Below are 52,344 nucleotides of genomic sequence, written 5' to 3'. Positions count from 1 at the left end.
CAGATCCAGATTTAGCGCATTTATCAAGTACGGAGTATGTAGCTCCCAGAAATGAAATAGAAGTGCAGTTGACAGAGATCTGGCAGGAGTTGTTGGGCGTGGATAAGATAGGTATTTATGATAATTTCTTTGAATTGGGCGGGCATAGTTTACTAGCTGTTAAAATGATTATAAAGATGAATAATCACGACTTGTTTAATAGTAATTTTACTATTTTTAAACTCTTTGAATACCCCACAATTTTTGAGTATACAAATGCTTGTTTCTTAAAAACCAATAAACAAACATTATTAGTTCGTTTGAATGAAGAAGGAACTAAACCACCGATTTTTTGTGCTCCCCCTGCTGGAGGTTCCGCGATCAGTTATTACGATTTAAATCGAATGTTAGTTTCAGATCAACCGCTTTATGCTTTTCAACAACCAGAATTAGATGGAATTTCTTCACCTTTACAATCAATTGAAGAAATGGCATCGAATTTTATTATTCAAATGCAGCGGATAGATCCAAAAGGGCCATATATTCTCGCAGGATATTCTTTTGGGGCTAGAATAATATTAGAGATGGCTATCCAATTAAGGGAATCAGGATTTCAAGTTAAAGAAATCTTATCCTTTGATGGGCCACCTCCGACAAAAAAACTGATAGAAGAGATCAAAAAAAAGGATAATTATGAAGAACTTTTTAATATGGTCGAAGAGTTTGTGAAAAGTTTTGGTAAAAAAATAGATATAGATAAATATACTCTTATAAATAAAACAACTAATGAACAGTTTGAATATATTTTGAATTTAATTAAAGATTCAGGAATTAAAGAATCGTATTATACCAGTTTTAAAATTAGCTTTATGGTCTGGTCAAATCATTTTTCGGTTGAGAAAAAATACAATTCACAAGAAGGTATCAAAAAATTGGATACTAAAGTTAAACTATTTAAAGGAATTAACGAGATAATATTTAATAATCAGGAAAAATTTGATTATGGTTGGAATAAATTTACTAAACATAAAGTAGAGGTATATCATTTTGATGTAGATCATGAAAATTTACTAAAATTACCTAGTGTATATGAAATTGCAAAGATTATAAATAAACTACCGAAATAATTTCTAACGAGGTATCATATTTTTGCCAAGAGTAACCAACGGCTGAAATTCATTAGTTCAAAACGTTAGCAGAAATTCCCCACATCAGAATCCGATTAATTCCTCTAGACAACAAAGAGAAAAAGACACTAAAAAAAGGAAAAACATGATTAATAACCAAATTTGACGATAGTCGAGATGAAATATATCCCTAGTCCAGATCAAAAAATAGATACGCCAATTGTCTTGTTTAAAGCCGAAAATTTAGTAATAAGAGATATAGAGAATACTACAGATCTACCTATTGAAAAACGTGATTACGGATGGAGTAATTAAATTATACGACACAAGGAGTGTTTGTTTATGAAATAGAAGGAGTAATGCATTCTAACCTATTAGATAAACCTTTTGTGGAAGAAATCGCCAACCAAATGAAATCAAGTTAAGGGCTTATTCTATAGAGAATCAAAACCAGTAACCAAAACCTTTTAATAAAATCGCTGTATTACAGGAAAAAGTATTAAGATTTAAAGTATTATATGAAGAAGTATTATGTATATATAGGTTTATTGGTGATTTCTTTGATGGGCACAGATCTAACAGATTTTGCATTGGCTATTTGGGTATTGGATCAACCAGGGGCTACAGTATTATCATATTCTTCCATCTGGTTTTTTGAAGCTGCTCCGGCAGTAGTTTTTTCTGTTTTCGTTGGGAGCTTAGTAGATCGGTGGGATAAAAAGAAGATGATTATTTACGGTCAACTCGCAGCAGGTATTGGGAGTATTGTTTTATTTAGTCTCCATCGTATGGATCTCTTAGTTCCTTGGCATATTATGTTGGTAGCAGGAGTAGGATCTATATCGAGTATGTTTGTTTTTCAAGCTTTTTTTGTTGCTACCCGATCTTTGGTTTCCAAGAGTAACTTAATCAAAGCCCAGTCTTTAGTTGGTATGTGCTATGGTATTATGGAGATAGGTATCCCTATTTTATCACCTGTATTATATAAATTAATAGGTATTGAAAAGGTGTTTTTAATAGATATTATCTCCTTTTCAATATCCGTTATAGGTTTTGTTTTTTTAGGTTCTATTGTTGTCAAGAGAACTTCAGAACCTCTTAGTATAAAAAAGGATATAGCATTAATAAAAAAATTTATAAAAGAACGACATGGATTTCTTTACATTTTGATGTTTTCTTTTATCAGTGCATTTTTTTTAGGATTACTAATGGTACTATTAACCCCCTTGTTATTAGATTTATCAGATGAGTATGTTCTTGGATTGGTTTATGGTTTTATAGGGCTTGGGGGGTTCATTGGGAGTGTTATTATGAGCAAAAAAAAGGGGATTAACTCTCCAAATAGAATTATAATAACCCTTTATGGAGTAATGGGATTGATTGTCATGTTTCTTTTCATTCCTGGTACCATATACACTATTACAATTATAGGTATCATTATACTATCATTAGTCACAATAGCCGGTATACTATATAATTCGTTTACGCAAACTATAGTTCCAGAAGAAATGTTAGGTAGATTCTCTGGTATGACTGGTTTGTTTGTGGGCATTGCTGGACCATTATCATTTTTATTTTCTGGATTTATAGTTGATAAACTAGGTAGTCTTTTTAAGGACTCTAAATATATAATATATTACCCAGGATCAGAGGTCGCATTTTCCATATTTATGTTATTCGCTGTTATGGGATTGATCATAGCTGTTTTGTCATTATTTTTTAAAGACCATAAAGAGATAAAAGCGATAGATATACTATATGCAAAAGAATTAGAAATTAGTTTGAATAAAAATAAAGTTAGTGAATAAATAAAGCCTTACTATGTGTGTTGAGGCGTAACTTTTATTTTTTAAAAAGAGAAGGAACGTTTACACTGAATAAAATCATACCTCGAGAATAGTATGAGCAATAATATAGAGTACTGGTAGAATATTTATTTAAAAAAGAGCCTATAATAAATAATGAATTTGTGTACAATAATAAATAGAATAAAATATTAAAAAAGAATACAATGGAATTTGGACTTATGTTTTTCGCCAGTAGCGAAGATTCTTTAACAGGTAATATTTATGATCTTGTAAAGGAATGTGCAATTTATGGAGATGAGAATGATTTTTCATCTATCTGGGTACCCGAGCGTCACTTTACAGAATTTGGAGGTGTCTATAACAATCCTGCTATTTTGCATGCAGCCATAGCCGGAGTAACCAAAAGAATTCGCCTCTATAGTGGAAGCGTTGTTGTTCCACTTCACGATCCAGTACGTATTGCAGAAGAGTGGTCTATGGTAGATAATTTATCTAATGGTAGAGTGTCCCTTTCTATTGCCCCAGGCTGGAATCCTAATGATTTTATTTTCTTTCCTGAAAATTATGATCAAAGGTATGATATTATGTATAAAAATATCGAACAGGTTAAACGCTTATGGAAAGGAGAGACTGTTCAGCGTAAGGGAGGAAATGGACAAGTAGTAGACATTAAGATATATCCTACTCCAGTGCAGAAAAGGATTCCGATGTGCGTTACAGTAAGTAATAGTTTGGAAGGGTTTAAGCTTTCTGGAGAAAAAGGATATGATATCCTTACTGCATTGCTAGATCATACTATGGAGGAACTAGCTGAGAAGATTCAATGTTACAGAAGAGCAAGAGAAGAAAATGGGCTAGACCCCAAAGAAGGGAGAATAACATTAATGCTCCATACTTATGTAGGGAAGGACGATCAGCAAGCAAAGGAAGAAGCTAGAAAGCCTTATTGCGACTTTTTAAAACGAAACGGTTCACTATTAAAAGGTTTAGCTCAGAATAGAGGGAGTAAATTTTCTCTAGACTCTTTAACCGAAGAGGATATTGATGAATTTGTTAATTTTTTATACACCAGATTTGCCAATACAAAAGGATTAATTGGAGATAAAGAATCCTGTAAAGAAATAGTAGAACACGCTCAAGAAGCTGGTGTAGATAAAATAACGTGTCTTTTGGATTTCGGCCCTCCTGCTCATAAAATTATTGAAAACTTAGAGAATTTGAAAGTATTAAAAGAATCGTTTAATCCTATATCTTCTTCAACGCTTTGAAAAAGAATTATCCTATTAAAAATCAATTTACTAGTAAGTAAGAGTATTAATAAGAAAAAAGTTCACTTAAAAATGAGAGACAAAAAGTTGAAACATAAAATTATTGCGATTCCCTTTGCTGGAGGGAATAAATTTAGTTTTAGGAATTTAGAAAAGTATATTCCTGATGATTTTGAATGGGTTACTTTAGAACTTCCAGGGAGAGGTGACAGGTTTAACAAACCTTTTTTAACCACCATGAAAAATGTAATTGATGATCTTTTTGATCAATTATTACCTCATATTGAAGATGGGGTTTATATGATATATGGGCATAGTTTAGGTACATTGTTGGGCTATGAATTAACAAAAAAACTTGTAACTGAGGGTATGCCATTACCTTGTTGTTTGTATGTTACAGGAAGAGGAGCACCAAGCAGCAAAGAAAGTGAAAATTGGGGAGCTCTTCCTTTAAATTTATTTTGGAAAAAGGTACATGAAATAGGCGGGTTACCTCAAGAGGTTTTAGAGACTACTGAGTTTTTAGAATTTTACTACCCCATATTGAGGTCAGATTTTGAACTGATAGAATCCTATGAATATAAGAAATTAAAAACCCCACTTCCCATCCCCATATATGTTTGTTTAGGAAGTAAAGAAATAGGGGAAGAAGATCATAAAGCTTCTATAGGTCAAATAAAAGCGTGGAATGATGAAACGATACATACTGTAGTTCCCGAGTTTTTAGAAGGAGATCATTTTTTTATTCTAAAACGATCAAAAGCAATGATCCAGAAAATTTGCAAAGCCTTTGAAATGTCATTGCATAAAAAAATAATATGCTTATCCCGATGTTTCCCCTAATTCTATCCTTATCCCCCTCCACAGGTACTTGATTTTTTTATCTTGTAATAAAAAGGATCATAAAAATCACAATCTCATGGCGCTCAGTAATTAAAAGGTAAAAAAAATGAAATTTTTTCTACTTTGTGTCCGGTCGGAAAAGGGTTGTTTTTCAATTTTAAGAGAAAAATCTTATAAATTATATTCTCTAATTTGATTAGTTTTTTTGCTCATTTTTGGATTTTAAGAGGATACTCTTCAGGGCAATCGCATTCAAAATATAATTGTATATTAGCCAAGGCTATAGCCACACTATTTCCATTATTGGAATAAAAAAAAGTGATAGCTACTGCATGTTCCATAGGTTTTAACAATAGTTTTATTAAACATTTCAGCAATTTGGAAGACCCTCGTACCACTTACCGTGGGAATTTAAAACATCCTTTAATTGATATTGTTTTTCTTGTAATTGCAGCCGTTGTAAGCGGCTCTGATGGTTGGAAATCAATAGAGCTGTTTGGTAAATCCCAAATAGATTGGTTACAAAGTATATCCCATTGACCTCGGGTATCCCTTCTCACGATACTTTAGGAAGGTTTTTTGGTGCATTGGATCATCAGGTCTTTAGCCATTGCTTTATGTTTTGGATACAAGAAATTTCTGAACTCTCCAATGGAGAAGTAATACGATTTGTGATTAAAAAATTCGTATAAATTCATTGAATTATTTTTTCTTTATGCAAGGCAAAAAAATCAAGCATAGCTATAGCTACGGTTTATTTTTTAAACGAAGTAGAAAGGAAAAAGAAACGATGAATATGCGAAATTTTTAGTTATAAATCGTATAATAGCCATTGATGGCAAGCGTTTAAGAGGTTCTTATGACACCTCTTCCAATAAGAGCGCTTATTCATATGGTTTCTGCTTTTGCTGTAGAGAATGGCCTATGTTTAGGACAATCTCTTTGTTCAGAAAAGAGTAATGAAATTACTGCCATTCCCCAATTATTAGAACTATTAATTATTAAAGGATGTAGCGTAGCTATTGATGCTATGGGTTGTCAAACAGAGATAGCTCAACAAATCATTGCTAAAGAGGCTGACTATATTTTAGCAGTAAAAGACAACCAAAAGGAATTACATACTCAGGTGCAAAAAATGTTTAACATTACCAAGCCCTCAGTGATCAGTATAGATGAAGATTTGGGGCATGGACGTGTGGAAACAAGGAAGTGTAGTATTATTGATGATTTAACCTTTTTTGATAGTGACAAAGAGCGGAAGTGTCGAAAGCCTATGGTCATGAATATAGGCTTATTTGATAACTTCTATTATCCAATCATCTAACTTGACCAGGACGTTTTTTACTTTTGGTTGTTTGATTTACATTTTTAGTTGGTTGATTAGGTCCTTTAGGTAATATGATTCCTTTTGGATCAATAGGTCTTTTTGACGTTGTAGGGTCTGGCGTTATCTCTGAAGCTTTTCTTTTCAATCCCATAATAAATATTTAAAGATTAATATATTATAATGGTAAACCTATGTCCATGGCCATAGGCTTACGTTAATACTTGATTTACATTATAAAGACACTTTACAGATAAGTATACCCTAAAAAAAAGTAGTTTTTTATAAAATCAGGATAAATATTGGAGCTATTTAGGTAGCGCTATTCCAATTATTCGGTAGTAATTCTGTTAATTTATTAGCCTTATGTTCTGGGATTCTTTCCAGCACATCTTTCAGCCAGATATAGGGATTTACATTATTAATTTTACAAGTAGCAAAGAAAGAATATAGCATAGCGGCTTTCTGGGCAGCCCACTTTAGAAGGTATGATTGAAATGGATGAAGGTTATTTTAGGGCTGCATCTTCTGAAATAGAGAAACAAAAAGTAAAAAGAGGTCGTGGTGCAGTAGGGAAACAAAACGTAATGATTATGGCAGAATCCATTCCTTTAGAAGATACTAAGACCAATAGGAAGGATCGTCAATGTCGTTATTTTAAAGCCAAAGTACTTACAGATCATAAGGCGCTTATGATATAAATGATACTGTTAAAGAATCTTTAGATGAAAAAGTAACTCTGTTTATATCTTATATGAATTCCAACGATTAGTACGTTATAATTGCAATTCTTCCTTAATAGTTTCAATTTTATCGTCTAATTTTTTTTGTACAGTATCAAAGTCAGAAGGTTCACTTAATGATTCTTGTACACTAATATAAAATTTTATTTTGGGTTCTGTACCACTAGGTCTTGCTGCAATTTTACTACCTGCCTCTGTATAGAAAATTAATACATTAGATTTGGGCATATTTATAGGATATTCTGTATGATCCTGTATATTTTTAGCAATACTAGATTGATAATCTTCAATTAATATTACATTTTCTTTATTAAAAGATGTAGGCGGATTGTTTCTTAAGTCAATCATTGCCTGCTTAATTTCCTGAGCTCCTTTAATACCTTTTTTAACTAATGAAACTAAGTTTTCTTTGTAAAAACCGTATTCAGTATATAATTTTAGAAGTTCATTGTAAAAAGAGCTATCATTTGATTTTGTATATGCTACTATTTCGCAAGCAAGAAGTGTAGAAGTAACGGCATCTTTATCTCTTACAAAATCACCTACCATAAAGCCAAAACTTTCTTCGCCACCGCCAATAAAATGTTTTTCGGGAAAGTCTTTTATTAATTTTGCAATCCATTTAAAGCCGGTAAGTACTTCTTTGTATTCTACAGAAAATGCATCAGCAAGGTTTTTCATCATAGGAGTAGAAACTATGGTAGAAGCAATAAATTCATTTCCGTTAATACCTTTTTTCTCCTTATAATATTTTAATAGAAACCAGGTCATTACGATCATGGTTTGATTTCCATTTAATAGTTGTAATTCATTCTTGGTATTGCGAACGGCAATTCCCAGGCGATCGCAATCGGGATCCGTGCCTATTACGATATCTGCATTAACTTTTTCTGCAAGCTCAATAGCCATGGATAATGCCTCAGGTTCTTCTGGGTTAGGAGATTTTACTGTAGGGAAATTACCATCTGGTTTTTCTTGCTCTTTTACTATATGTACATTTGTATACCCGGCTTTTTCTAAAGTTTGAGGAACTGCCGTTATTGATGTACCATGTAAAGGAGTAAATACAATTATCGTGTTATCTTTTGCCTTTTGAGTAGCTGTAAAGCTTCCATTTTTAGCACTGTTTTCTACAAAAGGAATATCAATTTCCGTGTCTATTTTTTGAATAAGATGCGCATCAGCATCAAATTTTATGTCAGAATATTTTAATGAATTTATTTCTGAAATAATTTCGCCATCCTGAGGAGGAACTAATTGTCCGCCATCTTGCCAATACACCTTATAGCCATTGTATTCTGGTGGGTTATGACTGGCAGTTAGTACAATTCCACAATGACAACCTAATTCTTTTACTGCAAACGACAGTTCAGGGGTGGCACGTAGGCTGGAAAATAAGTATACTTTTATCCCATTGGCAGAAAATACATCAGCTACAACCTGAGCCAAGGTATCACTGTTATTCCTGCAATCATATGCAATAACAGTTTTTAATTGTTCATTAGGAAATTGTGTGTGTAAATAATTACTCAGTCCCTGAGTACTTTTTCCCAATGTATATTTGTTAATACGATTAGTGCCAATTCCCATAATACCGCGCATACCACCTGTTCCAAATTCCAGATCTTTATAAAAACTTTCCTTAAGAGCTTCTACATTATTTTGTTCTAGTTTTTTGATTTCAGCTATTGTTTCGCTATCAAAAACGGGTGTTAACCATTCTTTAACTCTTGTAGCTATTTTGGATTCTGTAATTTGCATGCGAATAGTTTTGATTACAAAAATACTATTAAATTTTGGTTTGTGGGGCACCAAAAATAAAGTAGCTAATAATTCACTTTATCAGATAAAAAGCTAATAATATTTTTAAAAAAAAGATGTTTTTCTGCGAAACTTTAAAGATGTACTGTCTCTGAAATTTTATATCGCTTTTTATTGCGTCCACTAGTGAGTATAATTTCGCCTAAGAATCCTGCAAGAAAAAACTGTGTACCTAATATCATTGATGTGAGAGCTAAATAGAACTCTGGTCGTTGGGCAATTAGCCTTCCTTTGGTTTGTATAAATAATTTATCGATACCCAGATATAAAGAGAAAAAGAACCCGATAATAAAAAGAATGGTACCGATAAGTCCGAAAAAATGCATAGGTCTTTTGCCAAAACGAGACATAAACCATATAGTTACCAAATCCAGAAAACCATTAACAAACCGGCTCATACCAAATTTAGTTTTTCCATATTTTCTGGCTTGATGTAATACAACTTTTTCACCAATTTTGTTAAAACCAGCATTTTTTGCCAGGACAGGGATATATCGATGCATTTCTCCATATACCTCTATGTTTTTGATAACTTGTTTTCTATAAGCCTTTAATCCACAATTAAAATCGTTAAGTTTTACTCCAGATGTCTTTCTTGCTGCGGCATTAAATAATTTGGAGGGTAAATTTTTAGCAATAACAGAATCATATCTTTTCTTTTTCCAGCCAGAAACCAAATCAAAGTTATCGTTAACAATCATGCTATACAATTCAGGAATTTCTTCCGGGTTATCTTGTAAATCAGCATCCATAGTAATGGCTACAGTGCCTTTGGCTTCAGAAAAACCAGCATGTAAAGCTTGTGATTTTCCATAATTTCTAAGAAAACGAATACCTTTTACATTTTTATCAGTATCAGATAGTTTTGTAATAGTTTGCCAGGAGCCATCAGAACTGCCATCATCAATAAAGATGATTTCATAAGAAAAAGAATTAGATTGCATTACACGAAGTATCCAATCATATAACTCTTGTAAGGACTCTTGTTCATTAAGTAACGGTATAACTACGGAGATATTCATCTATTTCAATTCTTCTTTAGTTTTTAGTACAGAACCCGCAATGAGAGATATGATTGAACCTAAAAAGATAAACCAAATGGTATACATAATAACTCCAATATACGACTTACTAGTGTCTTGATTTTTGAGATTTTCTGTAACCTGTTCTAGCTGCTCAGGAGAAAATTGCTCCGTAAATTTAAGTGTCATTGTATTTTGAAACTCTGGATCTATATATTGGTCATATATAAATGCCATTACACAGTATAACAATCCTACGATGCCCATGATACTAATGCCAACTTTCAAAGCATCAAAAATAGTAAAGATGTTTTTTACTTTTTTATATTTTTTAATCGTATAAATAATAATAATAACTTCTAAGATAAAAGCTATTAAAAAAGTGGAATAGTATATAATAGGAGCTGTATCAAGTATTCTTGATACATAATCTAACAAAACTCTTACGATTCCAGATATAATTGCAATTCCTAAAATGTAAGTAATAAATTTTTTCTGAGATTCCCCCATTAGCATTTTAATGAAAATTAAGGACAAATATAGGTAATCCATGTGTAGAAAATCTTATTCTAAAATACAAAAGTGGGTTACTCGGAAGGAACCCACTTTTGTGTATTTAGTCAACCTTGTTGAACTTAGTATAAAGGTTCATTCTTTCTTATTGCGAGACAAGCAAGTAGTCCAACGATGATGTAGAATACCATGCCACCAGCCCAGTTTTTTAATTGAGTTGCAACTCCAAAAGTATTTTGTTCTTCCATTTTAGTAATGGTTTCATCAATTGTTTCTTGGGGTGCTCCAAACCGCTCCATCATCTGCACGGTAACTTCGATAGATCTTTCTTTGATACTTTCGGCAGCTCCGGTATCGATAACAGTAAAAATTAAGATTCCAACCACCATACTTATAAGGGTTCCTATAACTATGGTTAGAAAATAGGAAGTAAAAGCACTTTTGTAAGAAATATATCCACCTAATAATTTTCTACTTTTAATCGCAGAAATAATCCCAATGGTTATGGTAATACCTAATAATACTAACAATAACCACCATTGCGTAAATATATCCTGATAAGCAACATATCCAATAACAGTAATTAAAGATAGTATAACACCAAGGATAAGACCTTGAGTAATTGCAGTAGATTTAACAGATTTTTCCATAGTATTTAGTTTTGGTTATTTATAAACCATAAGTATATAAAATTACTAAATTGTTACATTTAGCATAGGAAAAAAAGAATTTTAATTAAAATCAACAAAAAAATAACATTGCTATTGCAAATTTAAAGAATATGATTAAATTTGCACCTCGAAAAAATGATAAGATAATTAAGATGAGAAAAGATATTCACCCAGAAAATTATAGACTAGTTGCCTTTAAGGATATGTCAAATGATGAGGTTTTTTTAACTAAATCTACTGCGAATACTAAAGAAACACTTGAGGTTGATGGTGTTGAGTATCCGTTGGTAAAATTAGAAATTTCTAGAACCTCTCATCCTTTCTATACAGGTAAATCTAAACTAATTGATACGGCAGGACGTATTGATAAGTTTAAAAATAAATATGCTAAGTTTAAAAAGTAATTTAGTATACAAGAATTATTTAAAGCCTTTCTGTAATGAAAGGCTTTTTTGTTTTTAGATCTTACCGTATTTTTGATAAGCTAAAATTATCAGGCTAACTTATGAGATGAGCCATAATAATTAAGTTGGTGTCAACTTGAATGTTAATGGCGAATTCTATCTGACTATAAAAAACAATAAATAAAAACAGATGAATTATATCCTTTTTGACGGATCTTCCAGAAATGCATTATTACCTTTTACCTATACCAGACCGGTTGCCGATATTAGAATAGGGATTTTGACCATTCGTGAGAAATGGGAAAAATATTTAAGCAGCACAACGTCTACAGTTACTGAAGACTATCTTAGTGATAAGTTTCCTATGGTAGAGTTAGAAGAAAATGTAATGATCAATGCTTCGTACCTTCCTACACAGAATCTAGTAAATTTAATTGGTAATCTAAAACCAATGCAGGCTGTTTTTTATAAGGATGAACCTATTGCATTTTATACAAAAGAGGAAGAAGAAGTTGATTTTGATTCATTTGAAGTCATTCAGTATAATTATGATGTTATTACGGTAAAAAATACGTGGGATATTTTTTCAAAAAATGAGCAATCAATTAGAGAAGATTTTGACTTATTGACAAAAGATAGGGAGAGTCAACCTATTCCTGCCAGTAATAATATAATTGCCCCGGAAAATATATTTTTAGAAGAAGGAGCTATATTAGAATTCGCTACACTAAATGCCTCTGGAGGTCCTATATATATAGGAAAAGATGCAGAGATTATGGAAGGTAGTTTGATTAGAGGTCCATTTGTATTATGTGATCATGCAACTGTAAAAATGGGAGCAAAGATATATGGAGGTACTACAATTGGTCCATATTCTAAGGTAGGCGGAGAAATTAGTAATTCTGTACTATTTGGATATTCAAATAAAGGACATGATGGTTTTATAGGAAACACAGTAATAGGAGAGTGGTGTAACTTGGGAGCAGATACAAATACTTCTAATTTGAAGAATAATTATGCCCCGGTACGTCTTTGGAGTTATGAGCAAGAAGGGTTTGCTAAAACAGGATTACAATTTTGTGGATTGATGATGGGAGACCATTCCAAATGTGGAATTAATACGATGTTTAATACAGGTACAGTAGTTGGGGTCAATGCAAATATCTTTGGTAGCGGATTCCCTCGTAATTTTGTACCTAGCTATAGTTGGGGAGGAAGTAGCGGTTTTACTACATATCTTACCAAAAAAGCTTTTGAAGTGGCTAAAGTTGTCATGGCTAGACGTAAAGTAGATTTTACAGAAGAAGATGGGAAAATTTTAACACATATTTTTGAGGATACACAACCATGGCGTAAAAGTTATGATTCATAAAGAATAAGTCCATGTAATGAATTCACATGGACTTATTTTTATGCTTGATAACGTCTTTTAAGAAAGAAAAAAAATTATTTGTTGAAATGAAATTCAACAATATAAGTTTCCAGATCGTCATTATATTCACCTTCTATAATAAGACTTGATTCTGTTATTGTAGCTTTACCATCAAACAGGAGATAGCCATCTTCTTCGAAACCATTTTCTGAAACTCCATTATCTATTTCTGAATATTCGAATTCTACTAATGTCAACCTTCCTTCTTCTTCATCATAAGCCCAGTTTCCTTTGGAAGTATACATTTCTTCTCCTTCTTCTTCAAAAGAGGCAATACAGTTTTCTCTTGTTTGTTGATAGTCTAGATTTGTATAGTTAGATGTTTCGGCATATGAGTATGTGCCATCCGCATTAAAGATAATTGGTAAAGATAAAAGGGTGTCACAGTATGCATTTTCAACGGTTAATTCCATTTCATTTTCACAAAAAACAGTAGTATTATCACATTCTTCTTGACCAAGAGTGTCTTCTGTAATACCGTCCCTGGTTCGTTTAGTATAATTCCAGGTTCCTATAATATTAGGATTCCCTCCCCAAGCTTCAACTTCTACGCAAACTTCTATCGGTTCGCTAATATTGCCATCAGTATCATATATGCAGATAAGGTAACAAAAAGTACCAGCAGAAACAGTGTCTTCAAAATTTACATCAATTTCAATTTCTTGATCGTTTAGTTTACTTGTTTGATGAGTAAGTAGTCTTCTTCTTTTATGATCATTACTATGTGAAGATTTGTTAGATGGGGAAACATCCCAATATTCATCTGCTGTCTCGCCATTATCTTTTGATTTTACCTGAATATACGCTCCGGCATAATTAGCAGGGGCTTCAAAATTAATATTAAATCCATTTTTCTGAAAAGCAGATTGGTTTGTTTGATCCATACTAAAAGTTAACGTTCCATTAGGAGACGGAGCATTCCCGGAAACTCTGTTACCCCCTGGAATAAGAATATTTTTAGAAATGTCAGTTGGGTCTAATGCAATTTCTTCTGTTGGATCTGGAGTAATATTTACAAGCCCTTCTGGGCTTGAGTCATCATCACTACAAGATATGATAAAAAGAAATGCAGATACGATTAGACATAAATAATGTTTTTTCATCAATATAATTTTTAGTTGAAATTTTATTGGCACGAATATAATTAAAAAGAAGTAAAAACAGGTTTAAAATACTTTTTTTATCGATAAAAAGCATTTTTTTAAATATTTTTTCTAAAAAAAGAGATTATTCCTTCTCTTTCCATACGCGTTTTAGTACTAAAAAATTCTGAGGATTATTAGTGAGTCCTTTTACGTTTTTTTGCACAAATCGTGTAACTTGGTCATAATACAAAGGCACTATAGGTGCATGGGCAATAATAATAGAGTCCATTTTTATATAGAGTTCTTCTCTTAGTTTGTTGTCGGTAACAGAGAAACTTTGTTCATATAATCGATCAAACGCATCATTCTTAAAATGTGTGTAATTAGGTCCGTTAGGAGTAAAGTTTTTACTATAAAACGGGGATAAGAAATTTTCGGCATCCGGGTAATCTGCGATCCAACTTGCTCTGAAGGTGTCTAATTCACCGCTCCATTTTTTCTTTCTAATGGTAGATGGCGTCATAACATCTACTATAATGGTAAGCCCTGTTTTTTCCATTTCGCGCTGGATAAACTCGAATAAGCTTTGGTAATTATTGTCTGTTGCAATATGGATTGTAGGTTTTTTATTACCACTTGCCTTGATGTATTCTTTTATAAGGAGTTCTGATTTTTTTGGATTGTATTCGTACCCTTGTTGATTGTTAAACCCAGGTAGTCCTTTGGGTATAAAGCCGCTATTTGCTGGAGAGCCAACCCCATTCTTTAGATAGGTGATCATTTTTTGTCTATCAAATCCGTGATTGATCGCTTTACGGATAAGCTCGGACTTTACCTCGTCTTTTTCTCCATCAAGGTAGAAACCCAAATATTCAGAATTCAGGTAAGAACCTTTAGAGAAATTAATCTTGTTTTTGAATTTTGCCCTTAATTTTCCACTTGGAGTTAGTAATTCATCTTTGTATGATGCATCTAAACTGTTTAGAAAATCTATATTACCTTTGGCAAATTGTAGAAATTCTGTTTGTTTGTCTGGTAAAAATGTTACAGCTACAGCTTCTAAATAAGGTAATTGTGTACCTTTTTCGTCTTTTTCAAAGTATAATTCATTTCGTCTAAGTACTAGTTTTATGTTTTCTTCCCATAATTTAAATTTAAAAGGTCCTGTACCTACCGGGTTAGATCTGAAATTAGTGCCATAGAATTCTACAATTTCTTTGGGAACTACAGAGCAGTAGCGCATACTCATTAAACCTAAAAATGCAGGAAAAGGTTTTTTTAACTGCATGTTAAAGATAGTGTCGTTAATGGCTTTATAAGCAGATACATTATTTAAAACCCAGTTTCCGGGTGACGCAACTTTAGGATCTGTAAGCCTATTAAAACTATACTCAAAGTCTTGTGCTGTTACAATTCTTGTACTGTCCTTTGTTTTAAATTGATGGTGCTTATGGAATTTTACATCATTTCTTAGAATAAAGTTATAAGTCAACATATCTTCAGAAATGCTCCATTTTTTAGCAATATCTGGTTGTATATGCAAAGAATCGTCTAACTGTATCAATCCATTAAATAACTGATTTGTTGCCCAAATAATAGGCGGATTTCTGGCAAAGGCAGGATCTAGTGAATTGATATTGGAGTATTCGTTATATCTAAATATCTGATAGTCTTTTTCCTGGTTTAAAGGGTTTTTACAAGAAACACATGAGGTGCAAAGATAAACCACTGTAAAGTAGTTGATTATATTGCTTAAATGATTAATTTTCAATTTCAGTAAATGGATTATTGTTGGTATCTTTGACGGTTTTTAATCATGATACTGACTAAGATCAGTATCTTTTTGTTAAAAACTAGTATAAATATAAACAGATTTCTGTCTTAACAGGCGTAATAGTATATATATTAATGAGAAAAAAAGTAGCTTTTTATACTTTAGGATGTAAGCTGAATTTTTCAGAAACTTCTACAATTGCCAGAAATTTCACGGATGAAGGTTTTGATCGTGTAGATTTTTCTGAGTCTGCTGATATCTATGTAATAAACACCTGTTCTGTAACAGAAAATGCAGATAAAAGATTCAAAACAATCGTTAAGCAAGCTCAAAAATCAAACCCTGATGCGTTTGTTGCGGCCGTAGGTTGTTATGCTCAGTTAAAGCCAGAAGAATTAGTTGCGGTAGACGGAGTGGATCTTGTATTGGGGGCAACCGAGAAATTTAAAATTACAGATTATATTAATGATCTGTCCAAAAATGAGTTTGGTGAAATACATTCTTGTGAAATAGAAGAAGCTGATTTTTATGTAGGTAGTTATTCTATAGGTGATCGTACCAGAGCATTTCTTAAAGTGCAGGATGGTTGTGATTATAAATGTACCTATTGTACAATTCCTTTGGCAAGAGGGATTTCGCGCAGTGATACGCTAGAAAATGTATTAAAAAATGCCAAAGATATTTCTGAACAGCATATTAAAGAAATTGTATTGACAGGTGTTAATATAGGTGATTATGGGAAGGGTGAGTTTGGAAATAAAAAGCATGAACATACTTTTTATGATTTGGTACAAGCACTAGATAAAGTTGATGGCATAGAGAGATTACGTATTTCTTCTATAGAACCGAATCTTTTAAAGAATAAGACAATTGATTTTGTTTCAAATTCCAGAACTTTTGTACCTCATTTTCATATCCCTCTACAATCTGGGAGTGATGAGATTCTGAGACTAATGCGCAGAAGATACTTAAGTGATGTATATGTGGATAGGGTAAGTAAAATAAAAGATGTAATGCCACATGCCTGTATAGGTGTTGATGTTATTGTAGGTTTTCCGGGAGAGACGGATGATCATTTTTTGGATACATATAATTTTTTGTCAGGATTAGATATCTCTTATTTACATGTGTTTACGTATTCTGAAAGAGAAAATACAATCGCTTCAGAATTAGCAGGAGTAGTGCCACAACATATCCGTAAGAAAAGAAGTAAGATGCTACGTGGATTATCTGTAAAGAAACGGAGGTCGTTTTATGAGAGTCAAATAGGGACAGACCGAATAGTGCTTTTTGAGTCAGAAAATAAGGAAGGATATATTCATGGATTCACAGAAAATTATGTAAAGGTAAAAATGCCATGGGATCCTTCATATGTAAATACACTACATAAAGTAAGACTATCGAATATTGATGATGACGGAATGGTTAGATTTGATTTTTTAGATAACTGAAAAAAAACCTACTATTCAGTAGGTTTTTTAGTTTTACGATATCTTCTTTTCTAAATGTTTATGCCCACAGGAAGTAAATCTTTATATTTTCTTCTGTTTTTTCTCATAAATTTAGCAATAATAGGGCTTGTAGGAACAAGTCGTATATTACGTTCTTCTATAATATTAAAAACAGCTACAATAAAATCTTCAGAATATCCCTTTTCGATTTGTTCTTCACTCATAATGAGTTTGGTAAGGAAAATTTTTCTTTCTTGTTGAGCATATTCAATCTTTGCTTTTTGACCTTCAATAGTGGTTTCGAATTGTCTTAAAAATTCGTTGTCCACGATTTCTAATTCCACATCGCTCATGTTCTCCATATTTTTTTTAATTTAATATTTAATAAAAATTAAAAGGGGCATCATTAATCATAATCCATTTCAGAAATTAAACTATTTACTATGAAATCACAGCTTGTAGAAAATTTCAATTTTTAATTATTGTTTTTTATCCTAACTAGTATTTGTTAGTTAAAAAAAACCCTTTTACAATAATTTAATATGGTGTTTACTTTTTTCTGAAAAAGTATTACTATAATTTTGATGTGCAAAGATAAGAAAATTACAGGTTTAAAAATAAAAACCATTGTTAAAATACCTAATATGGAGGAAGTTACCCACATCTATTTTGTTCCTGGAATGGCCGCAGATGTTTCTATTTTTGAGCATATAGACCTTTCAAAGGATAGATATCAGACACATATGATCCCATGGAAGATTCCTGAGAAAGGAGAACCTATGGATACTTATGCTAAAAGGATGTGCGCAGAAATAACTCATGAGAACATTGTATTAATAGGTGTCTCTTTTGGAGGCATTATGGTTCAGGAAATGAGTAAGTATTTGAAAATAAAAAAATTAGTTATCATTTCTAGTGTAAAAAGCAAACATGAATTGCCGAATAGAATGAAGCTGGCAAGAAAAACCAAAGCATACAAACTTATGCCTACATCAATCGTTTCTAAGATAGATAATTGGGAAAAACTTGCTTTTGGAGATTTTGCAAAAAAGAGAGCTGCCATGTATCAAAAATATTTATCCATCAATGATAAGGTGTATCTTGATTGGGCAATAGAGAAAATTGTTTGTTGGGATCAAGAAGAACCAATACCAAGTATTGTTCATATTCATGGCGATAAGGATATTGTTTTTCCAATTACTCATATAAAAGATTGCATTACCATAGAAAAGGGAACTCATGTCATGATAATTAATCGAGCTAGGTGGTTTAATGAGAATTTGCCAAAAATTATTAGTAATTAATTGTTGATAAATCCATTATTTTACGTTATTTTGGAAACATAGAAATTTATCCCCCGAAATAAAATCTACTTAACGATGAAAATGATAAAAAAAATTTTAGTTTTTTTAGGAGTATTATTTACTTTTGGAATATTGATTAATGCTACACAGAAAGAACCTCAAAAACCTATTGTTCAAGAACTTTTAGAAGAAAAATTAATTAATGATTATAATGTATATGCGGTGCCTATGCCGGATAATCTTAATTTTGCAGGAGAATTGGTGCCTGTAGAAAACCCCGATATTAGAGAGCGAATGGATAGGGAGCTTTTGGTGAATACATATTGGCAATCCAATGGATTGTTGTTGTTTAAACGTGCAAACAAATATTTTCCTATTATTGAGCCTATATTAAAGGAACATGGGGTTCCTGATGATTTTAAATATCTAGCTGTGATTGAGAGTAGCTTAACTCAGGCTGTTTCTCCGGCGAGGGCTACTGGATTTTGGCAGATATTAAAGAATACTGGTAGAGAATATGGGCTAGAGGTTAACCAAAATGTGGATGAGCGCTATCATATAGAAAAAGCTACAGAGGCTGCCTGTAAATATTTAAAGAAAGCAAAAAAACGTTTTGGAAACTGGACACTAGCTGCTGCTGCATATAATGCAGGAAGCGGCGGTATTAATAAACAATTACAGCGTCAAAATGCAAAATCATATTATGATTTATTATTAGGACAAGAAACAGGAAGATACGTTTTTAGAATTGCAGCTGTTAAGGAGATTCTGAGTAATCCTAAGAAATACGGGTTTAATTTTAAAGATGAAGATTTGTACGAATATATTCCTACCTTTACTGTTTTTGTAGATGAACCTATTGTAGACTTTAATGAATTTGCTGCAAAATACGGTATTAACTATAAGATTTTGAAGCTCCATAATCCCTGGCTGAGAGAGGCACATCTTAATAACGCTTCTGGAAAAGAATATTTGATAAAAATCCCAAAAGACGGTTATTATAAAACGAATGTTGGTCAATAATAGTTGTACATCAAAATACACGATTAGATCCAGAAGTTTTTACAAATACAAATAGTGCACAATAAAGACTATTAATCTATCCAGTGTAGCATATAGATACATCTGTTTTTTGAAAACGTAATATCGATACAATCACAATTGTTTTGCAGGTGGTTATTGGTTTACCGACGGCATTTTGAATGGAATAAAGGGAATAGGAGGGAGTGTTGTTATGATACTGTTTTATCTTATGGTGTTGTCAGGTTTTACTTAGCACAGGCTAAATGTACGAGCCTTGCTGTATTCTCTGTTCCCGTAACACTATTTTTGGCTGCTTTTAATATAATAAGGAAGGATATGTAAACTGAAAATTTGCTGTAATCATAGTAATTACATTATCTGAATTGGATAGGTATGCTATTCTTATATTTTAAGAAGATAATCTTGGAAGTAAACTCACAATTTCTATAAATCAAATACTGCTTTAAAAAATATTTGGAGGAGTTTTTTTTAATAGTAACATTAAAATGATTTTTGAAAAATGAGTTATTCTCTATCGTTATCTGAACTGGATAGACGCACTGTTCTTAGGTGTTTGTAAAAATTTAAGAATCCCGATGTTTTACCATAATTTAGGGGTGTAGTACACTATCAATTTAACTGGATTTACCTTTTTTGATTGTCTATCGAGTCTTTTTCTCTTCTATATCGCTCATATTCTTCATCAATATCGCGTTCTTCTCTCGTTCTTTTATCTTCCTCATTAAGCTCATTTTCTTTATTAGTCTCTGATTGATTCAGATCTAAATCTGTTATCAAAAGAGAAACACCTTTAGAAAGTGAGTTGTAATGAATAGAATAGGAGTTACTAAGCGTTTCACTAGAATGATGCGTAACAATTTTTCGGATGTCTAAAAGTTTTTTATCAGCATCCAAAAAATACATCATAGGAAAGCCTAATGAATGCTTGAGATTATTGATGATGTATGAATTCTGATTGGTTTTTTCATTGACATAGAGCAAATGTGCATTTTGGCTATATTCGTTCTCTTTTTCTTTAAGACTTTCTCTAGTATCCCAGAACAATACAACAAAATCAATCTGATCGTGGAACTTGTCTATTAAATCATTTAAAGCAGGAATCTCTCCAACACCAGGGACACACCAGGTAGCATAGGTAATAAGAAATATCGGTTTTTCAAATGTAGAAAAATCAATAGGATCTCCTTTGGTGGGACTCATACTAAAATTATCCATGTATGTTCCTTTGAGGTGGTTATCAACCAAAGAATCAAATAAAAACTGAGCATATTCCAGATCCTGATCTTTATATGCTTGATTACTTTTTTGATTATACTTCTTAATATGAGCGGCAATACCCACAGAAAAAGGAATTTTTCTTTCGGGTTGCCCAAAAGTATTTCCAAAATATAAAAAGAGTATTCCTAGAATTAAAATTTTCTTCATTACAACTTAATTATGGTAGCTAATGTACTATAAAGTCTTTAGAAATTACAGCTTCGGTTCATTAAAACCTTACATTTTGCAGTAGACCTTACTTTCTTTTTGTTTTCTAAAACTAATTGATAACGCAATTTTAGTAGCAATTAGTGTGCCTAAATCTTTTTCATTTGTTGCTTCATCATGGAGATTTGGTCTTTCAGCATCCCATGTTTATCTAGTTTTTTTGCCTCAGTAAGCAATAGTTGTGCCTCTCTCTTCCTTCTTTTAGTCATGGCTATACCTGCTAGATTAAGCTTTGCAACGGCTAGATCTTGATTCATTGACAACCCAAGTTTAATCGCTTTTTTTAAATATTTTTCTGCTTGTGTAATATTAGTCTGCGATAACATGATACCCAAAAGATAATTATAATATCCGTGTTGCTTTGTAGTCAGAGCAGTTTCCGGATTCTTAATTTTATCCAACCATTTTTTGGCTCCGGGAAAATCTTGTTTACGCAATCTTAAAAATGAAATAAGAATGAATTCGTTTTTAAAATATAAAAATATAAAAAATAGAGCTAGTAAAATAAGCATGATGCCATTACCAATATATCCTTCTATCATTTGCCAAATGGCTATTCCAATGATTAATGCCGCAATTACTAATTTAATATTTTTATTGTACATGAAATGTATTATTTTTTTATCGCGGCAAAGGTAATAAAAACAATTAAAAATATTTTGATAATTAGGTTTGTGAAAGTAAAAACTCTTCGTATATTTGCCCGCAGTTTTGGGATGAAGGCCCATCAGTATTAAAATATAGGTTTCAAGAAGATAAAGAAATATAGATAGCAATGAAAAGAACGTTTCAACCATCGAAGAGAAAGAGAAAAAACAAACACGGTTTTAGAGAGCGTATGGCTTCTGCTAATGGTAGAAAGGTATTAGCTCGCAGAAGAGCTAAAGGTAGAAAAAAGCTATCTGTTTCTTCAGAACTAAGACATAAGCACTAATGATTGTAGTGTAATGAATGATATATAAGGTGTTACTTTTTTAGAGTAACGCCTTTTTTTATATCCGATCCTAAAAATATTTTAAAATTTCAATACCGTTATCAAATGCCTAAAAACGAAAAACTCAAAAGTATATTGATCATAGGATCAGGTCCAATTGTAATAGGACAAGCATGTGAGTTTGATTACTCCGGATCGCAAGCGTTACGTTCACTTCGCGAAGATGGAATAGAAACAATATTAATTAATTCTAATCCTGCTACCATAATGACAGATCCGTCTATGGCGGATCATGTGTATTTAAAACCTTTAAATACCAGATCAATTATACAGATTCTGAAAGATCACCCTCAGATCGATGCTGTGTTACCGACTATGGGAGGACAAACAGCGCTGAATTTGTGTATAGAAGCGGATGAAAAAGGAATATGGAAAGATTTTGATGTAGAAATTATTGGCGTTGATATAGATGCTATTAATATTACAGAAGACCGGGAACAGTTCAGAGAGTTAATGCTTAAGATTGGCATTGGAATGGCACCACAAGCTACTGCAGGATCATATCTCAAAGGAAAGGAGATTGCTCAGGAGTTTGGTTTTCCACTAGTAATTAGAGCATCTTATACGTTAGGAGGGGCTGGAGCATCTTTTGTGTATAAAGAAGAAGATTTTGATGAATTACTGACTCGTGGATTAGAAGTGTCGCCAATTCATGAAGTTATGATTGACAAGGCATTGATAGGATGGAAGGAATATGAATTAGAATTACTGAGAGATGCCAATGATAATGTAGTTATTATTTGTGCCATCGAAAATATGGATCCTATGGGTATCCATACAGGGGATTCTATAACCGTTGCTCCGGCAATGACACTTAGTGATAAAACATATCAACGTATGCGTGATATGGCTATTCATATGATGCGTAGTATTGGTGATTTTGCCGGTGGATGTAATGTGCAATTTGCAGTAAGCCCTGATGAGAATGAAGAGATTATAGCCATAGAAATTAATCCACGTGTATCTCGTTCTTCTGCATTAGCCTCTAAAGCAACAGGATATCCAATAGCAAAAATTGCTGCAAAATTAGCAATAGGATATACACTAGATGAATTAGATAACCAAATTACAAAGTCTACCTCTGCTTTATTCGAACCTACATTAGACTATGTTATTGTAAAAATACCACGTTGGAACTTTGATAAGTTTGAAGGATCTGATCGAAGATTGGGGCTACAAATGAAATCTGTAGGAGAAGTGATGGGGATTGGTCGTTCTTTTCAGGAGGCATTGCATAAAGCTACGCAATCTCTGGAGATAAAACGCAATGGTTTGGGAGCTGATGGCAAAGGATATAAAGATTATGATCAAATAATAGAAAAACTTACTTATGCCAGTTGGGATAGAGTATTTGTAATCTATGATGCCATACAAATGGGGATTCCTTTAAGTAGGATTTATGAGATCACAAAAATTGATATGTGGTTCCTGAAACAATATGAAGAATTATATTTTTTAGAAAAAGAGATTACTACCTATACAATTCAATCATTGACCAAAGAGCTTATTCTTGAGGCAAAACAAAAAGGATTTGCAGACAGACAAATTGCTCATATGTTGGGATGTTATGAAAGTGAAGTATATGCCAAAAGAGAAGAACTTGGAATTAACAGGGTGTATAAATTGGTAGATACCTGTGCAGCAGAATTTAAAGCTAAAACCCCCTATTTTTATTCAACTTTTGAAGCAGCTGTAGAAACTCCTGAAGGTAAAACATATGTTGCGAATGAAAGCGTAGTTACTGATAAGAAAAAAATTGTAGTATTAGGATCTGGTCCTAATAGAATAGGTCAGGGGATCGAATTTGATTACTGTTGCGTTCATGGAGTATTGGCTTCTGCAGAATGTGGATACGAAACCATTATGATTAACTGTAATCCTGAAACAGTTTCTACTGATTTTGACACAGCTGATAAACTATATTTCGAGCCAGTTTTCTGGGAACATATATATGATATCATCCGTCACGAAAAACCGGAAGGTGTGATTGTTCAATTAGGAGGGCAGACGGCTCTAAAATTAGCAGAGAAATTAGATCGTTACGGAGTTAAAATTATTGGGACTACTTTTCAATCATTAGATTTAGCCGAAGATAGAGGAAGTTTTTCAACATTATTAAAAGAGAACAATATTCCGTATCCTGAGTTTGATATAGCAGAAACTGCCGATGAAGCTTTGGAAGTAGCGGATCGATTGGATTTTCCGATATTAGTAAGACCTTCTTATGTATTAGGAGGGCAAGGAATGAAAATTGTTATAAACAGACAAGAATTAGAGGAACATGTAGTAGACTTATTGCGTAAAATACCAAACAATAAGTTGTTACTGGATCATTATCTGGATGGCGCCATTGAGGCAGAAGCAGATGCGATTTGTGATGGCGAAAATGTGTATATTATAGGTATTATGGAGCATATAGAGCCTTGTGGAATACATTCTGGAGATTCTAACGCTACATTACCACCGTTTAATCTTGGTGAGTTCGTAATGCAGCAAATAAAAGACCACACTCATAAAATAGCATTGGCTCTTAATACTGTAGGATTAATTAATATTCAATTCGCTATAAAAGATGATATTGTATATATAATTGAAGCGAATCCCAGAGCATCCAGAACAGTTCCTTTTATAGCAAAAGCATACGGTGAGTCGTATGTGAACTATGCAACTAAAGTAATGTTAGGAGAGAAAAAGGTAACTGATTTTGATTTTAAACCACATTTAGATGGATTTGCTATTAAGCAACCTGTGTTTTCTTTTAATAAATTTCCGAATGTAAATAAAAAGCTGGGACCAGAGATGAAAAGTACGGGAGAGAGTATTTTGTTTATCGATGACCTTAAAGATGATCAATTTTATGATTTATATTCAAGAAGAAGAATGTATTTAAGTAAATAATTTCAATAGCTTTTATAAGATCACATAACATAGCCTGAGATATTCTTTTATTCCTGACAAAGATTTTGATTTACAGGTTTTTTAATCTTTTTGATACTGAACTCATCTTGGGTAGTGGTTTGACCTACAAAATTTACATTTTGCACACTAATTTTGTTGTTTTTTTTAACCGTAGCTATGACTATGCTAAAAAAACCTATTTCATTATAGTACAAAAGCCAAATTTTTCGATTGAAAACCACTGCTCAAGATAAATTCACTAATTTTATTTTAAAATAAATCTGTACAGCATGTAATTTTCATAAAACTAAATATATTATTTTCAATAACACCTCATTTGTATAGCTTTGAGGTGTTTTTTTTTTTTTTTTGTCTTATGATTTGGTGCTTATATCGATCTGTTTTAAACTATGTATTGATTTTTTAAAGAGTTATTTTTTGTTTTATGCTGCTGAAATATACTGTTTTGTATTATTCTGTTAATAGATTGTGATATTTTTTTAGTGACGAGATATATGTTTTAATTGTTGATTATTAATAAGATATAAATGATTTGAATGGAGTTTTTTAAGATAATTATGATACTTTTGTGGTTTGTAAGTTTTTTAATACAAGTTAGTGTAATTTTTTTATAATGTATTCGACATAACAATCTTGAGATTAAATTAAATATTTGATTCTCTAAAAAACATATTTTCTTTTGAATATTTTTTAAATATATAAACATAAATAGAACTCATCTTGACTTTTTATTTCCTAAAAAATAAAAAGTCAAGATGAGTTCATGAAAAATAATTATATACCCTTTTTAAAATCCTGAAAACTATGAATTTAAAAATTACTCTTTTTACATTTTTATGTCTTAGCTTCTCTGCATTTGCGCAGGTTGAAGTCGATGTTAATTTTGATTTGCGTCACGTTGTAGGAGGTCAAGATACTTTTGATCGAGAAAAATTTATTGTGATCCATGCAGATGCCACTGAGAATGATTATAACGTAGAGCTAGGAAAATTAGATAGTCTTTTAACTCGTTATGATGCACATTATGGCCGAGAAGCAGGGCGTATGCGATTTCTTGCAAGTCAGGTATCTGAGGATCCCTCAAGACCAGGGTTTGCAAACCCTTCTAGTATTACTTCTGCCGGGAATCAATTAAATACGAATTACAATCTTTTTCAGCCAGGAAAGCATGCAACACAGAATAAAGGTCGTGTAATAACAGCAGCACAAGACCGTCCTTTCTTTCCTGATGGAACTTCTGCCGGAAATTTTGCTTTTTCACAAGCAGATGGTCCTGCAGATGATGATTTTGGTACGGCAACTGGAGAATTTATGGCGTTGTTTTTAAGAGACGGCTACGGAGATAATCCGACAAGTGGTGCAGATGGCCCTCCAAGACCTACCTGGATAGAGGTTATTAACGAACCCTTTTTTCCTTTAGTAGATTTTACGCAAGGAGCACCAGCAGCCTCTACCGAGGAAATTTTTGAATTACATAGAACGGTAGCCAAAGAAATAAAAGCAGTAAACCCTGATGCACTTGTAGGAGGTTTTACAAACGCATTTCCGGATTTACAATTTTTTGGTAAAGATGCAGGAAACCAGCAGTTGTTTGGGCAATGGGAAGAACGATGGAAACGTTTTATTGATGAGGTAGGAGAAGATATGGATTTTTATTCGATACACTTATATGATTTTCCTAGTATACAAGGAAGTGAAATACTGCGTAAAGGAGGTAATATCGAAGCGACCCTCGATATGATTGAGCATTATAATACCATACAGTGGGGAAGTGTGAAGCCTTGGGTAATTTCGGAATATGGCTCTCAATTAAATGATTTTTTTGGTCAAAACTGGTCTCCTGGGAGAGATTGGTTTATGTTACGAGCTTTTTCTTCTATGATGATGCAATTTATGGAACGACCAGACGTAATTGAGAAAACGGTTCCTTTTGTTTTGGCAAGAGCAGAGTTTTTATATGCAGGTGCAGGTGTTCCAGGATTTGTATATCCCTGGCGTATGATGCGAAGAGCAGAAGAAGCACCAGCTCCGACTGGAGGAGGGCTTACTCAAGCCAATTTATTTCCTGCTTTTCCTAATTTTACAGCTCCGGTTGATCAGGAATATGATTTTACAGAGATTATTAAGTTTTATGAACTATGGGCTGATGTAAATGGTACACGTGTTGATACCAAGTCTACAGATTTAGATTTGATGGTAGATGCCTATGTAGATATTCCTAACAGCAAAGCCTATTTAATTTTGAATAGCCTTGATGAAACTGATTTGACTGTTAACTTAAATGAAAAAGGAGTAGATCTCGCAAATGTAACAGGAGTAAATATTAAGCAGTTATTCCTGGGAGCTGATGGTAACCCAACACTCACCTCAGAAGATTTCACTGCAGTTCCTGCAACCGTTACTTTGAGGGAAGAAGCGAATATGATTATTGAATATAGTTTTGATCAAACTCCAGTAGTTGATGAAACCTCTACAGAACAAAAAATATATGCAACAACATATAACCAGAATATTGTAGCCAACCAACCTATTACATTCACGATACCGGGAGTAAGTCTTGGGACGCAAGGTGAGGCAGTGTTACGTTTAGGTATAGGAAGACTTATCAACACTCAACTTATTCCTGTGGTTACAGTAAATGGTACTCAAGTTTCAATTCCTGCAGATTATAGAGGAGATACGCAGGATGATAGAGTAAATAGAGGAGATCAAAACATATTTTTTGGAATGTTAGAAGCAGATGTGCCCTATAACCTTTTAAATGCAGGGGATAATACAGTGGTTGTGACATTTCCTGATAATGGAGGTGCTATCAGTAGTTGCGCACTGCAGACATTTGATTTTACAAGAGAAGTCATTCGTACATCGGACATATTGTCTACCCCTGATATTGATAATCCAGAAAGTAAAATTTCTGTGTACCCAAATCCAACAAATAATCAATTACATATTTCCGGTAAATTTGATAATTGGAAGATATATAATGTGTTAGGATTCACTGTGAAAGAAGGTGAAGGTGCTGCAATAAATGTTACTGATTTAGCTACTGGATTGTATTACGTCTCTTTTGATAATACAGCTAATAAAGTATTGAAATTCATGAAAAATTAACGAATGGTTGGTTTTGAATAGTAAATTCTTAAAAAGATTATTTATTAAAGATACCAAAAAGACAAGTTATACGATTTGTGATTAAAAAATTCGTATAAATTCATTGAATTATTTTTTCTTTATGCAAGGCAAAAAAATCAAGCATAGCTATAGCTACGGTTTATTTTTTAAACGAAGTAGAAAGGAAAAAGAAACGATGAATATGCGAAATTTTTAGTTATAAATCGTATTACATCTTAAGATGTGGCTTGTCTTTTTATTTTAGGAACTATTTTTTAGATATTAACATTCTCAAATGAAATTACGTAAGCATCCGAGCAACTACAGGCTAAGATTTATTTTATATCCAGGTAGCAGTTGATGAAGCTTTTGTATGCTGTGCTTCGGTATTCGCTGGAGTGTCTCTTCTAACCATTCTCTGGGATTGATATTTTGCATTTTGCAACTTCCAAAGAAAGAATATAGCATTGCAGCATCCTGTGCTGCTTTGTGTGACCCGCAGAAGAGATAATTTTTTCTTCCGATTGGCCAGCCTCTTTGAAGTAGAACACACCTTTAGAGCACTTAAGAGCCAATTAGAAATACGTCCTGTATTCCACTGTATTGACCAAAGGATAAAGGGCATATTGCTATGTGCTTTATAGCATTTACATTTGTAAATCACTTAAAAAACGCTACCAAGCTTCAATATAGAACTCTAGTAAAGGCAATTGATACTATGCCAGGTCTCTGAAATCAAAGATGATAAAGTAACCTCTACTGTATACCTACACTCTAGAATAAGCCAGCACCAACAAATAATCATCGACAAACTTAAGCTCAAAGTGCTAAACGATACAATAGCTCAAAAATCTATAACTCAATATTTTAAAAAATAAGGTAGTGCATCTTGTTTTTTTTTTTTTTTAAAAGAACTCATTATCAGTATATTAATTGTTTAAACTTTCAAAGTCAAGAAGGTTCTAAGGTTTTTGATTTGATTTGAAAAATATAGTTTTTCTCACCAAAAACTTTTTTCTCTAAAACGGTATCGAAAACAAGGTTTGATTTAGTAGCTATAACTTTTATATAATCGATTTTACAGTCTTCAGAAAGAATCATATATATATTAAAACTAGTATTTATATGATTAGTAAGTTGTTTAAAAAGCTTTTTAAAATATTCAAAATCTTCTCCACAAAACCAAGCTTGTTCCTTTACATTTTTAGGAATTTTCGGATAATAAGGAGGATTAATGATAATATAGTCAAAAATCCTGTTTTCGATATTGTTAAACAAATCAGAATGGATAAGTTCTACTTTTAGACTATTTCGATGACTATTTTTTTTTAAATATTCCAGTGCTGTTTGATTAATATCTGTTGCTATCACTGTAGCCCCTTTTTTTGAAGCAAATAAAGAGATAATACCAGAGCCACAACCTAGCTCTAATACAGTTTTGTTATTTAGTTTTATTAGGGATAAAAAATCAAGTAATATTTTTGTACTTATGGTTAGTTGAGGAGGAAAAACATCTGGATGTACTATAACAGTGATATCATCATAACTGTACTTTCTAGGTTTCAAATAGAATAATTTTAAACCTAATTTTAGAAAGAAATGTAGTGTTTTTTTTATTAGATTTCTCATTTATTCTGAGTAAAACCCTTGAATTTCAGGTTGGCGGTATTTCCAGATTTTATGCAAAACTTTTATCTCGTATGGAAATCGATACCATCCAAATTTAAATCGATATCCGGAAACTAGTTTTAATATTTTTTTTTTATACCCTATTATTTTAAAATCCGAAGCCGTAGGATAGTATCCATTAAGTACGGTTTCAAAATTTTTTATAGTATCTACCATTTTTGGAGTTAGCCATGGAGTTAAGGGGTTTTTTCGGAGATCAAATTTTTCCCAACTTGGAGAAATCCATTCATCTAATGTTTTTGGGAACGAAAAACCAGCATCAATAATTTGTTGATATAACTCTGAACCTTCTGTAGGTACCGGACTGTATAAATATATAATGATTTCTGCATTCGGGTTAATTTTTTTTATCTTTTTGATAAAATTGATATCCCATAGTATTTGATCATATACTTTTTTCTCTGTTTCTGCTGGTAACCCCAAAACAAATGATAATTCGGGAATGATTTCTACTTTTTTCATTCTTAAAACGAATTCTTCAATCATTTTACCAGTTTGAGTACCTCCTTTGTTCATTTGTTTTAGCACATCATCATTCCCTGTTTCTGCACCTAAAAAAAACATAGTACATCCTGCTTTTCGCATTAGTTTTAGATCTTTGTCGCTGTATTGATTGATAGTGTCAATTCTACCTTCTCCCCACCATTGGATGCCATCATCCTTTATTAATTCGGCAAATTCCAAAACACGTTTTTTAGATGTAAAAAAATTATTATCATGAAACTCTATTGCATCAATATCATAATGATTTTTAAAATATTTAATATCCTTATATATTGTTTCAGCAGATTTGGCTTTCCATCTGGCATTATAAATAGGGACAACTGCACAGAAAGAACATGTAAAAGGACACCCCATGCTAGAATGATAGGCAAGTGTTTTATTACCTAAAAAAGTTTTAGCCAAATAGTTTTCTATTGGATAAAATGTGTTGAGATATTCGTAAGGCAATGGAGGTAAACTATCCTGATCTAATAAGGCTTCTTTTACAGTATGTATTATTTTTTGATTATGATCCTGATATATCAGATTTTTTATAAGTAATAATGCGTCGGTTTTTTTATTTTCTAAAACATCGATTAGTTCTGGAAAAGTATTATCTCCAGGACCATTTACAATATAATCTACATATCCGGAGGTTATAGATACTTTATATTGATTAGATGCAAAATATCCTCCCCAAATCACAATACTTTCAGGATAATCTTCCTTTATTTTTTTTGAAAAAGGAATTGCCTGTTTTAGCTGAGGTCCCGGCATTACTGTAGAACAAAGGTATTTGAAGTCACCAGTTTTAAAATAAGTATTTATGGTTTCCCAAGGATTATTTTCTAAATTACCATCTACAAAAACATATTCGTACTTGCCATGAATTGCAGCACCCACTTGTAAAATAGTATTGGGTATTCGATGTTTAGCATTAGCACTTCTGGGATTAAATATGATGATTTTATTTTTCAACTTCAAATTCTTTTTTTAAATTTAAAATAGCTATCGGCAATAGTAACACGATTAATGGTAAAAACAAGCGTAATTCAATAATTGAACCCATAATATAGTGAATTATCATAAATGGAATTATCGTAAGAACAATTGCTTTTATTTGTATAGATTTTTCCATTATCTTTTTTAATGAAAGATACAGAATAGGTAACAATAGAACAAGTAAGTGTAAGTTATATTCCAAAGCCCGACCAATAAAGTCTAGATGAAATCCGGGGAAATTGGTTTTTAAATTTGAGAAGTCGGGATACGACCCTTGCGGAACATCCATTAAAAATCGAATAGAAAGATAAGTCAAAACCCCCATTGCATTGATCCATATTAATGGTAAGTATTTTTTATTTTTGAAAAGCAAAAAAGAAAAAGGAAGTAGCAAAATAAGAGGTGTTTCTCTATTCAAAATACTTAGGGCCAATATACAACCGAAGAAAAGCCATTGTTCCCGTTTGGCAAGCACTAATAATCCAATCATGAACAGTACATTTAGAATATCCTGTGTTTCAATAATAATTATACCAATTACCTGTGTTTGAATAATTGCAATGTAAAAGGACAGAATTAAAGCTGTCAAAAAAGCTATAAACGGAGAAACAAATTGTCTGCTATATATAGTAAACCAATGTAGGGTGAAATAGATGAATAGGATATTTAGAATAAAAGCAAGGTTTATCGGCGTAAAACTAGTAATGGTTGCTATCAAATCAATAAGGTTTACTATTAGAAAACGATATGAATATGGAGCTTCAATACTTTGATCTAAAATCCCATCATACATAAGATAAAATCCATTTTTCATATAATTAGTTCCGATTCGGTTGTCTAATGTCAAAGGAGTTTTATCTATAAGAGCAATAAGAATAGAAACACAAACAAAAGTTAGGTGTTGTATGTAGCTGGTTTTTTTCAATCTTTTAGTTTTAGATTAAATAGGCTTTCTATATATGGCATAAAGATAATCTACTTCTGTTATTTTAATTTTTGACAAAAATGATTTTAATAGAAGTCTTTTATAGCGTTTTAACACAAACCTTCTTTTCTTTAAAAAAGCAAGATCTTCCTTATCCGTATATCCCTTAAAAGGAACAATGAAAAGTGAGGTGTTGTATTTTTTTTTAAAAGTCTTATCAGTTTTTTCGAGATGCGATTGTATTCTTTTGGGGTTATTAGTTAAACTAATTCCTGTAATAATAAGAATCCCGTTATCTTTAAGCATTTTTTGTAAAGATTTAATTTGTTTTTTTTGATCTTTAAAATACGGAAAACACCTATTCAGGATAATGATATCGAATTTTGATTTAAAAATAGAAATATGCTCAATCGGAGCCTGAATTGCCAAAAACTTATCCTTATAATATGTTACGGTTTCTAAGCCATCAAAAGCTGCAGTAAAATAGTCTATAGCAATAACATCATTTTTTAATTTGGCAAGATTGTGAGACAACCACCCATTCCACGCTCCTACGTCAAGAATATCTAATTGTTTTTGTTTACCTATTAAGGAAGTAATTATTTTAAGGTCTTGAACCCTAAGTTTCCACAAATCCTTATCAAAGTCGACGTTTGGAAGGTTATTTACATTAGAAGCATTAATGTTTTGAATTTGAGAAGCTCTAAAATGCTCGAATTTTTCAAGATAATTGTCCAATTTCTCTAAGGATGTTTTTTCCATCAATTTATACACTCCATTTTTACAAAAGAAGGTATGATTATTACTGCACATCATTTTCTGATCGGTAATTAATATCTCAGATTTGCAAACTGGGCATTGAAGTTCTACCATAGGTTTTATATAAAATTAGAATCAGCCATTGAGTGATACATACACCAATAAAAACTCCTGTAATATCATAATAATAAATTAGACATAAAATAGTAATTAAATTAACAAATGCTCCCATAAAATTAATAGCCATTACTCTTTTTTCTTTTCCTGTTTTATATAATTCCATAATGTGAATCATATATAAAAAGGATGGAATGGAGCTTAATCCTCCAAGCAAATAAATTTCATAGTTAATATCTAAATTTACGACTCTTTCTAAGATAAACCTTATGATTAGAGTTCCTGTAATAACAATCGGAAAGGAAAATAAGGCTAAAAGAGTTTTTAATTTTTTTATATTGTTTTGTGGCATCCTGAAAATGTGTTTCATAAACGGTATTACTATAAATCCAGAAACTGCCTGAAGCATCAAAAAAGCAGTTATTAGTAGTTGGTATTCTGATAGCCTGGTTTTTGTAAGAAATACACTCACAATATATAAGTCTATTTTTGATTGTAACCAACCGCTGAATCCTATTAGAAAAAATGGAAATCCTTGTTTAATCTCTATAAATGAAACGTAATAAGAAAAATCTTTCCTGTATAACTTAAGATTACTGGCAAGAATAATAATTTTTATACTATTGGCAATTATATATGCTTGTAAAAATATTACTAAATCAAAGGTGTTGTAATAGAAAATTACACTAATAATGATTAAAAAGCCAACTGTTTCTGCAAGAAGTTGTTCTCCGAATCGCTGGTGATAAACAACTACACTATCCATGCTAGAATAACAATGAATTAGTACGACCAAAATTGTAGCGTATAAAGCTGTTGTGAACGGAAAAAAGAAAAATAAAACTCCAGAAAAAGTTAAGAAAATGCTTCTAATCAAAAAACTAGAATAGAATATATAATGCAATCTGGAAGGTTGTTGAGTATATTTTCTTATTAAATATTCTCTGTTACCCCAGTTGATAATAAATGAAATAAAGAAGATCCATAACATCACATTTATAAGAATACCCCAATCTTCCTTTCCAAAATATTTTATTCCAAGAATAGCAATTAAAAAATTAAAAACAGGGCTAGAAAACCCTTTTAGCGTATTAATCGAAATGGTTATTAATTTACGCATGTATACAACTTTATATAAGACGTAACGGTTTTCTGCTCAGGGCTAAGTAAAATACGCTCTTTTTTAGTTTCAACTCCAGATAATAATTGAATACAATTTGAAATCATTTGCTCTCGGTTATTACTGATTTTCCAAGCCTTGATTTGGGTGGCAATTCCTACATCAAATGAAACGATAGTCATCCCTGAATATAAAGCTTCTACAAATACATATCCAAAGGATTCATAACTGCTGGTATGAAGAAAAAAATTAGATTTCGACATCTTAAAAAGTACATCTGTTCTGGGTAAACTTTTACATAAAAGAATGTTTTTTTGAAGTCCTTTTTCTACAATAATTCTGGACAACTTCTGGTATTGATCTCCATCGCCAATAATCTCGGTCTTAAGCTCTGGAAAATCCTTCACAAGTAAAGAAACTATTTCAATAAATTCTTTAAAATTTTTAACTTTATTTAATGATCCGACTCCAAGAATATCAATTTCATTTTCCATTGATACAGGAAATGAGGAAGTATCTATTGACCATGGAATAACAGCAGAATTTATTTTATGCGTTTTGTAAAGTGTTTTTTGATGATTTATAGAGAGCGTAATTATCTTAGTCTTTTTATTAATTAAAAATCGTATATATCGATTTTTTAAAGCATCTTGTCCCATGACCGTTACAATATGTGGGATGTTATATTTCAATGCAAATTTGTTTCCGATAAAGGAGCATTCTCCTATCCAAAGGCTATGTATTGCATCAATAGGATTTTGAAGATGTATTTTTTTTAATGTAAGGAGTGCTTTTTGCCATACCCATGGTTTTTTAAGATGTTGATTCCTGCCATTTAGAGGTATTACATTGATTCCATACCATTTATAAGAGTCTTTTATAAATGGAAATTGAAAAGTAATAATGGTTATAGAAGTTTGTGGTAAAGTTTTTTTTAGTGATTTGAGATACACCTGCAATGCGGGAATAGTGGTAGAGTCATCTTCATTTACTGCAAAACCGGGAGTTAAAAAAACAATATGTGCTATCTCTTTGTTCAAAATGTATCTAAGTCACCAAATGTTAATTTTAATCGATCCAAAGGAAATTGAGAGTCAAAGTTTTTAAAACCAACAGCCCAGGATTCAAATTGCTCAATATTCTGTTTTTCCATCAATTGAGTAATTAGTGTATCTGGCGAAGATTGAAAAATGATTTCGCCAATACCATTTTTGGCAGCAATATCTTTTAGTCCTTTTAGTCCTTTTTGAAATTGTTCTTCAGAAGGAATTTCTATGTCACCAATAAGTAAGCCATTTTTAATTTTGATCCAAAATAAGCACTCTTCAATTCTTACAATAAAATTGTCAGCAAAAGACTTATACTTATAATACTCTATGTTTCTAGAAGTAGAAGTTATATTTCCTTGATCATAAACACTACCTTTAAGAATTTGTTTGGTTTGGTGTTTAGCAAATACTTGAGCAAGATGTTTTTCGAAAACCTGATTTGTGAAATTTACCTTTCTTGCGATTTTCTCAATGGGTATATTAGAAGTTTTAATCTTGAAACCTTGCATGCGTTCTACATATTTCCAATCTAGCTTGTTTATGTAACCATATTCAGAGTTTTGATTTGGAAATCCCCAAACAAATTTAATTCCCGCTTGTTGCAACTGTATATCTGTTAGTTTCCCCAATTTGGTAAATAAGCCTTTTCCTGTATATTCAGGAAATGTCATAGCATCTCCGTATTGCGCAGCTATTTCGGTTTGGTCATTATACCGCATCATCACAGGAATAGCTCCATGAAAAGCGATAGGTTTATCATGGTGATATGCTAGATGACCAAAATATTTTAAACCAAGATATGAAGTGTCAAACTTTTGAAAAACAAAATTGTCACTTACTTTATTTCCAAAGACAACTTTATAAATAGTTTTAAGATCTTTAATATTGGTTTCTGTAAGTTTTTCGATTCTAAATTCCATATTTTTAAAAATAAGATCCCTTTAATAAACAAGCTATTTGTTGTTTTTTTGAAATATAAGGATTTATAACAAAGCGATTTTTGGTCACTGGATCTAATGTGTCTTTTTCGGTATTATAATCTACCAGTAGTATTTTAGAAAAACCAATTTCTGTACAATAATTAACTAATTCATTTGTATAGGTGCCGAATGGAAAAGCAAACTCTGAGATAGATGTTTTACAAGTATCTTCAAGAATTTGCTTGCTTCTTAAGATTTCATCTTTGGCAGTTTTAATCGAAATTTTGGTCAAATTAGCATGTGTAAGACTATGTGATCCAATCGTAAATAAAGAGTTTTTTGCAATTTTTTTTATTTGATCAATAGACATTAACTTCCAATAATTCTGTAGTTTTTTATTTCTCAGGATTTCCCAATCTTTTTCAAAAATATTATAGACAGATGCTATGGCTTCATAGTTTAATTGTTTACATCTGTTTTTTAAGGAAATACCCTGATGGATAAACTCGCCTTTAGAATTTTTACGATATGTATTGTTTTCAAAAATAACCTCCTTAAGTGTCGTATGATATGAAACCAGATCAATAAAATCAGGCCATAAAAAATCATTCTTTTCATGAATAGTAGTAATATAAAATGATGCTGGCAGATTATATTTCTCAAGAATTGGAAGCGCATATTCGTAATTATTTAAATATCCATCATCAAAAGTCAAAGCAATATTCAAGGTGTCTTTTTTAAATTTTTGTTGATAGAACTCATCTAACGAAATCACATTATAGTTTTCAGAAAAATAACGAATTAAATCTTCGAAATAGGATTTAGAAATAAATCTGCTATTGTATGCTGTATTGCCTGTTTTATCGATTCCGTGAAATACTATAATGCGCTCACCATATCTGTTTCTCAATAGTAGTTTTTCCAGACCAAATTTAAAAAGCACAGTTTTGTATAAGAGAGCTAATCGATATTTTATCTTAATCAATAGCATATTTTGATTATTTTAAATGAATTTGATATAATTTCCATCCGTCATAACATTCTTTAAGTATCTTCAACTCATATTCTTTTTGTATTTTACTCCAGTTTACTATTGGATTTTTACCTTTCCACTGTTTATTGAATTTTGTTGGATGAAAAAGTAGTAGAGCTTTTTCTTCAAATTTAGAATATTCTTTGATCCATAAATTTTTATAAGTAAAGTTTAGAGCTCTTCCTTGCAAGGCAATGTCAATATCAAAAGAATATAAGGTATTGTGTTGATAGGGTTCTAGTTGTTTTACTATTTGTTTCTCTAATGTATTTCGTTCCAAAATTGGTTTCATTCCTTTTATTGATAAAAAAAACTGTAACATGATTAATAAAAAAACACTTATGTATTTGATTTGTTTGGAAAGTATTTTGTCGCATATATAAAGTAAAACAGGAAATAAAATAATTAAAATAATAGGAAATGATAATAATAAAAATCTTGAGTTCTGAGTATCTATTCCAGCAACGAATAAAGCATAAAAAACAACACAAACTGATAAAATTGGATGTGTGTTTTTGTATATTTTCTTTGTTAAGAATATCAGAAGTAAAATAGAACCAGCTATCAGATATCTTGGGTGAAATAAATTGGAGAAAGCATAAATGAGATTAGGAGATTTATATGAATTATACCCCTGATCTGTAAGGAATGAATTCTTAAAAAAATTCAGTACAGACCAATTAGTTAATGCATTGTGATCAATAAAAGAAACTAGGTTTTGAGATTTTATGAGTATATGAGGAGAAATTAGTATAAGAAAAATGATAACAAAAAAAATAGAATGACGTAAATTTTTTATTTTGAAAATAAACCAATACAATATATACAAAGCCAATGGTAATAAAACTACGAATGAAGCATAACGAGTCATTACCGCAATAACACCAAAAACAAAAGTAAAATATAAGTTTTTTATATGTTGATTTTTAACGTAATATATAGCGTGGTAAATACAAAGTATAATTAAAGCTGTGGCCAACATATCGGACATTACTAGTAATCCCATTCTAAAAACTACTGGCGACAATAAGAAGAATATTAAAACATAAACAAATGTGTTGTCTTTATCTGTATAAGTTAATGAAATAATTTTGTATGTATATACAGCTGAAACTCCCATGGATAATACACTTAGTAATTGTAATGCTACTCCGGTATTAGGAATAATATAATTAAGTATTGCTCCCAATAAAGGGTAATAAACCGGCCAAAAAAAATCTCTTGGCAAAACTTCATGATTCATAAATGAAGACAGTGCCTTGGTATATTTCAGGTATTCATATGCATCCTGACCATATAAACCGTCAAATCCAATACTTCTAAGAATAATGAACAACAAGACTGGTGTGCCAAAAAGTACAATCTTATGATATCTGGACAAATAACACTTTTTAGAATTCAATTCCCTGTTTTTTCATAATCATAAATATAGTTGTTGCATTTCAAACATTAAAACTAATACCAGAAATAAATTCTTTACCCAAATGTTTATCAATTTTTTTGAAGTAGCTGTAGAAAACCTTATTTTTAGTTCTTAAAATAATTTAGATATTAAATTTGATAGATTCCACTTTTAATGGTTTTTATGTCACAAGCTTTTTTAACAAATCCAATATACCAAAGGCTCTATGGTTTAAATTTTACAAACTCGCGTACTAGATGAAAAATTACTATATAGTACTTTGTTTTTATTGTGTAATATCGATAATCAGTATTTTAAAAATTTTAGAGAACACCGATCATATCTTTTTTGGGTGAAAAATAGTGTCCATCTTTATTAACTTTTAATAAATATGGATGGAAATTATTTTATAAGAAGGACAAAATTTGAAAAGCGATTATTTGTACAGAAATGCTATTTACGGTATTGAGGCAATTACTGTTTATTACGATAAAAGATAATTTATAGAGAATAATTAGATAAAAGTATTTTGACAACAGGATCTGATTAACGGAGTAAATGAATGAAATTAAAAGAATTATTAAGAAATTTATTCCTTTGAGAGTTTTAGATTACCATGCTAAACTTACGTATTCAAAGAGTAAATCAAAGTTTAAAGATAGTAGTGTAGAAAATGTGTTTGTCAAAATATATACTTCCAAATATTGGAATTATGGAGAAAGTGTCTCAGGACCAGGTTCTTCAATTAAACAAACTAAAAATATAATTGAAGGGATAAACCAAGTAGTTGCTAAGCTTGATATTAGCCGTGTATTAGACATTCCTTGTGGAGATTTTAATTGGATTAGTTATATTGATTTCTCTAAAATAAGGTATATTGGAGGTGATATCGTAGAGGAATTAATACTTAAAAATAGAAAAAAATATAAAACAGATAGAATTGATTTTTATAAAATAGATTTATTAGAAGATAACTTGCCATCGTCAGATTTATTGATAACCAGAGATTGCTTTGTCCACTTTTCTTATGGTCATATATATCAATCTCTTTTGAATATAAAAAAATCTGATTGTAAATATTTAATGTCTACTACGTTTGTAAAACATACGATCAATTATGATATTGTGACTGGAGATTGGAGGCCGATAAATTTAGAAATCCCGCCTTTTGATTTTCCTAAACCTATAATGATAATACCAGAACATATTGAGCAGGGTTTCGAAAGAGAATATAAAGGTAAATCTCTTGCAATATGGAAGATTGAAGATCTTGATCTGCCACAAAAAACATATGTATAATAATGATAATCATACACCATTGAAAAAAAAAGTATTGCTATACAATCCCAAAGCTGTTTTCTTTGATATGCCTCTGGCGCTTCTTGCCATAGGATCTGCCCTTGATTCTGAAAAATATGAGGTAATTATTGTTGATGGCAGGATTGAAGAAGATCCCGTAGAAATATTTAAACAACATCTTCAGGAAGCGATTTGTTTTGGAGTCACTGCATTAACCGGAAGTCCAATAAAAGATGCATTAGAGGTTACCAGAAAAATAAAAGATGAACAGAAAGAATTACCAGTAATATGGGGAGGATGGCATACTTCATTATTTCCGGAGCAAACATTAGTTGATGAAAAAACTATTGACATTACGGTACAAGGACAGGGAGAACTTACTTTTATAGAATTAGTTGGTGCAATTGAAAAAAAGAAACCGTTAAATAATGTAAAAGGTATTTGTTACCGTAGTGCTAAAGAAGGAGTAGTAAAAACTCCTCCAAGAATAATTTCGCCCATGGATAATTTTGCAGATATCAATTATGAATTGATAGATGTAGAGAAATATTTTGAAAAAAAAGGACAACGTCAGCTTGATTATATATCTTCTACAGGGTGTTATTTTAGGTGTAGTTTTTGCGCGGATCCGTTTGTATATAATCGTAAATGGACAGCAGTATCTCCAGAAATTATGGTCAATAAACTAGAAGAGTTATATGAAAAATATAAATTCACAGACCTAAATCTTCAAGATGAAACCTATTTTACATACCGTGATCGGGTCATAGAAATTGCAGAGGGGATTATTAAAAGAGGATTAAAATTTAGTTGGGCAGCAACTATGAGAGCAGACCAGGGATCACGACTTACCGAAGAAGATTTTAAAACCTGTGTGAATTCTGGTTTACGGAGATTGTTGATAGGAGTTGAATCTGGCTCTCAGGAAATGATGGATTGGTTAAAAAAGGATATTAAATTAGAACAAGTGTATCAATGCGCAGAAAGATGTAAAAATTTAGATGTTTCTGTTATTTTTCCCTTCATTGTAGGTTTTCCTGAAGAAACTGATAAAAGTATTGAAGCTACAGTGAATGTCGCGAAAGAACTTAATAGTATGCATCATAATTTTTCTACTCCAATATTTTACTTTAAACCATATCCAGGATCTAAGATTACAGAGGATGTACTTAAAAAAGGATATGTTTTGCCAAGAACGATTGAAGAATGGGCAGATTTTGACTATATAGGATCTTCTGGTCCTTGGGTAAGTCAAGAAAAATATGACTTTTTTGAGAGATTTAAGTTTTATTTAAAACTAGCGTATTCTAAACAGCGTATTTTGTATAAACCTATACAGGCGTTAGCTAAATTAAGATGTAAACATACCTTTTTTAAACTTCCACTAGAAAAAAAGATTGCAGATGTTTTAATAAGCAAGCAACAACTTTCTTAGATTATTTTTTTGAATTTCAGTCATATCAATGAATAACCTTTTTTCTAGAAGTTTACTGATAATTAATTTTGTTAGTTAATGTATAAACATATTCTAATATGACCGTCTGATAGTTTACACATTTCCCATTTTTTTGCTAGCTACCACTGCTATGATAGCCCTGTCGAATATGGATTCAAAGCATCTTCCATTGAATTTATAACAATATTCATCCAGATATCTCTGTAAATAATGAATCCCAGTAGAATGGTATATATCTAACAATAATCTTTTTGCATTACTAATGGCAATATGTACCAGGGCAAACACATTTAAAAAAGTAGTAATTTCTCCCTATAATTTTTATTGATTAAAGCCTCAAATTTTCTTTGTGGGATACTTTTATTTACTGATTTTTCTTTTTTCAACAGTGTTATACGATTTATAACTAAAAATTTCGCATATTCATCGTTTCTTTTTCCTTTCTACTTCGTTTAAAAAATAAACCGTAGCTATAGCTATGCTTGATTTTTTTGCCTTGCATAAAGAAAAAATAATTCAATGAATTTATACGAATTTTTTAATCACAAATCGTATAATTTATTAAAAGATTAGCTCTTTCTTTTGAGGTATGTACTAGTGAGTTTATGCACTATCCTTACATTGGAGATTTTTTATAATTAATTTTTCTGGCTTTCTTTCTTGCGTTGAAATAATATTTTTATCATTCTTTTACATAACGAAACCAACAAAAAGGAGAATCCTTTTCATTTAATATTTTATTTAATAAGTTTCTTTTATACTTATAAAGTACTTCAAAATTCTTTAACTCTTCAATACTGTGATGAAAATAATGATTCACCATTTCTGGAACACCCAAGTTCTGATAATAGGTTTTAGTCCTTTTTTGGGCATTACTAATCTGTACTGATTCATAAAAAGGACTATCCCAAATATGTAATTCCCCTCCTTTTTTCAGAAGGTTTTGTAATCTATTTACAATAGTTGGAAGGTTTTCAAAATATTGAATACAACTATTGACCGTAACGATATCAAAATCAGTCAAAACTTTTACCTCCTGAGCAAAAATATCGGCATAGATAAATTGTAGATTATTTTGTTTAAATACCCTGGAAGCCTGTGTAAGCTCTACATCATTTACATCAACTGCGTATACTTCAGAATTTGGAATTAGAGATAGTTGATAGCTAAACCAACCATTACCACATCCTAAATCTAATATTTTTAATGGTATATTTTTCTTAGTTAAATAATCTACTATTCTTTTTGTAGATTTTTGGCGCAATTGCCATTCCTTGTAATAATGATGATGTTGCGATACAAGGGGTAATTGCATTACAATATCATCAGAGTATACTCTTTTTTCTAATTCTCTTACAGTAATGTATAGAGAAGAAAAAACATCTTTTTTTTCTGTTAGATGATAAACGCCGTTATCTGGTTTTATAGAATTATCAAGTAATGACATTATTGAAGTTTATAGTATTTCATAGCAAAAAAGGCCAATATTGATTTAATTTTCAGCTTAAGTACTGCAATATTATAAGGATTTGTTGAGGTTTTCCTTTTAAAATAGTTCACCTCATTGACAATTCTACGTACGGCAAAATCATAAAACTTACGATGATAAGTACGTCTGAAATCAATATCCCGATCGGTGGATGTATGCCATTCTGGCTGTATTGTGATATCATTTTCTATTTCATTATATAGTGATGTTCCTTTTATGGGATAGGCAACCGTAATCGTAAAATGAGTAGGATTAGCTACTTTAAGATGGTGAATAGTTTCTGCAATATCTTTTTCGTCCTCACCAGGGTATCCTACCATAATAAAAGTTCCAGTTTCTATACCCAGTCGATTTGTTTTTTGTATGGCTTCCCGAACGGTTTCAACTTTTACTCTTCTATCCATCGCATCTACTATCTTTTGTGAACCACTTTCTGCACCAATCCATATACGATAACAACCAGCTTCTTTTAGTTGTTCTAAGACTTCATCATTTAATCGTTCTGCTCGCGTAATACATTCGAAAGGGATGATCGCATCCAGTTGCAGCACTTCTTTATGGAATTCTGCTAACCATTTATGACTTACTGTAAATACATCATCTACAAACCAAATCGTATCTGGATTATATTCCCTTTTCAGCATCAGCAGTTCTTCAGCCACAAGTTTTGCTGGTCTTCTGCGATAACTTTGTCCATATACGGCAGTGCTACACCACTTACAGGTATAGGGACAGCCGCGTTGGGTGCTTACAGTCATCGAACTCTGTCCGTGATTGTTTTTCCAGGTATCCAGATATTTTTGCATATCAATGGCACTGCGATTTGGTAACGGAAGTACGGATAAGTCTTTTATTTTTATGCGCGTAGCAGTCTTGACTACTTTGTTATTTTCTAAATACGCAATACCAGAAACATCGTTAATATCTGTTTTATTAATAATAGCTTGATATAATTCGTATAAGGTTTCTTCTCCTTCACCAATAATAATATATTGAGCTCCAGATTTTAGATAATTTTCGGTATTATAGGTAACATCAGGACCTCCCAATACTATTTTTGGGAAACCATATATGGCTTCAGTGATGAGAATTTTGATAAGTTTAATGACTTCTACCTTCGTCATAAGATTTGTATAAATCGCAACAATATCTGGTTTCTTGGAAGCAAGAAACGCTAATTGATCTTTTTTTGAACTAAAAGTAGTATCAAAAACATAGTTTTCTATTGCTTGCTTCTCCAAATACCCCGAGATATAGAGTTGACCTAAAGGAGGATACGGCTTCATAATCCTTTGTTCCTTGGGATCCGTACTCAGGTAATATGCGTGGGTTAGTACAATACTCATCTTTTTGATAACGAGATTAGATAATGATCACTGTATTTTGATACGAATGAAAAACGCTTAAAAAGAATATCTATGTGTTGTAAAGTTTTCAAAAGTATTGACTTCTTTCTGAAAAATGGTTCAAGATAGGAGGGAGGAATACAAAATCCAATGGGATATGTTGTATCTATGTTAAAGAATCCTTCAGCTACTTTTTTAATATTTATAGGATTGTAATACCAGGTGTTTACTTGAGTTCCATCTACGTTTGCTATAACTACACGGTTGGTATTACGTCTAAATGCTTTTTTGAAACTACCTTTCATTATGAAATAAAAGTTTTCCAGGATGCAGTGTTTCGGCATGATCACTCCAATAATTTTACCATTTGGTTTTAGTTTTTTTGATGCCGAAACAAAAAAATGTTCTAATTGTTTTGGGGAGAGACAATTTAGTCCTCCAAAATCCGAAAAAATTAAATCAAAAGAATGCTCAAAATGGGTTTCACCTAGTTTATTAATGTCTAATTGACGAAATTCTGGCTGATTTTCAGTTGTAGTTAATTTTTCTTTAGCAACAGAGATCATTCCAAAAGAAATATCTGTAGCAATGATCCGATGTCCAAGACTTGCAAGCCAGAAGGCATCCTGACCAGTTCCACAATTAATTTCTAATATGTCCAAACTCTGATTTTCGGGAAGCACATCCTTTAGGAAATCATATACCAAATTCCTTTGGAGTTTTCCAATGTGACTATATGTAAAGACATCGTCATATGTGGGTGCAGCTATATCAAAACTCTCATTCATTAAGGTGTTCCATTCTTTTTAAGATCTGAGCATCTATGAATGCACTGGGAAAATAGTACATCAGATATGCAATTCTTTTTATAGCAGTCTTCGAAAACTGACTTGGTTGAGACACTATTTTTTTTAGAAAACGTATTCCCTGGCTTTTACGATATTCTTTATGTACATATCGATGTAGTTTTTTATAATATTTGGAGTTATAGGTTCCCTGAAACATCATAGCCAGGTCATCAGAATCCGTCCAGTTAGCTTTAAACTTAAGATCATCTTTTACCTTATCATAGAATTTAGTTCCGGGTAATGGGTAGGATACCGATATACCAATATTGTCAGGAACTAATTCTTTGATCATTTTTATGGTTTTAGCAATATCACTTTTGGTTTCACCAAGATATCCAAACTGAATAAAGAATGCAACACGAATATTTTTGTCTTTTAATAATTCTGTTGCTTTATAAATCTCGGCTACTTTAGTTCCTTTGTCCATGGCGTCTAATATAGATTGAGAACCACTTTCTGCACCCACCCAAACTTCCTGTAATCCAGATGCTGCAAGTGCATCTATAGTATCTTCTTTTAGTAACAGATCCACTCGACTTTGTATAAAATACTTTAGCTTCGTTTTCGTTTTTTTTAGTTCTATGTTAAATTCCTGTACCCATCCTGGCGTAAGTCCAAAAATATCATCACACATCCAAAAATGATATACATCGTATTTTTCTTGTAAGAATTTTATATGCTTTACAATATATTCTGGAGAATGTGTATTATATCGATTCCCATAGATAGGTTTAGCACACCAGTTACATTTAAACGGACAACCTCTGGTAGTGGCTAGGTTTAGTGTAAATTCTTTCCCGCCGGAGTTCCAGATGCTTTTATAAGCATCAATATCTACAAGATCCCATGCAGGAAGAGGTAATTCATCCAGATTGGTAAGGACAGGACGTTTTGGGGTGGTTATTGTTTGTTCTCCTTTTGTATATACGATTCCTTTTATTTTTTCTGGAGATTCGTTTTTCTTAAGTGTAGTGATGAGTTCTAAAAGCGTAGTTTCACCTTCTCCCTGGATGATATAGTCAGCACCATTTAATATGTATTTTGGGTAATGGTCTGTAGCATCCGACCCATTAACAATTATGGTGCAATTATACTTTTTTCCAATACGTATCATCTCAAAAGCTGCCTGACGCATTGTTGTAAGACACATCTTTGTCAGATAATTAAACCCATCATCATATAACACCAGAAATTTTGGTTTTTTCTCCTTAATTTCTTGTTCTATTTCATACGGATTATCTTTTAGATTGGTATCAAAAAGATCAGTCTTATATCCATTTTCCCGCATTAATGAAGCTGCATAGATAGTTCCCAATGGTGGATATGGAGTTTTGTTTTTCCATTGTTTTTGATCTAATGGATAGTAATAAGAGTGAGAAAATAAAATGTCAAGCATGTTCTTTTTCTAATGTGATATCATATTTGGATTGAAACTCGTTGTATCTGGCATTCAAACGGTCAATTACTTTTTTCTGAAAATTCTGAGGATGATGCTTTGATACACCATCAGTTGATTTCATGGCTATTTCAAAATCTTCCTTACTTAAGGTTTTAAACTTTGTATTCCATTTTTTTAAAGTTAATTTTAAAAAAACATGCTCCAACATGTTTCCTGCTTTTGTGTTTAACAGAAGTTCTATGATTCTAGAAATTCCTGGTTTCTTTTTTAACTGTTTAATAGAAGATTTACCAATTTTTAGATTTGGTAAAAAGTTAGAAACCCATTGGTTTTGGTTATAAAAACGTGTAAAATCTCCAGATACAGGAATCAGGGTTAATAATTCGGTAGCGGTGAATATGTTTTTTTCTGTGATCTCTAATGAATTTTCTGTAATGAAATAATTGACACAAAAGAATTTTCTGGAATTAAACAAGAATATTTTTTTATACAACATCAGTAATGTTCTGGAAACCCATAGTCGCTCTGGTTTTGTGATTACAAAGAAATCAACATCCCCATCTTTATCGTGATAACTTTTTGATAAAGCTCCAGAAATGCCAACAGCTTCTACATATGGAAACTTAGCAATTAAAAACCCTTTTTTTATTGCCTTTTGCATAACAGATTTAGCCATTTTGTTTCCTTTGATGCGACGATCCACAGATTGAATGTTTTCGTCTAAAAAATAATAACTGCTATCAGAAGAAATAACTCCTTTATTCTTGAGGTATTCTAACTCATCCTGAATCTCATTTTGATCCGTTGCTGCTGAGAATAAAAAGACCTCTTCGGCAGAAAGAGGGTACTTAAAAATTGAAAAGTATAACAATGTTTTAAGAGAGTTCATTAAGTGTTGAGTTTTGTTATTTTAAATGTAAAGATTTTAGAATTAAAATGAAAAGATACTACTGTTAATTAAGTATAATTTTAACCTAATTCGTAATCATTCATTACTTCTTTTTTAAAACAAAATCTATAGCAACAGAGATATCATCCGCTATCTTTTTACTAACAATACCGGGAATCTTAATATCAAACTCTTCTGGTTTGGTGATAAAGCTCGAAGTGATAGAAATTGTATCGTCATCATCCTTACTCAGCGATCCTTTTGTTTCTATTTCTTTTGACTTTCCGTGTAATGTAAGGGTTCCCTGGATAGTATATTCTTTCTGGAGGTTATCTTTGTCAAAATCAATTAATTTTCCCTTGAATTTGGCTTTTGGATACTCATCGGATTCCATGTAGTTTTCGTTAAAATGTTCTTCCATCAAGGCATTCTTAAACCGGAAACCTTTCATCAAAGCTAAAGCAGCAAATTCACCATTATCGGTATTTAATATAGCAGTTACGGTAGTATTTTTAGCTTTTACCTCTTCAAATGAAGGTACTGAAGCTTCAAAACTGATCGTTCCTTTTTTTGTTATAAATTTTCCCTGAGAAAGAACAGATCCTGAAATAAAAAGGAATAGAAAGAAAACTGAATTTTTCATATATGTTAAGAGTTTATTGTTCTAATAATCCATCGGTGTTCCATTGTATCATAACATCGATTGTGGGTTGTGGTAGTCTGGGACCTCCAGCAGGCATTAAAAAGCTGATATCTTCTGAGGATACTCTATCAAGTAATCCCCTATTATCAACAGCCTCTTTGACCTGATCAAAGGTAAGCAAAGGCATCGGAGCAAAATTAATGGGAGGATCATTATGGCAGGAAATGCAATTACCATCGATAATTGCTTTTACACTGTTTTCATAGGTTACCAAAGGAACGGTAACTACCTCAATGAGATCGTTTTCACTATCATTTTCACAACTTATGTTGATAAAAATGAATACAAAAACCAACAATTTTATAAAATATATTTTCATAGATAAGGAAGCGTTTGAGAGGTAGAAATTAGATCAAATTTCATTGATATGCAAAAATAAATTTCATTAGGGAGATAATTTTCATACTTTTAAGATATGTTTACCACGAAAAATAAACAATGAAAAAACTACTAGTAGTAATTTTAATTCTGATGATAGCTGCTTTTGCAGGATATAAATATATCTATCAGTCTCATCGGGATATCGAGGGTGAAAAAGCAGCGTATACAATCGAAGCAACTGATCTCATCAAAGAATTCTCTGAGACTCCAGAGATTACTTCAAAAAAATATCTGAATAAAACTATGATTGTCAAAGGGAAGCTCACAGAAATAGAGGTGAATTCTTTATTGCTTGATAATGCAGCCTACTGCACTTTTGATACAGCGCATAGTATTCCAGAATCTGGTTTAAGTGAACAATACGCTATCAAAGGCAGGTGTATTGGGTATGATGAACTGCTGGAAGTTGTGAAATTAGATCAAGCCTCAATTATCAAATAAATTATTTTTACGTAGTGTTTTAAAAACAAGTTCATGCAAAAACTTTTATCTCTTTTATTTTTAGTTCCTTATTTTATAGTAGCACAAGATGATTTATTAAATGAATTAGAATCTGATGTGCAGGAAGATAATTATGTAACATCTACTTTTAAAGGGCTCAAGATTGTTAATTTTGAATCTACCAAGCTCGTAAATAAGCGAAACTTATTTTTTATCGTTGCGCATAGATTTGGTAGTGTAGAGAATGGGATTGATGATTTTTTTGGATTAGATCAAGCGGTTACACAGCTTAAGTTTATATATGGGATTACCGATGGAGTAAATATTGGTATTGCGCGTAGTTCGTTTCAAAAAACATATGGAGGGCATATAAAATATAGAATAGTAAGACAAAAAAAAGGAGGATTTCCTCTGACGATTGTAGGGTATAATTTAATTACAATCAATACCGCATTAGAAAAGGATGTATTGCCGGGGTTAACGTTTAATAATAGAGTGTCGTATACTTCTCAAATTTTGATTTCCAGAAAAATTAGTAAGAATTTTTCATTAGAATTTGCTCCCTCATATCTACACGAAAATTTTGTAAGGTTTGATGATCAGGATAATTCTCAATTTATTGCAGGAATAGGGGGGAGATATAAGCTAACCAAACGTTTTAGCCTTAATATGGATTATGGATATCATTTTAATAGAAGTACTACTTCAACCTTTAAAAATCCTTTATCCGTAGGGTTTGATATAGAAACAGGAGGTCATATATTTCAGGTACATTTTACAAATGCACAACCTATGTTTGAGAATGGATTCCTCGGGCAGGCATCAGGAGATTGGGGAGATGGAGATTTTTTCTTCGGGTTCAACCTGAGCAGAGTTTTTGATCTGTAACACAATAAAGAAAGCTTACTTTGTTGTGATTTATACAAGACCCTAGTGTTTTTAAACAACGTATCTTATAATTGTTTGTCCGGATAAGAAAGATTGTAATACTTTTTTCTCCAAATCAGAGCTTATACGATTTATAACTAAAAATTTCGCATATTCATCGTTTCTTTTTCCTTTCTACTTCGTTTAAAAAATAAACTGTAGCTATAGCTATACTTGATTTTTTTGCCTTGCATAAAGAAAAAATAATTCAATGAATTTATACGAATTTTTTAATCACAAATCGTATTACTGATATCTGGATTTTAAAAAAGAATAATGAAAGCTGGAAGCATACAAAAAAATGAGTAACCCGATTAGTACATTGGCAAGAGAATCTACAGCCTGTATGACATTAGGCAATACAATTTATTTTTCTTCAAATAGAAATTGTGAAGGAAAAGAAAATTGCTATACAGCTGATTTGTTTTACTCAAGACTAAGGAATAATGAGTACCAAAGTGTGTAGAGGCAATTTCTGAGTTTGTTTCGTCCAATGATGAGGAAAGTGTATTCATTTCCTCAAAGGAAGAGTACATCATCTTTTGTAGATATACAGATAATAAAACCTGGATGGATCTGTATATAAGTTATCGAGACATTCATAAAAACTGGTTAGCACCTATCATTGTTGACTCAACAATAAATTCAAAATATTGGGACAGAAGACCATTTGTAAGTATCGATAATAATTTTTTGTTTTTCACCCGACTCCAAATTGGAGAAAAAGGATTGATCGAATCAGATATATTTTGGGTGAATACCTCAAAACTGTTTAAGCCCTTTGTATATAATCCGCTTTCTGATATAAGCGTTCGAATTGGTGAAAAGTTCGAAATATCAATTCCAACGGATTATTATAAGGATATCGATGATCACCTATTGGATTTAAATCTTAATCAAAATGAATTTGATTGGTTAACATTTGATTCTGAAAACATGAAGTTATCAGAATTTCCAACTGAGACTGGAGATTTTGAATTAACTTTTACCGCAGTAGATACGTTTTTGAATATTACGGAGGATAAGATTAAATTGACCGTACTAAAATAATTATGGTGTCAAGTTCTAAGCGATCAAAATTAGAAAGAACGCAGAGCCCACTATCTTATTATACTATTACATGATATATGAACTACCGAGATATACTATTGATACGAGATTTAAATGCTCCGAGGCTTGCCTCGAAATCAACATGTTTTTTTCAATAAATGCCTCGTGGGCTTGCCCCGAGGTAGTTTACTCTAAATAATACTTCAGGGCTTGTCTCAAAATCGAATTGATAGTTTTTAGTCTTCTACCTTAATATTCGAACTCAGTTAATTAATTTTGATCAAGGCAACATTTTCGTCTTCTAAGACATATACATGTAACATTGTCCAGTATGTTAACAAAATCTATAAAATGAAAAAAAACATGAAAACTATATTAAAATACGGGATAGAATTTTTAATAGTAACATTTGGTGTGTTTCTGGGTATGTATGTGAGTGAATTACAAAATGAAAAGAAAGTAAAAATAGAAAAAGAAAAATCTATCAGTTATATACTGGAAGAACTAGAAAACAATAAAAAAAATATTAAGAAATCAATAACATATCATCAAGCAATCAAAACAGAAATAGATAGTGTAACTCCTACCTTACTGGAAAAAGATGTTTACGCTACTTATTTTGGGAATCACAAATTCAGACATAACGAACTAAAAGGTTGGAATGGAATTACACTAGCAGAAGTAGTAAATACAGCATTTGAGGGAGCTAAAATTAGTGGTATTATAAAGGAATATGATATTGGATTGATTTATAAAGTTTCAAAAATTTATAACCTGCAAAAGGGGTATACCGAATTAGGAAATTCTATCCTGGATAGAATGATAAATATCAATTCTTCTGCAAAAGTTATTGATGTTCTTGTCTCAATTCAATTGATGACTAATGATTTACTTATTTATGAAAAAAAAATACTGAGTGAAATAGAAAGTATAGAAACCGAAATAAAAAAGTCATATCTTAACTAATATATGAAAAACCTAAAATTCAAGATGATCAATCTAGGTTGTCTTCTCTTACTATTATCTTGTCAAACATATTCTATTCCCGTAGAGAGTTTTCGTTCTCAAATGATAAATGTAAAACCTGAGCATATGTAGAAAGTTGAAATTAATGCTCCAGGCTTATATTCAGCTTTTTCTACTATTAAATATCTTGCCAACGATATAAAGGTAATTATTGTAAATGATAAAAAAGGGAATGTGGTGAAATTAGAAAATTCTCCTAAACCAGAAATGAGGTTGACACATAATAATGGAAAAAAATATGTGCTATTATTTGATACTGTGACGTTAGAGAATGATACCTTAAAAGGCGAAAGATCAAGAATATTACATAATTTAAGACGTGAATTTCTTCTTGATAATAGTAGGAAGTGTAATTATAACCCTGTCTCAGGGTTAAGCCCCAGGAGGGCTCTGGGAGCTAGCTCCCAGAGCCCTCCTGGGGCTTGGTCGCTAAATCAAGTGCTATCCGATCCCCAAATTTAATATATAA

At 31.7% G+C, this 52,344-nt stretch carries 47 protein-coding genes and 6 pseudogenes; 24 read left to right on the top strand and 29 right to left on the bottom strand.

From position 1 onward, the window contains the following. From F0000_RS17975 to F0000_RS17945, 7 genes and pseudogenes are all read left to right on the top strand, one after another. A partial coding sequence (locus F0000_RS17975; protein WP_149626116.1) for a thioesterase domain-containing protein occupies window positions 1–1,106 on the top strand: 1,106 nt, incomplete at its 5' end. A 177-nt stretch (window positions 1,107–1,283) separates the two neighbouring features. Then, window positions 1,284–1,421, top strand: coding sequence for a hypothetical protein (locus F0000_RS27830; protein ID WP_188112179.1), 138 nt, complete (start codon window positions 1,284–1,286; stop codon window positions 1,419–1,421). A 203-nt stretch (window positions 1,422–1,624) separates the two neighbouring features. Beyond that, window positions 1,625–2,914, top strand: coding sequence for an MFS transporter (locus F0000_RS17970; protein ID WP_149626115.1), 1,290 nt, complete (start codon window positions 1,625–1,627; stop codon window positions 2,912–2,914). A 203-nt stretch (window positions 2,915–3,117) separates the two neighbouring features. After that, window positions 3,118–4,182, top strand: a complete 1,065-nt coding sequence (locus F0000_RS17965) for a MupA/Atu3671 family FMN-dependent luciferase-like monooxygenase (protein WP_149626114.1) — start codon at window positions 3,118–3,120, stop codon at window positions 4,180–4,182. A 72-nt stretch (window positions 4,183–4,254) separates the two neighbouring features. Next, entirely contained in the window at window positions 4,255–5,025 is a 771-nt protein-coding gene (locus F0000_RS17960) for a thioesterase II family protein (RefSeq protein ID WP_149626113.1), read from the top strand. Window positions 5,026–5,343: 318 nt separating this feature from the next. Continuing rightward, window positions 5,344–5,717, top strand: a pseudogene (locus F0000_RS28635) (ISAs1 family transposase). A 130-nt stretch (window positions 5,718–5,847) separates the two neighbouring features. Further along, window positions 5,848–6,349 (top strand): annotated as a pseudogene (locus F0000_RS17945) (ISAs1 family transposase); the annotation flags it as partial. On the opposite strand, the gene F0000_RS27825 reads toward F0000_RS17945, so the two are convergent. Together F0000_RS27825 and F0000_RS17940 are read right to left on the bottom strand one after the other, a co-directional pair. Beyond that, window positions 6,342–6,503 carry a hypothetical protein gene (locus tag F0000_RS27825; protein WP_188112176.1) on the bottom strand — a complete coding sequence of 54 codons (162 nt, stop codon included), beginning with the start codon at window positions 6,501–6,503 and terminating at the stop codon, window positions 6,342–6,344. The pseudogene F0000_RS17945 and the gene F0000_RS27825 sit on opposite strands and share 8 nt — an antisense overlap. Before the next feature lie 158 nt (window positions 6,504–6,661). Continuing rightward, a pseudogene (locus tag F0000_RS17940) lies at window positions 6,662–6,823 on the bottom strand (transposase domain-containing protein); the annotation flags it as partial. On the opposite strand from F0000_RS17940, the pseudogene F0000_RS17935 reads away from it, so the two are divergent. Then, window positions 6,820–7,094: pseudogene (locus tag F0000_RS17935) on the top strand (transposase); the annotation flags it as partial. The pseudogenes F0000_RS17940 and F0000_RS17935 sit on opposite strands and share 4 nt — an antisense overlap. Window positions 7,095–7,125: 31 nt before the next feature. Here the strand turns inward: F0000_RS17935 and F0000_RS17930 are convergent. From F0000_RS17930 to F0000_RS17915, 4 genes are all read right to left on the bottom strand, one after another. Next, complete coding sequence (locus F0000_RS17930) at window positions 7,126–8,853, bottom strand: phospho-sugar mutase (protein ID WP_149626109.1); 1,728 nt, start codon at window positions 8,851–8,853, stop codon at window positions 7,126–7,128. A 134-nt stretch (window positions 8,854–8,987) separates the two neighbouring features. Next, on the bottom strand, window positions 8,988–9,935 hold the full coding sequence (locus F0000_RS17925; protein WP_149626108.1) for a glycosyltransferase family 2 protein: 948 nt from the start codon (window positions 9,933–9,935) through the stop codon (window positions 8,988–8,990). Beyond that, a complete protein-coding gene (locus tag F0000_RS17920) occupies window positions 9,936–10,445 on the bottom strand; it encodes a DUF4199 domain-containing protein (protein ID WP_188112175.1) in 510 nt (169 codons plus the stop codon). Between the two features lie 125 nt (window positions 10,446–10,570). Then, a complete protein-coding gene (locus F0000_RS17915) occupies window positions 10,571–11,098 on the bottom strand; it encodes a DUF4199 domain-containing protein (RefSeq protein ID WP_149626106.1) in 528 nt (175 codons plus the stop codon). 173 nt (window positions 11,099–11,271) lie between these two features. Here F0000_RS17915 and F0000_RS17910 point away from each other — a divergent pair, with 173 nt between their 5' ends. Together F0000_RS17910 and F0000_RS17905 are read left to right on the top strand one after the other, a co-directional pair. Then, on the top strand, window positions 11,272–11,523 hold the full coding sequence (locus F0000_RS17910) for a type B 50S ribosomal protein L31 (protein ID WP_025741669.1): 252 nt from the start codon (window positions 11,272–11,274) through the stop codon (window positions 11,521–11,523). A 190-nt stretch (window positions 11,524–11,713) separates the two neighbouring features. Then, the gene (locus F0000_RS17905; RefSeq protein ID WP_149626105.1) at window positions 11,714–12,895 is read left to right on the top strand and encodes a GlmU family protein; all 1,182 of its coding nucleotides are present in this window, start codon (window positions 11,714–11,716) and stop codon (window positions 12,893–12,895) included. A 74-nt stretch (window positions 12,896–12,969) separates the two neighbouring features. Here F0000_RS17905 and F0000_RS17900 read toward each other — a convergent pair whose 3' ends face one another. Both F0000_RS17900 and F0000_RS17895 read right to left on the bottom strand, forming a co-directional pair. Next, a complete protein-coding gene (locus F0000_RS17900; protein ID WP_149626104.1) occupies window positions 12,970–14,058 on the bottom strand; it encodes a hypothetical protein in 1,089 nt (362 codons plus the stop codon). 124 nt (window positions 14,059–14,182) lie between these two features. Further along, window positions 14,183–15,769, bottom strand: a complete 1,587-nt coding sequence (locus F0000_RS17895) for an ABC transporter substrate-binding protein (protein ID WP_255452792.1) — start codon at window positions 15,767–15,769, stop codon at window positions 14,183–14,185. A 179-nt stretch (window positions 15,770–15,948) separates the two neighbouring features. Here F0000_RS17895 and mtaB point away from each other — a divergent pair, with 179 nt between their 5' ends. Then, window positions 15,949–17,265 (top strand): tRNA (N(6)-L-threonylcarbamoyladenosine(37)-C(2))-methylthiotransferase MtaB, encoded by a 1,317-nt coding sequence (gene mtaB / locus F0000_RS17890; RefSeq protein WP_188112174.1) that lies wholly within the window; start codon window positions 15,949–15,951, stop codon window positions 17,263–17,265. Window positions 17,266–17,315: 50 nt separating this feature from the next. On the opposite strand, the gene F0000_RS17885 is transcribed toward mtaB, so the two are convergent. Then, window positions 17,316–17,618, bottom strand: a complete 303-nt coding sequence (locus F0000_RS17885) for an N-acetyltransferase (protein ID WP_149626102.1) — start codon at window positions 17,616–17,618, stop codon at window positions 17,316–17,318. 291 nt (window positions 17,619–17,909) lie between these two features. Here F0000_RS17885 and F0000_RS17880 point away from each other — a divergent pair, with 291 nt between their 5' ends. Both F0000_RS17880 and F0000_RS17875 read left to right on the top strand, forming a co-directional pair. Then, window positions 17,910–18,569: an alpha/beta hydrolase gene (locus F0000_RS17880; protein WP_149626101.1), complete on the top strand. Its 660-nt coding sequence runs from the start codon at window positions 17,910–17,912 to the stop codon at window positions 18,567–18,569. A gap of 75 nt (window positions 18,570–18,644) precedes the next feature. Further along, window positions 18,645–19,592: a lytic transglycosylase domain-containing protein gene (locus F0000_RS17875; protein ID WP_149626100.1), complete on the top strand. Its 948-nt coding sequence runs from the start codon at window positions 18,645–18,647 to the stop codon at window positions 19,590–19,592. Window positions 19,593–20,237: 645 nt separating this feature from the next. On the opposite strand, the gene F0000_RS17870 is transcribed toward F0000_RS17875, so the two are convergent. Both F0000_RS17870 and F0000_RS17865 read right to left on the bottom strand, forming a co-directional pair. Next, window positions 20,238–21,038 (bottom strand): redoxin domain-containing protein, encoded by an 801-nt coding sequence (locus F0000_RS17870; RefSeq protein WP_149626099.1) that lies wholly within the window; start codon window positions 21,036–21,038, stop codon window positions 20,238–20,240. Between the two features lie 149 nt (window positions 21,039–21,187). Next, a complete protein-coding gene (locus F0000_RS17865) occupies window positions 21,188–21,703 on the bottom strand; it encodes a DUF2892 domain-containing protein (RefSeq protein WP_149626098.1) in 516 nt (171 codons plus the stop codon). Window positions 21,704–21,873: 170 nt separating this feature from the next. Here F0000_RS17865 and rpmH point away from each other — a divergent pair, with 170 nt between their 5' ends. From rpmH to F0000_RS17850, 3 genes are all read left to right on the top strand, one after another. Further along, complete coding sequence (gene rpmH / locus F0000_RS17860; RefSeq protein ID WP_081414554.1) at window positions 21,874–22,032, top strand: 50S ribosomal protein L34; 159 nt, start codon at window positions 21,874–21,876, stop codon at window positions 22,030–22,032. Window positions 22,033–22,137: 105 nt separating this feature from the next. Further along, the gene (gene carB / locus F0000_RS17855; RefSeq protein WP_149626097.1) at window positions 22,138–24,990 is read left to right on the top strand and encodes a carbamoyl-phosphate synthase large subunit; all 2,853 of its coding nucleotides are present in this window, start codon (window positions 22,138–22,140) and stop codon (window positions 24,988–24,990) included. Between the two features lie 825 nt (window positions 24,991–25,815). Beyond that, the gene (locus tag F0000_RS17850) at window positions 25,816–28,122 is read left to right on the top strand and encodes a T9SS type A sorting domain-containing protein (RefSeq protein WP_149626096.1); all 2,307 of its coding nucleotides are present in this window, start codon (window positions 25,816–25,818) and stop codon (window positions 28,120–28,122) included. A 321-nt stretch (window positions 28,123–28,443) separates the two neighbouring features. Here F0000_RS17850 and F0000_RS17845 read toward each other — a convergent pair. The 10 genes and pseudogenes from F0000_RS17845 to F0000_RS17800 form a co-directional block, all read right to left on the bottom strand. Next, window positions 28,444–28,647, bottom strand: a pseudogene (locus F0000_RS17845) (transposase domain-containing protein); the annotation flags it as partial. 426 nt (window positions 28,648–29,073) lie between these two features. Continuing rightward, entirely contained in the window at window positions 29,074–29,688 is a 615-nt protein-coding gene (locus F0000_RS17840; RefSeq protein WP_255452791.1) for a methyltransferase, read from the bottom strand. A 63-nt stretch (window positions 29,689–29,751) separates the two neighbouring features. Next, a complete protein-coding gene (locus F0000_RS17835) occupies window positions 29,752–31,272 on the bottom strand; it encodes a radical SAM protein (RefSeq protein ID WP_149626094.1) in 1,521 nt (506 codons plus the stop codon). Next, window positions 31,262–32,221 carry a hypothetical protein gene (locus tag F0000_RS17830; RefSeq protein ID WP_149626093.1) on the bottom strand — a complete coding sequence of 320 codons (960 nt, stop codon included), beginning with the start codon at window positions 32,219–32,221 and terminating at the stop codon, window positions 31,262–31,264. The genes F0000_RS17835 and F0000_RS17830 overlap by 11 nt, the downstream gene beginning before the upstream one ends. A gap of 15 nt (window positions 32,222–32,236) precedes the next feature. Further along, the gene (locus F0000_RS17825) at window positions 32,237–33,094 is read right to left on the bottom strand and encodes a methyltransferase domain-containing protein (RefSeq protein ID WP_149626092.1); all 858 of its coding nucleotides are present in this window, start codon (window positions 33,092–33,094) and stop codon (window positions 32,237–32,239) included. Continuing rightward, the gene (locus F0000_RS17820) at window positions 33,060–34,217 is read right to left on the bottom strand and encodes a lipopolysaccharide biosynthesis protein (RefSeq protein ID WP_149626091.1); all 1,158 of its coding nucleotides are present in this window, start codon (window positions 34,215–34,217) and stop codon (window positions 33,060–33,062) included. The genes F0000_RS17825 and F0000_RS17820 overlap by 35 nt, the downstream gene beginning before the upstream one ends. Next, the gene (locus F0000_RS17815; protein WP_149626090.1) at window positions 34,205–35,257 is read right to left on the bottom strand and encodes a glycosyltransferase family 4 protein; all 1,053 of its coding nucleotides are present in this window, start codon (window positions 35,255–35,257) and stop codon (window positions 34,205–34,207) included. Before F0000_RS17815 ends, F0000_RS17820 begins: the two co-directional genes overlap by 13 nt. Beyond that, a complete protein-coding gene (locus F0000_RS17810; RefSeq protein ID WP_149626089.1) occupies window positions 35,254–36,186 on the bottom strand; it encodes a GNAT family N-acetyltransferase in 933 nt (310 codons plus the stop codon). Before F0000_RS17810 ends, F0000_RS17815 begins: the two co-directional genes overlap by 4 nt. A 4-nt stretch (window positions 36,187–36,190) precedes the next feature. Further along, window positions 36,191–37,177: a polysaccharide deacetylase family protein gene (locus F0000_RS17805; protein ID WP_149626088.1), complete on the bottom strand. Its 987-nt coding sequence runs from the start codon at window positions 37,175–37,177 to the stop codon at window positions 36,191–36,193. A gap of 7 nt (window positions 37,178–37,184) precedes the next feature. Beyond that, window positions 37,185–38,621, bottom strand: a complete 1,437-nt coding sequence (locus F0000_RS17800; RefSeq protein ID WP_149626087.1) for a glycosyltransferase family 39 protein — start codon at window positions 38,619–38,621, stop codon at window positions 37,185–37,187. A 558-nt stretch (window positions 38,622–39,179) separates the two neighbouring features. Between F0000_RS17800 and F0000_RS17795 the strand changes: the two genes are divergently transcribed. After that, the gene (locus F0000_RS17795) at window positions 39,180–39,920 is read left to right on the top strand and encodes a class I SAM-dependent methyltransferase (RefSeq protein WP_149626086.1); all 741 of its coding nucleotides are present in this window, start codon (window positions 39,180–39,182) and stop codon (window positions 39,918–39,920) included. Continuing rightward, window positions 39,913–41,355 (top strand): radical SAM protein, encoded by a 1,443-nt coding sequence (locus F0000_RS17790; RefSeq protein ID WP_149626085.1) that lies wholly within the window; start codon window positions 39,913–39,915, stop codon window positions 41,353–41,355. Before F0000_RS17795 ends, F0000_RS17790 begins: the two co-directional genes overlap by 8 nt. Window positions 41,356–41,469: 114 nt before the next feature. Here F0000_RS17790 and F0000_RS28335 read toward each other — a convergent pair. The 8 genes and pseudogenes from F0000_RS28335 to F0000_RS17755 form a co-directional block, all read right to left on the bottom strand. Beyond that, window positions 41,470–41,660, bottom strand: a pseudogene (locus F0000_RS28335) (IS1595 family transposase); the annotation flags it as partial. Window positions 41,661–42,058: 398 nt separating this feature from the next. Next, the gene (locus F0000_RS17785) at window positions 42,059–42,823 is read right to left on the bottom strand and encodes a trans-aconitate 2-methyltransferase (RefSeq protein ID WP_149626084.1); all 765 of its coding nucleotides are present in this window, start codon (window positions 42,821–42,823) and stop codon (window positions 42,059–42,061) included. Continuing rightward, on the bottom strand, window positions 42,823–44,211 hold the full coding sequence (locus F0000_RS17780) for a radical SAM protein (protein WP_149626083.1): 1,389 nt from the start codon (window positions 44,209–44,211) through the stop codon (window positions 42,823–42,825). Before F0000_RS17780 ends, F0000_RS17785 begins: the two co-directional genes overlap by 1 nt. Then, on the bottom strand, window positions 44,208–44,999 hold the full coding sequence (locus F0000_RS17775; protein WP_149626082.1) for a class I SAM-dependent methyltransferase: 792 nt from the start codon (window positions 44,997–44,999) through the stop codon (window positions 44,208–44,210). Before F0000_RS17775 ends, F0000_RS17780 begins: the two co-directional genes overlap by 4 nt. Beyond that, window positions 44,992–46,455: a radical SAM protein gene (locus F0000_RS17770; RefSeq protein ID WP_149626081.1), complete on the bottom strand. Its 1,464-nt coding sequence runs from the start codon at window positions 46,453–46,455 to the stop codon at window positions 44,992–44,994. Before F0000_RS17770 ends, F0000_RS17775 begins: the two co-directional genes overlap by 8 nt. Continuing rightward, entirely contained in the window at window positions 46,448–47,347 is a 900-nt protein-coding gene (locus F0000_RS17765) for a nucleotidyltransferase domain-containing protein (protein ID WP_149626080.1), read from the bottom strand. Before F0000_RS17765 ends, F0000_RS17770 begins: the two co-directional genes overlap by 8 nt. 103 nt (window positions 47,348–47,450) lie before the next feature. Further along, window positions 47,451–47,990 (bottom strand): YceI family protein, encoded by a 540-nt coding sequence (locus F0000_RS17760; RefSeq protein ID WP_149626079.1) that lies wholly within the window; start codon window positions 47,988–47,990, stop codon window positions 47,451–47,453. A gap of 13 nt (window positions 47,991–48,003) precedes the next feature. Next, window positions 48,004–48,369 carry a hypothetical protein gene (locus F0000_RS17755; protein ID WP_149626078.1) on the bottom strand — a complete coding sequence of 122 codons (366 nt, stop codon included), beginning with the start codon at window positions 48,367–48,369 and terminating at the stop codon, window positions 48,004–48,006. A 119-nt stretch (window positions 48,370–48,488) separates the two neighbouring features. On the opposite strand from F0000_RS17755, the gene F0000_RS17750 reads away from it, so the two are divergent. The 6 genes from F0000_RS17750 to F0000_RS17730 all read left to right on the top strand — a co-directional run bounded on the left by F0000_RS17750 (window position 48,489) and on the right by F0000_RS17730 (window position 52,337). Next, entirely contained in the window at window positions 48,489–48,872 is a 384-nt protein-coding gene (locus tag F0000_RS17750) for a hypothetical protein (RefSeq protein WP_149626077.1), read from the top strand. Between the two features lie 33 nt (window positions 48,873–48,905). Further along, complete coding sequence (locus F0000_RS17745; RefSeq protein ID WP_149626076.1) at window positions 48,906–49,760, top strand: DUF5777 family beta-barrel protein; 855 nt, start codon at window positions 48,906–48,908, stop codon at window positions 49,758–49,760. Window positions 49,761–50,100: 340 nt separating this feature from the next. After that, the gene (locus tag F0000_RS27820) at window positions 50,101–50,265 is read left to right on the top strand and encodes a hypothetical protein (protein WP_188112173.1); all 165 of its coding nucleotides are present in this window, start codon (window positions 50,101–50,103) and stop codon (window positions 50,263–50,265) included. A gap of 104 nt (window positions 50,266–50,369) precedes the next feature. Further along, entirely contained in the window at window positions 50,370–50,849 is a 480-nt protein-coding gene (locus F0000_RS17740; protein WP_149626075.1) for a hypothetical protein, read from the top strand. A gap of 363 nt (window positions 50,850–51,212) precedes the next feature. After that, entirely contained in the window at window positions 51,213–51,815 is a 603-nt protein-coding gene (locus F0000_RS17735; protein ID WP_149626074.1) for a hypothetical protein, read from the top strand. 234 nt (window positions 51,816–52,049) lie between these two features. Continuing rightward, window positions 52,050–52,337: a hypothetical protein gene (locus F0000_RS17730; RefSeq protein ID WP_149626073.1), complete on the top strand. Its 288-nt coding sequence runs from the start codon at window positions 52,050–52,052 to the stop codon at window positions 52,335–52,337. The last annotated feature ends 7 nt before the right edge of the window (window positions 52,338–52,344 follow it).

Origin of the sequence: Aquimarina sp. RZ0, from assembly GCF_008370685.1 — a bacterium.
Classification (GTDB): Bacteria; Bacteroidota; Bacteroidia; order Flavobacteriales; family Flavobacteriaceae; genus Aquimarina.
This window is presented reverse-complemented; position numbering and strand designations above follow the sequence as displayed.

Excerpts from the sequence above, each read along its gene's own strand:
- F0000_RS27830 (WP_188112179.1), top strand. The coding sequence starts at position 1,284 with ATGAAATATATCCCTAGTCCAGATCAAAAAATAGATACGCCAATTGTC.
- F0000_RS17970 (WP_149626115.1), top strand. The coding sequence starts at position 1,625 with ATGAAGAAGTATTATGTATATATAGGTTTATTGGTGATTTCTTTGATG.
- F0000_RS17965 (WP_149626114.1), top strand. The coding sequence starts at position 3,118 with ATGGAATTTGGACTTATGTTTTTCGCCAGTAGCGAAGATTCTTTAACA.
- F0000_RS17960 (WP_149626113.1), top strand. The coding sequence starts at position 4,255 with ATGAGAGACAAAAAGTTGAAACATAAAATTATTGCGATTCCCTTTGCT.
- F0000_RS27825 (WP_188112176.1), bottom strand. The coding sequence starts at position 6,503 with ATGGGATTGAAAAGAAAAGCTTCAGAGATAACGCCAGACCCTACAACG.
- F0000_RS17930 (WP_149626109.1), bottom strand. The coding sequence starts at position 8,853 with ATGCAAATTACAGAATCCAAAATAGCTACAAGAGTTAAAGAATGGTTA.
- F0000_RS17925 (WP_149626108.1), bottom strand. The coding sequence starts at position 9,935 with ATGAATATCTCCGTAGTTATACCGTTACTTAATGAACAAGAGTCCTTA.
- F0000_RS17920 (WP_188112175.1), bottom strand. The coding sequence starts at position 10,445 with ATGGGGGAATCTCAGAAAAAATTTATTACTTACATTTTAGGAATTGCA.
- F0000_RS17915 (WP_149626106.1), bottom strand. The coding sequence starts at position 11,098 with ATGGAAAAATCTGTTAAATCTACTGCAATTACTCAAGGTCTTATCCTT.
- F0000_RS17910 (WP_025741669.1), top strand. The coding sequence starts at position 11,272 with ATGAGAAAAGATATTCACCCAGAAAATTATAGACTAGTTGCCTTTAAG.
- F0000_RS17905 (WP_149626105.1), top strand. The coding sequence starts at position 11,714 with ATGAATTATATCCTTTTTGACGGATCTTCCAGAAATGCATTATTACCT.
- F0000_RS17900 (WP_149626104.1), bottom strand. The coding sequence starts at position 14,058 with ATGAAAAAACATTATTTATGTCTAATCGTATCTGCATTTCTTTTTATC.
- mtaB (WP_188112174.1), top strand. The coding sequence starts at position 15,949 with ATGAGAAAAAAAGTAGCTTTTTATACTTTAGGATGTAAGCTGAATTTT.
- F0000_RS17885 (WP_149626102.1), bottom strand. The coding sequence starts at position 17,618 with ATGAGCGATGTGGAATTAGAAATCGTGGACAACGAATTTTTAAGACAA.
- F0000_RS17880 (WP_149626101.1), top strand. The coding sequence starts at position 17,910 with ATGGAGGAAGTTACCCACATCTATTTTGTTCCTGGAATGGCCGCAGAT.
- F0000_RS17875 (WP_149626100.1), top strand. The coding sequence starts at position 18,645 with ATGAAAATGATAAAAAAAATTTTAGTTTTTTTAGGAGTATTATTTACT.
- F0000_RS17870 (WP_149626099.1), bottom strand. The coding sequence starts at position 21,038 with ATGAAGAAAATTTTAATTCTAGGAATACTCTTTTTATATTTTGGAAAT.
- F0000_RS17865 (WP_149626098.1), bottom strand. The coding sequence starts at position 21,703 with ATGTACAATAAAAATATTAAATTAGTAATTGCGGCATTAATCATTGGA.
- rpmH (WP_081414554.1), top strand. The coding sequence starts at position 21,874 with ATGAAAAGAACGTTTCAACCATCGAAGAGAAAGAGAAAAAACAAACAC.
- carB (WP_149626097.1), top strand. The coding sequence starts at position 22,138 with ATGCCTAAAAACGAAAAACTCAAAAGTATATTGATCATAGGATCAGGT.
- F0000_RS17850 (WP_149626096.1), top strand. The coding sequence starts at position 25,816 with ATGAATTTAAAAATTACTCTTTTTACATTTTTATGTCTTAGCTTCTCT.
- F0000_RS17825 (WP_149626092.1), bottom strand. The coding sequence starts at position 33,094 with ATGGTAGAACTTCAATGCCCAGTTTGCAAATCTGAGATATTAATTACC.
- F0000_RS17820 (WP_149626091.1), bottom strand. The coding sequence starts at position 34,217 with ATGCGTAAATTAATAACCATTTCGATTAATACGCTAAAAGGGTTTTCT.
- F0000_RS17810 (WP_149626089.1), bottom strand. The coding sequence starts at position 36,186 with ATGGAATTTAGAATCGAAAAACTTACAGAAACCAATATTAAAGATCTT.
- F0000_RS17805 (WP_149626088.1), bottom strand. The coding sequence starts at position 37,177 with ATGCTATTGATTAAGATAAAATATCGATTAGCTCTCTTATACAAAACT.
- F0000_RS17795 (WP_149626086.1), top strand. The coding sequence starts at position 39,180 with ATGAATGAAATTAAAAGAATTATTAAGAAATTTATTCCTTTGAGAGTT.
- F0000_RS17790 (WP_149626085.1), top strand. The coding sequence starts at position 39,913 with ATGTATAATAATGATAATCATACACCATTGAAAAAAAAAGTATTGCTA.
- F0000_RS17785 (WP_149626084.1), bottom strand. The coding sequence starts at position 42,823 with ATGTCATTACTTGATAATTCTATAAAACCAGATAACGGCGTTTATCAT.
- F0000_RS17780 (WP_149626083.1), bottom strand. The coding sequence starts at position 44,211 with ATGAGTATTGTACTAACCCACGCATATTACCTGAGTACGGATCCCAAG.
- F0000_RS17775 (WP_149626082.1), bottom strand. The coding sequence starts at position 44,999 with ATGAATGAGAGTTTTGATATAGCTGCACCCACATATGACGATGTCTTT.
- F0000_RS17770 (WP_149626081.1), bottom strand. The coding sequence starts at position 46,455 with ATGCTTGACATTTTATTTTCTCACTCTTATTACTATCCATTAGATCAA.
- F0000_RS17765 (WP_149626080.1), bottom strand. The coding sequence starts at position 47,347 with ATGAACTCTCTTAAAACATTGTTATACTTTTCAATTTTTAAGTACCCT.
- F0000_RS17760 (WP_149626079.1), bottom strand. The coding sequence starts at position 47,990 with ATGAAAAATTCAGTTTTCTTTCTATTCCTTTTTATTTCAGGATCTGTT.
- F0000_RS17755 (WP_149626078.1), bottom strand. The coding sequence starts at position 48,369 with ATGAAAATATATTTTATAAAATTGTTGGTTTTTGTATTCATTTTTATC.
- F0000_RS17750 (WP_149626077.1), top strand. The coding sequence starts at position 48,489 with ATGAAAAAACTACTAGTAGTAATTTTAATTCTGATGATAGCTGCTTTT.
- F0000_RS17745 (WP_149626076.1), top strand. The coding sequence starts at position 48,906 with ATGCAAAAACTTTTATCTCTTTTATTTTTAGTTCCTTATTTTATAGTA.
- F0000_RS27820 (WP_188112173.1), top strand. The coding sequence starts at position 50,101 with ATGAGTAACCCGATTAGTACATTGGCAAGAGAATCTACAGCCTGTATG.
- F0000_RS17740 (WP_149626075.1), top strand. The coding sequence starts at position 50,370 with ATGGATCTGTATATAAGTTATCGAGACATTCATAAAAACTGGTTAGCA.
- F0000_RS17735 (WP_149626074.1), top strand. The coding sequence starts at position 51,213 with ATGAAAACTATATTAAAATACGGGATAGAATTTTTAATAGTAACATTT.